Source organism: Candidatus Binatus sp. (assembly GCF_030646925.1).
Classification (GTDB): domain Bacteria; phylum Desulfobacterota; class Binatia; order Binatales; family Binataceae; genus Binatus.
In genome coordinates this window covers 1-56,729 of the sequence record NZ_JAUSKL010000021.1, presented here as the reverse complement: position 1 = coordinate 56,729, position 56,729 = coordinate 1, and the positions used below count along the sequence as shown (strand labels likewise).

General features: G+C 60.9%; 55 protein-coding genes and 2 pseudogenes (1 of these 57 running past the window's edge). 29 read left to right on the top strand and 28 right to left on the bottom strand.

All coding sequences use genetic code 11. The features are described 5' to 3' along the window. Positions 1 to 801 carry the 5' portion of an LLM class flavin-dependent oxidoreductase gene (locus Q7S58_RS02610; protein ID WP_304820512.1) on the bottom strand. The gene continues 360 nt to the left of window position 1, outside the view, so the window shows 801 of its 1,161 coding nt (coding positions 1-801); the start codon lies at positions 799 to 801; its stop codon lies off the left edge, out of view. 235 nt (positions 802 to 1,036) lie between these two features. Between Q7S58_RS02610 and Q7S58_RS02605 the strand changes: the two genes are divergently transcribed. Then, the gene (locus Q7S58_RS02605; protein ID WP_304820511.1) at positions 1,037 to 1,804 is read left to right on the top strand and encodes a hypothetical protein; all 768 of its coding nucleotides are present in this window, start codon (positions 1,037 to 1,039) and stop codon (positions 1,802 to 1,804) included. Positions 1,805 to 1,813: 9 nt separating this feature from the next. Here the strand turns inward: Q7S58_RS02605 and Q7S58_RS02600 are convergent, their stop codons facing one another. From Q7S58_RS02600 to Q7S58_RS02580, 6 genes and pseudogenes are all read right to left on the bottom strand, one after another. Beyond that, positions 1,814 to 3,001 (bottom strand): VacJ family lipoprotein, encoded by a 1,188-nt coding sequence (locus Q7S58_RS02600; RefSeq protein ID WP_304820509.1) that lies wholly within the window; start codon positions 2,999 to 3,001, stop codon positions 1,814 to 1,816. A 281-nt stretch (positions 3,002 to 3,282) separates the two neighbouring features. Beyond that, complete coding sequence (locus tag Q7S58_RS02595) at positions 3,283 to 4,158, bottom strand: bifunctional 2-polyprenyl-6-hydroxyphenol methylase/3-demethylubiquinol 3-O-methyltransferase UbiG (protein WP_304820507.1); 876 nt, start codon at positions 4,156 to 4,158, stop codon at positions 3,283 to 3,285. 21 nt (positions 4,159 to 4,179) lie between these two features. Beyond that, positions 4,180 to 4,344, bottom strand: a pseudogene (locus Q7S58_RS22005) (Trm112 family protein); the annotation flags it as partial. After that, entirely contained in the window at positions 4,344 to 4,745 is a 402-nt protein-coding gene (locus Q7S58_RS02590; protein WP_304820505.1) for an SxtJ family membrane protein, read from the bottom strand. The gene Q7S58_RS02590 and the pseudogene Q7S58_RS22005, both read right to left, overlap by 1 nt. Further along, positions 4,742 to 6,595, bottom strand: coding sequence for a carbamoyltransferase (locus Q7S58_RS02585; RefSeq protein WP_304820503.1), 1,854 nt, complete (start codon positions 6,593 to 6,595; stop codon positions 4,742 to 4,744). The genes Q7S58_RS02590 and Q7S58_RS02585 overlap by 4 nt, the downstream gene beginning before the upstream one ends. Positions 6,596 to 6,604: 9 nt before the next feature. Beyond that, positions 6,605 to 6,757 (bottom strand): DUF5989 family protein, encoded by a 153-nt coding sequence (locus Q7S58_RS02580; protein WP_304820501.1) that lies wholly within the window; start codon positions 6,755 to 6,757, stop codon positions 6,605 to 6,607. A gap of 378 nt (positions 6,758 to 7,135) precedes the next feature. On the opposite strand from Q7S58_RS02580, the gene Q7S58_RS02575 reads away from it, so the two are divergent. From Q7S58_RS02575 to Q7S58_RS02540, 8 genes are read left to right on the top strand one after another with little or no spacing between them, the layout of a single operon-like run. Further along, positions 7,136 to 8,887: a glycosyltransferase gene (locus Q7S58_RS02575; protein WP_304820499.1), complete on the top strand. Its 1,752-nt coding sequence runs from the start codon at positions 7,136 to 7,138 to the stop codon at positions 8,885 to 8,887. Beyond that, a complete protein-coding gene (locus tag Q7S58_RS02570; RefSeq protein WP_304820497.1) occupies positions 8,878 to 10,119 on the top strand; it encodes a glycosyltransferase family 4 protein in 1,242 nt (413 codons plus the stop codon). The genes Q7S58_RS02575 and Q7S58_RS02570 overlap by 10 nt, the downstream gene beginning before the upstream one ends. Further along, positions 10,116 to 11,921, top strand: coding sequence for a polysaccharide deacetylase family protein (locus Q7S58_RS02565; protein ID WP_304820495.1), 1,806 nt, complete (start codon positions 10,116 to 10,118; stop codon positions 11,919 to 11,921). The genes Q7S58_RS02570 and Q7S58_RS02565 overlap by 4 nt, the downstream gene beginning before the upstream one ends. 25 nt (positions 11,922 to 11,946) lie before the next feature. Continuing rightward, on the top strand, positions 11,947 to 12,660 hold the full coding sequence (locus Q7S58_RS02560) for a bifunctional 2-polyprenyl-6-hydroxyphenol methylase/3-demethylubiquinol 3-O-methyltransferase UbiG (RefSeq protein ID WP_304820493.1): 714 nt from the start codon (positions 11,947 to 11,949) through the stop codon (positions 12,658 to 12,660). 37 nt (positions 12,661 to 12,697) lie between these two features. Continuing rightward, a complete protein-coding gene (locus tag Q7S58_RS02555; protein ID WP_304820491.1) occupies positions 12,698 to 13,936 on the top strand; it encodes a hypothetical protein in 1,239 nt (412 codons plus the stop codon). A gap of 7 nt (positions 13,937 to 13,943) precedes the next feature. Then, entirely contained in the window at positions 13,944 to 14,888 is a 945-nt protein-coding gene (locus Q7S58_RS02550) for an ABC transporter permease (RefSeq protein WP_304820488.1), read from the top strand. A gap of 3 nt (positions 14,889 to 14,891) precedes the next feature. Next, positions 14,892 to 16,124, top strand: a complete 1,233-nt coding sequence (locus Q7S58_RS02545; protein ID WP_304820486.1) for an ABC transporter ATP-binding protein — start codon at positions 14,892 to 14,894, stop codon at positions 16,122 to 16,124. After that, positions 16,125 to 17,321, top strand: a complete 1,197-nt coding sequence (locus Q7S58_RS02540) for a polysaccharide pyruvyl transferase family protein (protein WP_304820484.1) — start codon at positions 16,125 to 16,127, stop codon at positions 17,319 to 17,321. Between the two features lie 232 nt (positions 17,322 to 17,553). Here the strand turns inward: Q7S58_RS02540 and Q7S58_RS02535 are convergent, their stop codons facing one another. The 6 genes from Q7S58_RS02535 to Q7S58_RS02510 form a co-directional block, all read right to left on the bottom strand. Next, on the bottom strand, positions 17,554 to 18,198 hold the full coding sequence (locus Q7S58_RS02535) for an alpha/beta hydrolase (protein ID WP_304820482.1): 645 nt from the start codon (positions 18,196 to 18,198) through the stop codon (positions 17,554 to 17,556). A gap of 36 nt (positions 18,199 to 18,234) precedes the next feature. Beyond that, positions 18,235 to 18,507: a hypothetical protein gene (locus Q7S58_RS02530; protein ID WP_304820480.1), complete on the bottom strand. Its 273-nt coding sequence runs from the start codon at positions 18,505 to 18,507 to the stop codon at positions 18,235 to 18,237. A gap of 106 nt (positions 18,508 to 18,613) precedes the next feature. Beyond that, positions 18,614 to 19,420, bottom strand: a complete 807-nt coding sequence (locus Q7S58_RS02525; protein WP_304820479.1) for an enoyl-CoA hydratase/isomerase family protein — start codon at positions 19,418 to 19,420, stop codon at positions 18,614 to 18,616. A 104-nt stretch (positions 19,421 to 19,524) separates the two neighbouring features. Then, positions 19,525 to 20,424, bottom strand: coding sequence for a hypothetical protein (locus tag Q7S58_RS02520; protein WP_304820477.1), 900 nt, complete (start codon positions 20,422 to 20,424; stop codon positions 19,525 to 19,527). Then, positions 20,421 to 21,428 (bottom strand): serine/threonine-protein kinase, encoded by a 1,008-nt coding sequence (locus Q7S58_RS02515; RefSeq protein ID WP_304820475.1) that lies wholly within the window; start codon positions 21,426 to 21,428, stop codon positions 20,421 to 20,423. The genes Q7S58_RS02520 and Q7S58_RS02515 overlap by 4 nt, the downstream gene beginning before the upstream one ends. A gap of 84 nt (positions 21,429 to 21,512) precedes the next feature. Then, on the bottom strand, positions 21,513 to 23,030 hold the full coding sequence (locus Q7S58_RS02510; RefSeq protein WP_304820473.1) for a SagB/ThcOx family dehydrogenase: 1,518 nt from the start codon (positions 23,028 to 23,030) through the stop codon (positions 21,513 to 21,515). 104 nt (positions 23,031 to 23,134) lie between these two features. On the opposite strand from Q7S58_RS02510, the gene Q7S58_RS02505 reads away from it, so the two are divergent. From Q7S58_RS02505 to Q7S58_RS02495, 3 genes are all read left to right on the top strand, one after another. Then, positions 23,135 to 24,061, top strand: coding sequence for a cyclase family protein (locus tag Q7S58_RS02505; protein ID WP_304820471.1), 927 nt, complete (start codon positions 23,135 to 23,137; stop codon positions 24,059 to 24,061). Between the two features lie 62 nt (positions 24,062 to 24,123). Continuing rightward, a complete protein-coding gene (locus Q7S58_RS02500) occupies positions 24,124 to 25,323 on the top strand; it encodes an amidohydrolase family protein (protein WP_304820469.1) in 1,200 nt (399 codons plus the stop codon). Positions 25,324 to 25,390: 67 nt separating this feature from the next. Next, positions 25,391 to 26,791 (top strand): hypothetical protein, encoded by a 1,401-nt coding sequence (locus Q7S58_RS02495; RefSeq protein WP_304820467.1) that lies wholly within the window; start codon positions 25,391 to 25,393, stop codon positions 26,789 to 26,791. A gap of 61 nt (positions 26,792 to 26,852) precedes the next feature. Here Q7S58_RS02495 and Q7S58_RS02490 read toward each other — a convergent pair whose 3' ends face one another. From Q7S58_RS02490 to Q7S58_RS02460, 7 genes are read right to left on the bottom strand one after another with little or no spacing between them, the layout of a single operon-like run. Further along, positions 26,853 to 27,842 carry an amidohydrolase family protein gene (locus Q7S58_RS02490; protein WP_304820466.1) on the bottom strand — a complete coding sequence of 330 codons (990 nt, stop codon included), beginning with the start codon at positions 27,840 to 27,842 and terminating at the stop codon, positions 26,853 to 26,855. 33 nt (positions 27,843 to 27,875) lie between these two features. After that, positions 27,876 to 28,367 carry an aromatic-ring-hydroxylating dioxygenase subunit beta gene (locus tag Q7S58_RS02485; protein WP_304820464.1) on the bottom strand — a complete coding sequence of 164 codons (492 nt, stop codon included), beginning with the start codon at positions 28,365 to 28,367 and terminating at the stop codon, positions 27,876 to 27,878. Then, positions 28,364 to 29,656 (bottom strand): aromatic ring-hydroxylating dioxygenase subunit alpha, encoded by a 1,293-nt coding sequence (locus Q7S58_RS02480; protein ID WP_304820462.1) that lies wholly within the window; start codon positions 29,654 to 29,656, stop codon positions 28,364 to 28,366. The genes Q7S58_RS02485 and Q7S58_RS02480 overlap by 4 nt, the downstream gene beginning before the upstream one ends. 35 nt (positions 29,657 to 29,691) lie before the next feature. Further along, positions 29,692 to 30,504, bottom strand: a complete 813-nt coding sequence (locus Q7S58_RS02475; RefSeq protein WP_304820460.1) for an SDR family NAD(P)-dependent oxidoreductase — start codon at positions 30,502 to 30,504, stop codon at positions 29,692 to 29,694. Between the two features lie 34 nt (positions 30,505 to 30,538). After that, complete coding sequence (locus tag Q7S58_RS02470; RefSeq protein ID WP_304820458.1) at positions 30,539 to 31,582, bottom strand: hypothetical protein; 1,044 nt, start codon at positions 31,580 to 31,582, stop codon at positions 30,539 to 30,541. A 60-nt stretch (positions 31,583 to 31,642) separates the two neighbouring features. Then, positions 31,643 to 32,830 carry a CaiB/BaiF CoA-transferase family protein gene (locus Q7S58_RS02465; RefSeq protein ID WP_304820456.1) on the bottom strand — a complete coding sequence of 396 codons (1,188 nt, stop codon included), beginning with the start codon at positions 32,828 to 32,830 and terminating at the stop codon, positions 31,643 to 31,645. Further along, complete coding sequence (locus Q7S58_RS02460) at positions 32,820 to 33,671, bottom strand: FadR/GntR family transcriptional regulator (RefSeq protein ID WP_304820453.1); 852 nt, start codon at positions 33,669 to 33,671, stop codon at positions 32,820 to 32,822. Before Q7S58_RS02460 ends, Q7S58_RS02465 begins: the two co-directional genes overlap by 11 nt. An 87-nt stretch (positions 33,672 to 33,758) precedes the next feature. Here Q7S58_RS02460 and Q7S58_RS02455 point away from each other — a divergent pair, with 87 nt between their 5' ends. The 6 genes from Q7S58_RS02455 to Q7S58_RS02430 all read left to right on the top strand — a co-directional run bounded on the left by Q7S58_RS02455 (position 33,759) and on the right by Q7S58_RS02430 (position 39,332). Beyond that, complete coding sequence (locus Q7S58_RS02455) at positions 33,759 to 34,847, top strand: acyl-CoA dehydrogenase family protein (protein ID WP_304820450.1); 1,089 nt, start codon at positions 33,759 to 33,761, stop codon at positions 34,845 to 34,847. A 30-nt stretch (positions 34,848 to 34,877) separates the two neighbouring features. Continuing rightward, positions 34,878 to 36,017 (top strand): acyl-CoA dehydrogenase family protein, encoded by a 1,140-nt coding sequence (locus tag Q7S58_RS02450; RefSeq protein WP_304820448.1) that lies wholly within the window; start codon positions 34,878 to 34,880, stop codon positions 36,015 to 36,017. Between the two features lie 205 nt (positions 36,018 to 36,222). Next, on the top strand, positions 36,223 to 36,987 hold the full coding sequence (locus Q7S58_RS02445; protein WP_304820446.1) for a class I SAM-dependent methyltransferase: 765 nt from the start codon (positions 36,223 to 36,225) through the stop codon (positions 36,985 to 36,987). Between the two features lie 23 nt (positions 36,988 to 37,010). After that, positions 37,011 to 37,667: a 7-cyano-7-deazaguanine synthase gene (locus tag Q7S58_RS02440; protein ID WP_304820444.1), complete on the top strand. Its 657-nt coding sequence runs from the start codon at positions 37,011 to 37,013 to the stop codon at positions 37,665 to 37,667. Between the two features lie 141 nt (positions 37,668 to 37,808). Continuing rightward, complete coding sequence (locus Q7S58_RS02435; RefSeq protein ID WP_304820442.1) at positions 37,809 to 38,690, top strand: BMP family protein; 882 nt, start codon at positions 37,809 to 37,811, stop codon at positions 38,688 to 38,690. A gap of 48 nt (positions 38,691 to 38,738) precedes the next feature. After that, positions 38,739 to 39,332 carry a hypothetical protein gene (locus Q7S58_RS02430; RefSeq protein WP_304820440.1) on the top strand — a complete coding sequence of 198 codons (594 nt, stop codon included), beginning with the start codon at positions 38,739 to 38,741 and terminating at the stop codon, positions 39,330 to 39,332. A 24-nt stretch (positions 39,333 to 39,356) separates the two neighbouring features. Here the strand turns inward: Q7S58_RS02430 and Q7S58_RS02425 are convergent, their stop codons facing one another. Further along, entirely contained in the window at positions 39,357 to 40,046 is a 690-nt protein-coding gene (locus Q7S58_RS02425) for a TetR/AcrR family transcriptional regulator (RefSeq protein ID WP_304820438.1), read from the bottom strand. Between the two features lie 153 nt (positions 40,047 to 40,199). Between Q7S58_RS02425 and Q7S58_RS02420 the strand changes: the two genes are divergently transcribed. Further along, positions 40,200 to 41,609: an amidase gene (locus tag Q7S58_RS02420; protein WP_304820436.1), complete on the top strand. Its 1,410-nt coding sequence runs from the start codon at positions 40,200 to 40,202 to the stop codon at positions 41,607 to 41,609. Between the two features lie 10 nt (positions 41,610 to 41,619). On the opposite strand, the gene Q7S58_RS02415 is transcribed toward Q7S58_RS02420, so the two are convergent. Together Q7S58_RS02415 and Q7S58_RS02410 are read right to left on the bottom strand one after the other, a co-directional pair. Beyond that, on the bottom strand, positions 41,620 to 42,861 hold the full coding sequence (locus tag Q7S58_RS02415; RefSeq protein WP_304820434.1) for an aspartate aminotransferase family protein: 1,242 nt from the start codon (positions 42,859 to 42,861) through the stop codon (positions 41,620 to 41,622). Positions 42,862 to 42,949: 88 nt separating this feature from the next. Continuing rightward, positions 42,950 to 43,477, bottom strand: a complete 528-nt coding sequence (locus Q7S58_RS02410; RefSeq protein ID WP_304820432.1) for a macro domain-containing protein — start codon at positions 43,475 to 43,477, stop codon at positions 42,950 to 42,952. A 102-nt stretch (positions 43,478 to 43,579) separates the two neighbouring features. Here Q7S58_RS02410 and Q7S58_RS02405 point away from each other — a divergent pair, with 102 nt between their 5' ends. From Q7S58_RS02405 to Q7S58_RS02380, 6 genes are all read left to right on the top strand, one after another. After that, positions 43,580 to 45,136, top strand: coding sequence for an ABC transporter substrate-binding protein (locus Q7S58_RS02405; RefSeq protein WP_304820430.1), 1,557 nt, complete (start codon positions 43,580 to 43,582; stop codon positions 45,134 to 45,136). After that, positions 45,133 to 46,053 carry an ABC transporter permease gene (locus Q7S58_RS02400; RefSeq protein WP_304820428.1) on the top strand — a complete coding sequence of 307 codons (921 nt, stop codon included), beginning with the start codon at positions 45,133 to 45,135 and terminating at the stop codon, positions 46,051 to 46,053. Before Q7S58_RS02405 ends, Q7S58_RS02400 begins: the two co-directional genes overlap by 4 nt. 125 nt (positions 46,054 to 46,178) lie before the next feature. Next, positions 46,179 to 46,862 carry an ABC transporter permease gene (locus Q7S58_RS02395; RefSeq protein ID WP_304820426.1) on the top strand — a complete coding sequence of 228 codons (684 nt, stop codon included), beginning with the start codon at positions 46,179 to 46,181 and terminating at the stop codon, positions 46,860 to 46,862. 64 nt (positions 46,863 to 46,926) lie between these two features. Further along, positions 46,927 to 47,937, top strand: coding sequence for a phosphotransferase family protein (locus Q7S58_RS02390; RefSeq protein WP_304820423.1), 1,011 nt, complete (start codon positions 46,927 to 46,929; stop codon positions 47,935 to 47,937). A gap of 37 nt (positions 47,938 to 47,974) precedes the next feature. Further along, positions 47,975 to 48,397, top strand: coding sequence for a DUF6285 domain-containing protein (locus Q7S58_RS02385; RefSeq protein ID WP_304820421.1), 423 nt, complete (start codon positions 47,975 to 47,977; stop codon positions 48,395 to 48,397). A 13-nt stretch (positions 48,398 to 48,410) separates the two neighbouring features. After that, positions 48,411 to 49,433, top strand: coding sequence for a hypothetical protein (locus tag Q7S58_RS02380; protein ID WP_304820419.1), 1,023 nt, complete (start codon positions 48,411 to 48,413; stop codon positions 49,431 to 49,433). Positions 49,434 to 49,454: 21 nt separating this feature from the next. Here Q7S58_RS02380 and mtnA read toward each other — a convergent pair whose 3' ends face one another. The 3 genes from mtnA to Q7S58_RS02365 form a co-directional block, all read right to left on the bottom strand. Then, a complete protein-coding gene (gene mtnA / locus Q7S58_RS02375; protein WP_304820418.1) occupies positions 49,455 to 50,489 on the bottom strand; it encodes an S-methyl-5-thioribose-1-phosphate isomerase in 1,035 nt (344 codons plus the stop codon). Positions 50,490 to 50,755: 266 nt separating this feature from the next. Continuing rightward, positions 50,756 to 51,136, bottom strand: coding sequence for a hypothetical protein (locus Q7S58_RS02370; protein WP_304820416.1), 381 nt, complete (start codon positions 51,134 to 51,136; stop codon positions 50,756 to 50,758). A gap of 161 nt (positions 51,137 to 51,297) precedes the next feature. Continuing rightward, the gene (locus Q7S58_RS02365; RefSeq protein WP_304820414.1) at positions 51,298 to 52,056 is read right to left on the bottom strand and encodes an SDR family NAD(P)-dependent oxidoreductase; all 759 of its coding nucleotides are present in this window, start codon (positions 52,054 to 52,056) and stop codon (positions 51,298 to 51,300) included. A gap of 539 nt (positions 52,057 to 52,595) precedes the next feature. Here Q7S58_RS02365 and Q7S58_RS02360 point away from each other — a divergent pair. Next, a complete protein-coding gene (locus Q7S58_RS02360) occupies positions 52,596 to 52,907 on the top strand; it encodes an RNA-binding protein (RefSeq protein WP_304820412.1) in 312 nt (103 codons plus the stop codon). A gap of 174 nt (positions 52,908 to 53,081) precedes the next feature. Beyond that, entirely contained in the window at positions 53,082 to 54,014 is a 933-nt protein-coding gene (locus Q7S58_RS02355) for an aldose 1-epimerase (RefSeq protein WP_304820410.1), read from the top strand. On the opposite strand, the gene Q7S58_RS02350 is transcribed toward Q7S58_RS02355, so the two are convergent. Then, positions 54,001 to 54,810, bottom strand: a complete 810-nt coding sequence (locus Q7S58_RS02350) for an enoyl-CoA hydratase/isomerase family protein (protein WP_304820408.1) — start codon at positions 54,808 to 54,810, stop codon at positions 54,001 to 54,003. The two genes, Q7S58_RS02355 and Q7S58_RS02350, sit on opposite strands and share 14 nt — an antisense overlap. Before the next feature lie 42 nt (positions 54,811 to 54,852). After that, on the bottom strand, positions 54,853 to 55,908 hold the full coding sequence (locus Q7S58_RS02345; RefSeq protein WP_304820406.1) for an alcohol dehydrogenase catalytic domain-containing protein: 1,056 nt from the start codon (positions 55,906 to 55,908) through the stop codon (positions 54,853 to 54,855). Positions 55,909 to 56,045: 137 nt separating this feature from the next. Between Q7S58_RS02345 and Q7S58_RS02340 the strand changes: the two genes are divergently transcribed. Both Q7S58_RS02340 and Q7S58_RS02335 read left to right on the top strand, forming a co-directional pair. Continuing rightward, positions 56,046 to 56,486, top strand: coding sequence for a universal stress protein (locus tag Q7S58_RS02340; protein ID WP_304820404.1), 441 nt, complete (start codon positions 56,046 to 56,048; stop codon positions 56,484 to 56,486). Beyond that, positions 56,450 to 56,729: pseudogene (locus tag Q7S58_RS02335) on the top strand (hypothetical protein); the annotation flags it as partial. The gene Q7S58_RS02340 and the pseudogene Q7S58_RS02335, both read left to right, overlap by 37 nt.

The window sequence follows — 56,729 nt, the reverse complement described above, 5'->3', positions numbered from 1 at the left end:
CAGCGTGGTGCCGACGTACGACATGAACGCGCGCTCGGCTTCTTCGCGCGCCTGTTTATCGGTATCCGCGAGGTGGGTCATCGAGAATGCGCCTGCGCGATTGTTCACGAACGCGCCGTAGGGTTTGGCCGTTTCGATCGCGTTGCGATAAGAGCGCACGCGCTGCCCCAGCCGCTCCGGCGAAACCAGCAGCGTGAAGGACAGTAGTCCGAGCCCGAGCTTGCCGGCTAGTTCGTGCGTGTCGTCGCTGGTGCAGGCGACCCAGAGCGGTGGATGCGGCTTCTGGATCGGCATCGGCACGACGGTGCGCTCGGGGATATCGAAGAACTTACCCTTGTAGGAGAAGGTGCCGTCCTTGCTCTTCCAGATGGTGGTGATGATGTCGAGCGCCTCTTCCCATCGTGCGCGCGTTTCCTTGTAGGGGATGCCGAAGCCGCCGAGTTCCACCTGCGTTATCGAGCGGCCGGTGCCGACTTCGACGCGACCGTTGCTCAGGATATCGAGCGTCGCGACGCGCTCCGCGATCCGAATCGGATGATTGTAGGGAAACGGCAGCAGCACGACCGCGTGCCCGATACGGATCTTGCTGGTGCGCTGCGAGATCGCGCCGTAGAGCACCTCGGGCGCCGACGAATGCGCGAAGCCGACCTGGAAGTGATGCTCGACGGTCCAGAAATGCGTGAAGCCGACTTCCTCGGCGCGCACGACCTGGTTCATCACGTCGTGAAAGGCCTGGTACTCGCGCTCGCGATGCTTGAGCGGACTATCGACCTGGATCTCGTAGAAGATTCCGAAGTCCATCGCTATCCCTCCATGACGGCCGCGATCCGGCGTGAAGCGAGTTCTCGCGTCAGCGATGCGCGGCGGATCAAACGGACTTTACGACTCTTCGCTGGAATTTGTATAGCGCTCGATCGAGCAATAACTTGCAGCCTGATTCGAGTGGTTCTATCGGCGCTTTGACTCGTTTGCTAGATACTGCGACTCGAGCGGCTCGATTCTCCGCGCTGCGCGGTAACCTCGGAGGAGAACTGGGATGAGGCGACTCGCACTATCAAACCTGATCGCGGTGCAGGTGTTGGTGTTGATGGTGGGCGTCGGCGCGATCGCCGCGAGGGCAGCCGATTGTCCCAACAAGTGGAACGAGCCCAAGCCGATCACCGGCAAGGGCGCCAAGAAGGCCGACGCAATTCCCGATTTCGAGAAGAAGGCAAAGGAACTCTCCAAGGAATCGAAGTGCAGGGAGAATAAATGCGGCGAGGACAAAGGCGTCTGCCGCGCGCTCAGGACCGCGACTCAATCGTGCTCGGGCGACGATAAAACTGGATGGACCTGCAGCGGAGACGTGCGGGTCGGATGCTTCTGCCTCGAGCAAAAGGAAAAAGGTCAAATCGCGCCGGCGCCTGCCACTCCTCCAACTCCCGGCGAGGCGGCTTGCCCGAACAAATTCGACGATCCTAAAGACGCAATCGGAACCAGCGACACCAGCGAGGCGATCGCCAAGACTGCGCACGACGCAAAAATAAAGGAATACATCGACAGCGAGACGACGAATTGCGCCAAGCATAAGTGCACCGGCGAGAAGAAAGCGTGCCGGCTCTACTACACGACAACGGAGCCTAGATGCGGCGGCGGCAAGAGCGGTGAACTTACCGGATGGTCCTGCAAGAGCCAGTTCCGGGCCGGATGTTTCTGCCTGGGTGACGAAGAGCAGGCGCTGGCGAGGGCGGCGTCGGGAGTGGGCGAGTCGGGCGCGGCGGTTTCTTTGCCCGCATCGCCGGTGCGAAATGTCGAATCCAAATGAATCGCGCGCTCAACGGCCGGAGTTGGTGAGAATCTGCGAATACTCCCGGCTGTCGGTCGCGAGGCATTCGAGCGGATGCTCTTCGCCCATCGCGCCGCGCTTCTCCAAGGCAGCTTGGCATCCTGCGTCGTCGGGGAAGGTGCTGACCTCGCTCCATTGGCCGCGCGGAGTCTGCCAGTTTCCGTAGGGATATTCGAGCGTTGAGGGCGCCGCAATCAGCGCGTACATCGAGCCGTGTCCCGACGAACCTGGCGTGGCGCCCTTGAGTTCCTTCAACTGATGCGCGCGCTTTTGCAGATAGGCGTCCTGCACCGCGCCGTACAGGTCGATCGCGTAGCGGTCGGCCGCCTCGAACTGATCCATCCGGAGCGAGCGATAGTTAATCGCCTCGAGCCCGCGCTTCGCGAAGCCCACCGGAATCTCGATATACCACGGCCACGGCAACAGATAGCTCATCGGATTCATCGCGTGATCGACGGCCAACCCGATCGTATCGCCAACCGTAGATGGCCCAAGAAAAGGCAGCATCACGTATGGTCCGGTCGGCGCGCCGTAATAGCGTAGCGTCAGTCCGAAATCGTCTTTGTGCTCCTTCAATCCGAACCACGAATCGGCGGGATCGAAAAATCCCGCGAGTCCGAGCGTACTGTTGATGCCGAAGCGGGCAACTTCTTCTCCGGCTTGGGGAAACCGCAACTGGAAGAGGTTGTTGGCGAAGCGCGGGATCACGCCTACATTATCGAAAAAACGCCCGACGCTCTGGCGCACGGGCTGCGGCGCGATCGCGGCGTAGCCCGACGCGACCGGACGCAGGATCCATTCGTCCAGCTTCAGGTTGAAGGTGAACATCTTCTCGTTGAAAGGAACGAGCGGATCGTCGTCGCCGCCCTGGGCTTCGTCCGGCGGCGGTGAATTATCCGGAGATAAGTAGTCGTTCTGCGCGGGCGCGGAATCCTGATGTTCGGGGACGTAATCCTGCGGCGAGGGCGTGACGTCTTGCTGCATCGGCACGCTGTCTTGCTGGACGGGCACGATGTCTTGCTGCATCGGCACGACGCCTTGCTGTTCGAAATCGTTGGCCGGGGCAGGAGCGTCGTCGGCACGCGCGATTCCGCCGGCCGTGAAAAACGCCAAGCCGACTGCGACGGCGATCGCGAGGGTCGCACGCAACGCGAGGCGGGACTCGGGACGCTTCATCTCGTTGAAAAATCTCGCTCGATAATTTCGGATCGAACCCGGGATCGCGATAGCCTCCTTTAGCACGAGTGCGAGTCTATTGCATCGCGATTCCGTCTCGATCCCGCAAGACTCTACTCGCGTGCGCATGTAATCGCCACGTCTGCGAGGTATCGATAAATCGGGCGTTTTTTGCTTCGTCACGATTGTGTTCGTATCGAGCTGGCGGTTCTGGCAGCGGCCATAGCGGCAGGTACCAACTTGACACAGCGCTGTCGCCGATTCATAGTCGGACGCGCAGGCTAGTTGCGTTTGCGGCCGATCATCACGAAGAACCCACCTTCCCGCCCGCCTTTCAGGATCATCGCCAGTTGCACCAGAAGGTGATCGAGCGAATTACCCTTGGGAGTTGCTTCAAACAATCCGTGCTCATCACCGACGCCAGCGAATGGCGTGGTAGCTGGAATGCCATTGATGAATTCGAAACCCGTCTTATCGAACCAGCCAAGCACTTCATCGATCGTATGCTTCGATTCATGCGGATTCCGGTACTGATCCATGAACCAGGTTTTCCTCCTAACCGAATCCAGGGCGGGATCTCGCAACCGTGAATCGAGCCACTCGAAGCGATCGCCGGTGAGGCGGAAAAGCACGCGCCTGAGGTCGAGCGGCAAGCGGCCGAACTTGTTGTACAACCCGACCACGACGTAGCCGCCCGCGCGGACCAGCTTGCCGATCGACTTGAATCCCTCGAATGGATCAGCGGTGTGGTGAAGTACGCCATTGCTGATGACCAGGTCGAAGGAATCCGGCTTGAAGGCCGGCCGGAACAAGTTCATCTGCATGAAGCTGACGTTGTCGATGCTCTGCGCGACCTTGAATCGATGCGCCAAGCGCAAGGAATTCACGCAGACGTCCGCGCCGAACACTTCACGCCCCGCGCACAAGCCGAGGAAATTGCTAAGCTGACCCGTGCCGCAGCCGGCGTCCAGGATGCGCGCACTTTCGCCGATCGCTTGGTCGAGCGCCCTGGCAAACATTCCGCGGCGCGCCTTCTCGATGAGACTCGCGCGCGAGTCCACCGAATCGTAGTTGGGGAACGGAGTCTCCTCGTAAAAGCTCCTGACGATCTCGGTGACGTCCTTCCTCGATGGCTCCCATCCCGTGGGCAGAAACAATTGCGGAATCCCCTGGTCGATCGAGTAAGACCTATCGCACGACTGGCAATCCAGAGCCGCACCAATGATCGATAGGTTGCCACTACAGGCAGGACACGCAAGGATATCAGCGGCCTTTGCCAGCACCGATTGAAATGGCGGGGGCGGCGCACTTTTAGGGAATGGTTCACGCGTATGAGTCGGCATCAGAATGGCCGCTCCATGCCTTGTCGCGACGCTTTGCGGGAAGGTACGCGATAGGTCGAGGCGTTGCGATCGATTTTTCGACTTAGCGGATCCTTGCCAAGCCCGCGCATGACCAAAGCCATCGGAATGACTATCAAGCTATAGATGATCGCCAAGATCACCCTCGTATTGATTGCTCCCAGAAGGTGGCCGACGGCGCTCCAAAGTAAGAAGAGGTACTTGAGAGCGTCAGGCGCCACTACCGCCATGCCGACGAACAGCACGCAGATGATCCACGGCCAGAGCGGCCAGGGATGCGCGCGCAGCAAAGGAATCGCGAGGCCGAACAATCCGCCGAAGATCGCGCCCACCGTCAGGCCAAAGGTGCGCAGTTCTTTGGTATCATCGGGGACGCCGGTCAACTGCTCCTCTCCTGGTCGAGCTCGAACTCTTGCTGCGATAGGTCATCGCGCTTCCACGGAAACTGCTCGACCTTAGGCAGGATGAAGCTACCTATAACGAGGTAGTCCATTTCAGTTCGCATGAAGCATCGGTAGGCATCCGCAGGCGTGCAAACGATCGGCTCGCCGCGCACGTTGAAGGAGGTATTCACCAGCAGCGGGCATCCGGTTAGCTCCTCGAACTTCTTTAGCAAGCTGTAAAACAGCGGATTGGTCTGGCGATGCACGGTCTGGATGCGCGCCGAATGATCGACGTGCGTCACGGCCGGAATGGTCGAGCGGACCTGATTGATGCGGTCGATGCCTGCCAGGTGCTCGGCGTCCGCCATGACAGGTATTCGCTTATCCTTAAGGACCGGTGCAACCAGCGACATGTAAGGACTTGAGCGGTCAAGCTCAAAGTAGTCGCTGACTCGTTCGGCGAGGATAGCTGGAGCGAAAGGGCGGAACGATTCGCGATACTTGATCTTGAGATTCAAGGTAGATTGCATCGTGGGGCTCCGCGGATCGCCGAGAATCGATCGCGCGCCGAGTGCGCGCGGACCAAATTCCATCCGACCCTGGAACCATCCGACCACGTTTTCGCGCGCCAGCTTTTCCGCGACCTTGCCGAGTAGCTCATCCTCGCCAAGCTTGTGGTAGCGCGCGCCAACCTTCAGCAGCGCTTGCTCGATTTCGTCGTCGGTGAAGCTCGGCCCGAGATAGCCGCCTAGCATCGCGTCGCCCTCACGCGCGGCCTTGGGCCTTTCAAGGTACTGATGCCAGTACGACAAAGCGGCGCCCAGCGCGCCGCCGGCGTCGTCGGCGGCCGGCTGAACCCAGATGTCGCGAAACGGACCTTCGCGCAGAATCCTGCCATTGGCCACGCAGTTCAGTGCTACGCCGCCCGCCAGGCATAGGTGATCGGTGTCGAGCTCGCGATGAACGGTGCGAGCGAGCCGCAGCATCGCCTCCTCGGTGACGTTCTGGATCGACGCGGCCAGGTCCATCTCGCGCTGACAGATGGGGCTGTCAGGATGGCGCGGCGGACCGCCGAACAGGCGGTCGAAGCGCTCGTTGGTCATCGTCCGCCCGGTCGCGTAGTTGAAGTACTCCATGTTGAGGCGGAAGGTGCCGTCGGGCTTCAAGTCGATGAGTTCCCGCAGGATCGTCGCGGCGTAGCGCGGCTCACCGTACGGCGCGAGACCCATCAACTTGTATTCGCCCGAATTGACCTTGAAGCCGGTGTAGTAGGTAAAGGCCGAGTACAGCAGCCCGAGCGAATGTGGGAAGTTAATCTGCCAGACCGGCGTCAGATCGTTTCCATCGCCGAGCCAGACCGACGTAGTGGCCCACTCTCCGACTCCGTCGAGGCAGAGAATCGCGGCGCGAGGAAAGGGGCTCGGGAAAAAAGCGGAAGCCGCGTGCGCCTGGTGATGCTCAGTGAAGTAGAGCGCCGGCAGATCCTTGGGGCGGCATCCAGCAAGCCCGGCCAGTTCCTGGCGGAGCATCGATTTGAGGTTCAGCTTGTCTTTGAGCCAGACCGGCATCGCGGCGACAAACGAGGCGAAACCGCGGGGCGCGTAGCCGAGGTAGGTCTCGAGCAGCCGATCGAATTTGAGCATCGGCTTGTCGTAGAAGACGATACTGTCGAGGTCGCACAAATCGAGGCCGCCGGCCTTGAGGCACCACGCGATCGCAGCCTTGGGGAATCGATCGTCGTGCTTGCGGCGGGAAAAGCGTTCTTCCTGGGCCGCGGCAACGATCTCGCCGTCAGCGACCAGGGCTGCCGCGCTGTCATGATAGTAGGCGGAGATACCGAGTATCTTCACTCTGCACTTCTAGAACAGCGTATAAATGAATGGCGCGATCGCAGACGATTGAGCGACGACTACGAGTCCACCCACGGCAAGCAACGCAGCAATGAGCGGGATCATCCAGTATTTTTGCTGCGCCCTGGTGAAGCCCCAGACATCTCCAACTAACTCAAACATCCTTGCAACCTCCCTTTGCTACATTTTGGCGCGTTTTACCTACTGTACGTAGGCAATCGAATGACATGGCATACTTTAGTGTGCTATGATGGGCATGTCTACCCACAAAGATTAGATTCGCGGCTGAGAGGATTCCGTGGAAAATCGCGGTTCGGTGCCTGGGTCACCCGGATTTTGGGATGGTTCGGAGGCGCAACCAGCGGAAACGCATCGCGAGAACGGGCGCGATTGGCTAATATCTGGTCGGTTTTGCGATTTGCCGGCGATACGATTTTCGAATGGAGCGCACGCTCGAATTGGCGCATGCGGCGGCGGACGCATGCCCGATCGAGGCTATCGTTATATCGGCCCCGCAATTTGCCGAAGGTAGTGCGCTAGATGATTTCGGCGGTGCTGGCGACCTATGGCCGTCTCGAGGTGTTGAAGCGCACGCTGCCGACCGTCCTGCAACAGGACATCGCGGGTAACGCATACGAAATAGTCGTCGTGATCGACGGTCCGGACGACGCGACCTACGAATGGCTCCGCAGCCTGTCGCTCGAGGGACGCTTGTCGATTGTGCAGCAGGAGCGCCGCGGTCTGGCGGCGGCCCGAAATTCGGGAATCAGGAAGGCGGCCGGGGAGTTGGTCCTGTTCCTGGACGACGATCTGATTTGCGATCAAAGGCTCGTTCGCGCGCACGCCTGCGCTCATCGGAACGGCCCGCTGGTCGCGATGGGACCGGTGCTGGTGTCAGAGGAAAGTCCGCGCACGCTCGCGACTCGATGGGTTCGTCGCGCGAGCGTGGCGCGGGCGGAGCGCATGTTGGCGTCGGGACCGGACTGGCCGCGCGATATCGCGGTATGCGCCAACTATTCAGCGCCGCGGGAGTTGTTACTCGCGTACGGCGGATTCGATGAGACCCTGGTCGGCGCCTGCGAGGAGTTCGATCTGGGGATCAGGCTCAGAAAGGCGGGCGTGGAATTTCGGTATCTGCCGGACGCAGTGGCGAGCGAAATATACGTCAAGAGCGCGGACGCGATGGTGCAGAACGATTGCCGGGCGCGCGGCAGGAACGAGGTTCGCCTCTGCCGCAAGCATCCGGAGTATCGGCCGGTTTCGCCGCTCGCCGGATTCGATCAGGGCTCGGCGATCACCCGGCTGCTGCGGCGCGCGGCCGTGCGTGCCCCGTTCTCGCTCGACGAGGTGCTCGCGCCGATCTATCGCGGCGCCGAGGCTGCATCGGAGATGGGCGGCATCGCCGAGGGTATCGCGATGCGGCTGCTCGAGTTCCGCAGAGGAAATGCGCTCTTCCGCAGCGCGAAACAGGAAGCGGGGTCGTGGCGGGCATTCGAGCGCGAGTTCTCGGTGAAATTGCCGGTGCTGCTCTATCATCGTGTGGGCGCGCCGTCGGCGGCGATCGACCCTGAATTGTGCGTGTCGCGCGCCGCGTTCGAGCGGCAGATGGAATGGCTGGCACGCTGGAACTTCGCGACGATCACGCCGTCGCAGTGGTTCGGGTGGATCAGCCGGGGCACGCCGTTGCCGCCGCACGCGATGATGCTGACGTTCGACAACGATTCCAGCGAGATGACCGATTACATTTTTCCGGTGCTCGGGCGTCACGGATTCTGCGCCGCAGTTTTTATCGCTGCGGGACGAATCGCGCAGGGCAGCGAATCGGCGTCGACCAATGGATCGAGGGCGCGCGGCGCAATTACCGCGGAGCAGGTTAGGTCGTGGAGCGCACGCGGGATTGAGTTCGGTGTGCGCGAGCGGCGCGAATCAAATCTCGCCGCACTTCGGGATTCGGAGCTCGACGCGGAAATCGCGGCCAGTGCCGAGGATCTCGCGCGCGTGGCGGGCGCGCGTCCGATCGCGTTCGCGTATGCTGAAGGCCAGGTTCCAAGCAAGATACGTGAGGCGGTGGGGAAAGTCTTCGCGCTCGGCTTCACCGATGCGCGTGGGTTCAATTATCTCGGAACCGATCCGGCGCTGCTCAGGCGAATCGCGATACGAGGCACCGACACGATGCTCGATTTCGCGTGCCGCGTGAGGTTAGGGATGCATCCGCTGAAGAACAATCGTAGTGATTTTCGGGCGGCGGCGATCAGCCCAGCGTTGTTGAGGACGGAATCGAAGTGCCGCTGAAGATTCTGCTGGTTTCGGAGGAATTTCCGCCGGAAACTCCGGGCTGGGGTGGAATCGGATCGTACGTCGAGTGTATCGCGCCGGCGCTGGCGCGTCGCGGCCACGAAGTTCACGTGCTGTCGTGCGCGATGGCGCATCGGACGGGCGACGGGCTCGAAGATGGCGTGTGGGTGCATCGCCGGCGACTGCCGCGAATCCGGGGAGCGTCGCGACTTCGATTCGGCGAAACGGCGCATCGCGCGTGGCTGGGCGCGTTCAACTATCGCGAGGCGCGCCGGCTCAGAACAATTTTCGACGTGGTGGAATATCCCGACTGGGATGCGGAAGGATGGATGTTTGCGGCGCTCGGCAATGTGCCAACGGTCGCTCATCTGCATACACCGCTTACGCTGGCGCTGCGGCACAAAGGTGTGCGCGAAAGCACGGACACGCGTCTTGCCGGGCGGCTGGAGCGGATGAGCGTCAGCCGCGCGACCGCGGTGACATCGCCGTCGGCGGTCCTGGCGGTTGAAATCGCGGCGATGGGCTGGGTCGAGCGCGACGCGATCCAGGTGATTCCGTATCCGATCGAATCGCAGCAATGGGTCACGCCGCCCGCTTCGGGAACCGGGCGAATCGTGCAGTTCGCCGGCCGGCTCGACGCGCGGAAAGCGCCCGAGGTGCTGATCGACGCGATCGCGATCCTGCGCGACGAGATGCCCGACGTATCGGCGCGATTCGCGGGCGAATACGACGCGGCGGGAAGTTCCGGGTTGCCGCGACTGGCCTGGTCTTCTCCGCGAAGTTTTGCGCGAAGTTTTGATGGATGCACGTTTCTCGGTCATGTCGCGCGCGGCAAGCTCGGCGAGTTGTATGCGTCGAGTCGAGTTTTCGCGCAGCCGTCGGTGTTCGAGAACTTCAGCTTCGCCACGCTCGAGGCGATGGCCGCGGGTCGCGCGGCGGTGGTGACCTCGGGGTCGGGGCTGGCGCCGTTCATCGCGGATTGCGGCGGCGGCGCGGTGGTCGCTCCACGCGATCCGGCGGCGCTGGCATCGGCGCTCAAGCCGTATCTGATCGACGCGGCGTATGCCGGCGAGGCCGGCGAAAGAGCGCGAGCGGCGGTGCGACGCGAATTCGATCCGAAGCGGATAGCGTTGCTGCGCGAAGAATTGTACGGCGCCGCGATCGAATCGTTCCGGATGTCGAGGCCGCACTCGAGTCCAGCGCACGCCGGCGTCAGGCCCTTGCCATGACGAACTGTCACGATATTTTGCCCGACATAGCGCCGGACATCTCGGTCGTCATCCCCACCTACAACCGCCGCGACATCCTGCTGCTGACGCTGCCGACGGTGCTCGAGCAGGATTTGGCGCCGGAGCGGCGCGAGGTGATCGTCGTAGTGGACGGCTCGACCGACGGCACTATCGATGCGCTCAAGCACGAGGCTTTTGCGCAGGTGCGGGTAATCGAGCAATCCAACGCGGGCATTTCCGCGGCGCGTAACGCCGGGCTCCGGGCGGCGCGTGGACGGCTGGTGCTATTTCTCGACGACGACATGATGTGCGAGGCGAGCCTGCTGCGGCGGCACGTCGAAGCGCACGAGGAGGAGGATCGCGCAAGCACTGAAGATCGCGTGATCGTGATGGGCGAGATCGAGCTGTCGCCGCAAAGTACGCCCGGGATGCTGACCGAGTGGCGTCACGACCGGGAGCATCGATGGCTCGAGAAAGCGCGCGCGGCCCCCGGCGTCGAGTGGTGGCAATCACTTCGATTCGCGCACGCTTCAGCGCCGCGTCGTTTATTGATCGATGCGGGCGGATTCGACGAGCGTTTCCGCTTCGCCGATGAGGACATCGAATTCGGCGTGCGGCTCGCGCGCGCGGGAGCGCGGCTCCGATTCGTCCGCGGCCTCGTCGTGCGGCACGTTTACCGCAAGTCGATGCGCGAGTTCATCAACTTCGACGTCCGCTGGTACGGCAAAAGCCAACTACTCTTCTGCCGCACCTATCCCGAGAATCGGCGGCGGGCGCCGCTCGGAAATCTACAAAGTGGATCATCGTTGAAGGCGCGCGTCCGCGAGCTGCTGACGCGGTCATCAGCTACCGACTATTTGCTGCAGATACCGTTCGGCATCGCCAGCGCTCTTTCGAATATCCCTACGATGCGCCGCGCCGCGATGAACCTGCTTGACCATCGCCAGAGTATCGGGACCTATCGCGGCGCGATGGAAGCTGCCGGTTCATGGAATAAGCTCCGCGAGGAAGTCGGGATGCGCCTGCCGGTGCTGCTCTATCACCACGTCGGGCCTGCGCACGATGGCGCCTATCCTCTGCTCACGGTTTCGCCAGACAACTTCGAACAGCAGCTTAGGTGGCTTAATAGGCGCGGCTATACAACGATTCGTCCTGCTGACTGGATAGCATGGTGCCGGCATGGACGCGCGCTGCCGTCCAAGCCGGTGCTTATCACCTTCGACGACGGCTACCAGGATCTGGCGCAATACGCCTTTCCCGCACTCAAGCGTCACGGCATGACGGCTACTGTGTTTCTGGTCGCATCTTGCATCGGCAAGACCAACCAATGGGACACCGGAACGTGGTCGCTATTGCCGTTGCTAAGCGAAGCGCAGATACGCGAATGGGGCGCACAGGGAATCGAGTTTGGCTCGCATACCAGCAATCATCCTCACCTGACTTCGCTCTCGCCCCGGCAATTGGAAGCTGAGTTAGTCGATAGTTCGAAGGAGCTGGGGCACCTACTTGGCTCGGCGCCTGAGACCCTTGCCTACCCGTTCGGATCCCACAACGAAGATGTAAGCGATTCAGCCGGCAGAACGTTCGAGCTATCGTTTACTACTGATGCGGGCATCAACTGCCTCGCGACCGATCGCAGCAGGATGTATCGGCTGGAAGTCTTGCCATACGACAACCTTGCCAGCTTTGCGACGCTGCTGGCTTTGGGCTACCGCCCGATGAAGGAGTTGCGGCAACGCATCGCGATCAGGTCGCGCGTCAGGGCCGCCGCGCGGCGCATCCTGCGTCTGGATGCCGCATGATTTGCCTGACAGCCAAGGTCAAGCGATGCTGACGCGCCCGCATCTGAGCGACCGGGCCGAATACCTCATCGAGCAATGCCGGGGCAAACGAGTGCTCCATGTCGGATGCGGCGACGATCCTTTCACCGAGGCAAAGCTTAGCAATGGGAGCCTGCTTCACTCGTTGCTTAGCGAGGTAGCATCGCGATGCTGCGGCGTCGATTCCTCGGTCTCGTCAATCGAGCTATTGAAGCGCCACGGGTTCAACGACGTGCTGTCGGGCTCGATCGAGACGCTGGTCAGAAGCGGCGCGATTCGCAGTGGCGATTTCGACGTTGTGCTCGCGGCCGAAGTACTGGAACACGTCTCGGATGCGGGAAGGTTCCTCTGTTCGTTGCAATCACTATTGAAGCGGCCGGCAGACCGGCTGATAGTAACTACTCCCAATGCCTACTGCGCTTATCGCTGGGCTTATACTATGCTTACCGGCCGTGAAAGCGGGCATCCCGATCACGTGGCGCACTACTCAAGGAACACGTTGACTTTATTGTTAAAGCGATGCGGCCTTGAGGTTGAGTCAGTGCGTTACTATTCGGGCAAGGAGTATATTCACAATCGTGGACGCCAGCGGCTGTTCTGGTGGATCGATCGGATCGCTTACAGGCTCCGACCCGAACTAGGCGACGGGCTTATCGTGAGCTGTAAAAGTATCGGCGCGACCGCGACAACAGCGAAGGAAGCTATCGGGCCGGCCGCGTGAACCATCAACAGGCTCCTTCAGGCGGGATTCATTCGAATTGAACAACTTGGTTGAGTGGTTGAGGGCGGCGGGCCGCGGAGTGAGGCTGGTGTGGATGCAGGCCGGGGTGACTCTATTGATCCTGCTCGTCATCGATGGAATAGCAATTGTCGCGCTACACTCCGAGCCAGCAGAGGATCCTCGCGCCCGCGCCGACGGCTATCACAACGCTGCCTGGACGCCCGAATACTTCGGCGAGTACGCCTCGATGCGGGTCCGGTGGCAGCCTTACGCCTACTGGGTAGGCGCCGAGTACGAGAGCAAGTATATCAATGTAGATGCCGCCGGGTTTCGGCGCACCTTGGGCGGAGAGGATCGGCCGGACTGTAAGCATCCAGCGCGAATCTTCACCTTTGGCGGATCCACGATGTGGGGTGAAGGCGCGCGCGACGACGAAACGATCGCGTCGTGGATTCAAAGTATGCTCGATAGCGAGCAGATGTGTGCCCAGGTTACGAATATGGGACAAGACGGCTATGTCAGCACTCAGGAAGTACTTTTATTGGCTGAGCAACTTCGCCGTGGAAGCATACCTGATCTGGTTATCTTCTACGATGGATACAATGACGTATTTGCAGCCGAGAACAATGGCGTAGCCGGTCTTACTTATAACGAAGAGACCAGAAGAAAGGAATTCAATCTTCTTAGCTATCCCCGTAGGCTCTATCTGAGCGCCGCTAGCAGATTTGTGCTCGATACCGGAGTCGGCGAGCTGGCGAAGCGGTTATTGGTTAAGATGAGACCTAATCAATTCTCCGAGATTCAAGGCCGGCTGGTGCGAACCGGCGCCGCCAGGGTGAAGGCAATCAGGTTGGAGGATGATCAAAAGCTCCAGGAGAGCGTCGTCCGACTGTATCTTTTGAACAAGATCCTGGCCGACGCGATGGCATCGAAGTACGGATTTCGGAGTCTGACCTATTGGCAGCCGTGCCTGCTGGATAAGAATCAGGTCACTGTCTATGAGAAGTCACAAAAGGAGACGCGCTTCCTCCCTGGCGAGCCGGAATTCGATCGAGCCATATCCCGAAGGATTGCTCAGATCGGTGCGCAGAGCGGGATACATGATTTGTCCGGAGTGTTCCACGATGTGACCGAGCCCTACTTTATCGACGAAGCCCATGTCACTGGCGAAGGCAATCGGATCGTAGCAAAGGCGATGCTGGCTGATATCGAGGCGGCGCTTCGCAGCGTTAAGCCGCCAGGCGCTACTGGATTGGAAGGCGGAGCGCCAAAGTAGAGAGCCATTGAAGGATTCATATTCAATAGGTAGTCAGCGTGCAGAAGCCGCGCAAGGCATCGCAGCTATCCAGGGAGCTCTGCTGGTAGAAGACAAGGACATCGGAGCGGCAAACTCAATCGACGCCGCCGGTGATGCAAAACCGTACGAAACTATCGAAGCCGGGCGCGGACGACGGGCCGTTCTGCTCGGGCTGTGGCATTACCGCGAACTGCTACTGATTCTCGCCTGGCGCGACATCAAGGTGCGCTACAAACAGACTTTGCTCGGCGCGGCATGGGCTGTCCTGCAACCGTTCCTGACGATGGTGGTGTTCGTCATATTTTTCGGCAAGCTGGCGGGAATCTCCTCCGACGGCATCCCCTATCCGATCTTCGCATACTCGGCGCTGCTTCCGTGGATGTTCTTCTCGAACGCAGTAACCAACGCAAGCAACTCGCTGGTCGAGAGCGCCGGACTTATCACCAAGGTATTTTTTCCGCGCGCGGTGATACCAGCCGCCGCGATTCTAGCCGGGCTGCTCGACTTCGCGATCGCGTCGCTTCTGCTGATTGCTATGATGGCATGGTACCGTATCTGGCCCGGAGCGGCGCTTGCGATGCTGCCGGTGCTGGTCGCGCTTACTATCGCGGCGGCGTTCGCCGTCGGGCTCTGGTTGTCGGCGCTCAATGTTAAGTATCGCGATGTGCGCTATGCTATTCCGTTTTTGGTGCAAATCTGGCTGTTCCTGACGCCGGTTATCTACCCGGTCAGTATCGTGCCAGCTAAGTGGCGATGGTTGCTGGCGCTGAATCCTATGGCAGGTACTATCGAAGGGTACCGCTCGGCCTTGCTGGGCAAACCTTTCGCCTGGACCGAGCTGGCAATATCGGCGACGGCGACGATCGTCTTCCTTCTTTACGCGACCTATACGTTTAGTCGCATGGAAGGGCAGTTCGCGGATATGATCTAGCCGATGGAACTCGCGATGAAAGTTCGCGCGCTCGGCAAGCGCTATCAGATCGGCGAGTCGGCGGGCTATCGCACGTTGCGCGAGACGATCGTGGACGCGATGCGAATTCCGATGCGCGCCGCGCGGATGGTGCTCCGGAGTAACGGTATCGGAGATCGAACGCCGAAGCCGACTACGATCTGGGCGCTCGCGGATGCGAATTTCGATGTAGCTCGAGGCGAGATGCTCGGGGTTATCGGGGCGAACGGGGCGGGCAAATCGACGTTGCTTAAGATCCTGTCGAAAGTCACCGAGCCTACCACTGGTAAGGTAGAACTGTTTGGCCGAGTAGGATGCCTGCTGGAAGTTGGCACCGGATTTCATCCTGAGCTTACCGGGCGCGAGAACGTATATCTCAGCGGCGCGATCCTCGGGATGCATCGGCGCGATATCGCGCGCCGGTTCGACGAAATCGTATCGTTCGCCGAGATTGAGAAGTTCATCGATACGCCAGTCAAGCGCTATTCGAGCGGGATGTACGTTCGGCTCGCGTTTGCGGTCGCTGCTCACACCGCGCCGGAGATACTGCTGGTGGATGAAGTACTGGCGGTCGGCGATTCGTCGTTCTGGCAGAAGTCGATGGATAAGATGCGCGAACTAAACACCGGCGGCGCTACGATCCTGCTTGTCACGCATAACCTGTGGTTCGTGCAGACCATGTGCTCGCGTGCGATTTTGCTCGACCATGGATCGATCAGCGCAGCGGGCGATCCGCTCAGCGTAATCGGCAAGTACCACCAGGGAAGTGGAGTGCACATCCCGCAAGCTGACGCGCCCGCGGCCGGAACGTCACAAATGTCCAGCTTCAACCTGGTCCCGCTCGGCGAGTGGATCTCGCCTCATGTAGCTACGCCCGAGGCAGGCCTGCGACTCGAATTCAAAGCTAGAATTACCGGGCATTCACAGGTTAAGTGCCAGGTCAAAGTAAACAGTCCCGATGGTTTCATCTACTTCTCGATGAATAGCCGTGCGATCGAGGTTGCACCCGACGGCAGCTTGAGCGGCGAAGTGTCAATCCAGCGCCTGATGCTGAAGGGCGGCGACTACGACTTATACTTGAAAGTTTACTCTATGCGTGAAGAACCTGAGTTCCTGGCAGAAGCGTGCATACCTCTGACAATCGAGGAGCGCGACGCGACCAACTATCCCCGAGCTTCATTCTGGAACAGCGCCGAGTGGAAGTTCCATACCAGTTAGATGCGTATCGTCGTCGAGCCGAGCGAATACTATCTCGACTACAACGTTGGCGACATCGCGATGACCCACGTTGCCGTCGCTCGACTGTCTCATCTGTGGCCGGAAGCATCAATCCAGGTTCTCACCGAACCCTCTTCGCTGTTTTCAAGGTATTGCCCCCGCGCAACGCCCATATTTGAGCGTGGCTACCAGCCTCGGGCAGATGGATCCGGTGCGCGTCCGCAGCTACTAAGCAGGCTGCTGGCGCGCGCGAAATCGAGAATACTGTCCGATCGAAGCGAACAGCCACTGGTGGTCAAGCAGGCGATCGCTAATTCCGACCTGATGGTGGTCTGCGGGATGGGCGGCGTGACCGATGCGTTCTGCGAATTCGCATTTGGACTGCTAGGCAAGATCGAATTGGCCCTTAGCGCCGACATCCCGGTCGTAATGATGGGACAAGGAATCGGGCCATTGCGAGAACGTCGGCTACGCGCGAAAGCATCCGCGATTCTTTCACGCGTGGCACTCATCGCTTTACGCGAAAGCCGGTTCAGCCATTCATTGCTGATTGAGTTAGGAGTATCGCCCTCGCGGATTATTACCACTGGCGATGACGCAATCGAGATAGCGTGTCCGTCGCGTTTGGCATCCTGGGGCGACGCCCTGGGAGTGAACTTGCGGGCCGCGTCTTACTCGGGAGTGGACAAGGAACTGTTGGAAAGTGTTCGCTCGATAGTGCGAGCTGCTGCAGCGTCACTTAATGCGCCCGTGGTTGCGCTGCCGACTGCCGAGGAGGATGTGGAGACAATCGGCCGGCTTGTGTCAGGATGCGTTCTTGCGGGCAGCCTTGAACGATCTGCCGATCCGCTCGAAATGATCGAACGCATCAAGCTATGCCGTGTCGTTTTGACCGGGAGCTATCATGCCGCCGTCTTTGCACTTTCGATGGGAATCCCGTCGGTATGTATCGCAGCTTCTGACTACTATTCGGATAAGTTCCTGGGTCTGGCGGATCAATTCGGCGCGGGATGCGAAGTCGTGCTGGTCGATCGTGATGATTGGCAGGCGGAAGCCGCGCTTAAGGTGGAACAAAGCTGGCGGTCTGCGGAAAGTCTGAGGCCGCAGTTGCTGGCGGCGGCCGAGCGGCAGATGAAATTCGGCGTGGACGCTTACCGCCGAATCCGCGACGACGTCGTTGCAAGCGTGCGGCACTAGCCTGATGCGCATGTAAGTGAACGACTCGCCAGTAGCACAATCGAGGCGGTCATCCGTCAGCGATATGTTTCACAACGCGAGGATTGGCTGGCTGAGCACCTATGATGAAAAGGAACTGATAAGCTTGTTTGAAGGGTTTGTCGATGCCGGAAGGTTCACTTACTCCGAACCGGACGGCGATGGACAGATCCTTGTCTTCAGCAAAAAATCGGCTTAGGTCAAAGAGTCATTTCTACCTTTCGAGGAGCCACTTGCTGACCAGGTCGAATACCCGGTCGGCCGCCTCAGCGAGTCCGTGGCCGACGCCCGGCAGGACCACGATTTTCCGCGGCTCACCCGCGCGATCGTAAAGCGCCTGCGAGCTTTCGTGCGAAAGAATCGTATCCGCGCCGCCGTGAATCAAGAGCAGCGCCTTGGGCGACAGATCGCCGACCACATGCGCGCCGGCGAGTTGGCTCGAGAGCGCGATCACGGTGGTTACGGCCGAGGCGAGAGTGCCGGCGTTGATCGCGACGGCGCCGCCGAACGAATGCCCGATCAGGGCGACTCGCTGATGTCCAATCCCGGCGAGAAACGTGATTCCCGCCATCGTATCGACCAGGCATTCGCTGAACTCGTTGGGATGGCGATAGTTGAGGCGGGCAATCGTGACGCCGAGCTTCGGCATCTCAAGCCCCAGCCGCGGATAGAGCATCGCAGGACCGTCGAAGCCGCCGAGCGCGCCGGAGACGCAGAGCGCGGCGCGTCCTCGCTCCGCGGCCGAATGCATCACGACCGGAATCGGGCCGCGAGTGGTTGAGATCGCGAGCTTGCGCGCGCCGGCGATTTCGTCGCCCGGCTCGACGCCGGTAATTCTCAGATTGATTTCTTCAGCCACACTGCATCCCGATCGCGGATAGGTGCGCTGTTGCCGTTACGATCGCTTGGATAGCGGTCCGTCGAGTCCCGGGTCAATGCCTTCGCCCAGCACGCGCATCCCGTAGCGGATCATTGCTGCGAGGCGTTCGACGCGCGTCAGCAGTTCCGCCTGATGCCTCGGCGGGGCTGCGATTAATTCGTACGCGGCGGTGGCCAGGTTCTCGCGCATCAGGTGAACGGCGCGTTCGAGGTTCTCGCGTTCCGGTCCTCGTGCGCGCGCCTTGCGGCGCGCCTCCTGCAGTTCGGCGAATTTTATTATTTCGGCCATCTAAATGCGCCGATGATTATCCTGACAAATTCTCATGCGGAGGCCGCGCAGCGGCAAAATCCTGGACCGTTATTCGCGCGTCGCTCCGTTCGCTCGAGCAGTCAGGCTACTCTCCTTTGAAGTTCGCCACTCGTTTTTCGACGAACGATTTCGCGCCCTCCAGGTGATCCTGCGAAGTGAGCATCAGATGCTGCCCGTGACGCTGATAATCATAGAAGTACGGCAGATTCAGATTGAGTCCGACGCGGAGCGCTTCCTTCGCCAGGCGCTGCGCGAGCGGCGCCTGCGCCACGATCTTCTTCGCGAAGGCCGCCGTCGCCTCGCCGAGTTGCGCGTGCGGCACCACCTTGTTCACCATCCCGATGCGCTCCGCCTCCGCCGCGTCGATGATGTCGCCGCTCAAAATCAACTCGTACGCGCGCGCGAGTCCGACCAGCCGCGGCAGGATCAGCAAGCCGCCCGCTTCCGGAATCAGCCCGCGCCGGATGAACACTTCGCCGAAGCGCGCCTGATCGGAGCACACGCGCATATCGCACATCAGCGCGATATCGCAGCCGTAGCCGACCGCTGCGCCATTCACCGAGGCGATCGTTGGCTTCGGATAGGTGATCAAAAGGTCGAGCGCGACCGGCCGATGCTCGCGCCATTCCTCGACTTCGAGCCGCTTCGACGGCTTGGCGTCGCGAAACTCGGGATTCAGGAAAATCTCCTTGACGTCGTCGCCCGCGCAGAACGCCCGCCCCGCGCCGGTCAGCACCACGACTCGAATCGCGTCGTCTTCGTTGGCGTCGCGCAACGCATCGAGCATCTCATTGTAGGTTTTGATCGTCGCCGCGTTCATCGCCTGCGGCCGATTGATCGTGATCGTCGCGACGGCTTCGCGCTTGTCATAAAGGATGTCGCTATAAGGCATGGCGGTAGCTCCGGTCTGATTTTTCCGATGCAGTTCGAGCTATCCCAGATCGAGCGGCAAAGCGTCAAGCGCGCCGAAAATCGCGCATTGCCTTTACGGCGGCCTCAGAATAGATTCGCGCCGGTCGCAGGCCAGATCTGATCGTAGAAGATGCTTAGCTGGAACAGGACGGCGGAGTTGTCCTGCGGGCTCGCGGCGTTGTTGAGCGCGAGCTGCGTCGCGGCGGCGAATTGATAGTACTGCGTCAGATACGCGAGTCCCGGCGTGATCCGCCAGTCGGGCGGCGCGCTCGTGAACTTGCCGAACGCGACCTGCTGATAGTTGAACTCGGTGAACGGCACGAGATTCTTCGTGAATCGCTCGGCGGGCAGCGCGATACCCGCATCGCTCAGGTAGTAGGCCTCATAGCTGAGTGCAATGTTGGCCTCGACGAGCTGGCTCTCTTGTCCCGACCACGCGGGCAGATAATCCAGGTCGCCTTGAATCGCGAACGGCCGCGCGAAGCGGAAACAGTCGTGATCGGGCAGGTCGCCGAGTCCTCGCGCGAACGACAGGATCGGTCCGCCGCGTGGATGGCTCTCCGCGCCCGAATCGACGTCGCCGGTCGGCAGGAACGCATCGAACGCCAGCCCAAGGCGGAACTCGTGCTCGACGCTGGTGTAGAACGCCCACATCAGCATCACCTCGACGTTGTCCACGCCGGTGCTCGAATGAAGCCGCCGCTTCGAGAGGTCATTGATCGCGTCGCCGACCTGCAGGCTGATCGTGTCGCTGAGCTGTTTCTCGAGCGCAAACGAAAAGGTTGCCGCGCTTTTCCCGCTCTCCTTGAACCAGCCGGGATCGAGCTGCAGCTCGTTGCTTGGATTCGGATCGACCGCGATCATCGGATCGTAGAAATTCCGCTGGCCGACCTGCGCCGCAGCCAGCGAGGGTCTGAACATCAGCGCGATCGCGAGCATCGCGATCGCCGCGAGCGCCCGCGCATCCGGGCCGCGCCGCGTCACCTGGTCTGTCCTGCGACCGAGGGCGGGGAACTCGCCGGCGCCGGCGTGCGATTCGCGAACCAGATCAGAAAAATAAAGAGCGAGAGCAGCGACGCCGCCACCAGTCCGTAAGCGATTCCGCGCCGAATCTGCCTGCTCCTCCGATTCGGCGGATGCAGCCGGGCGAGCCGCCGCGGCTTCACCCGCGACGGATCGAGCAAGTCCGCAAGCATCTCGGCGGCGCTTGCGTAGCGATCGCGCGGCGCGCGCTCGATCGCGTGCAGGATTATCTCCTCGACGCGCGGGTCGATATCCGGCTTGAACGCGCTTGGCGGGCGCGGGTCCTCGATCGTCTTCGAATGCATCACGTGGTAGGCGTTGTTGCCCGAGTACGGCAATTGCGCCGTCAGCATCTCGAACACGATCACGCCGAGCGAGTAGATATCGGTCCGCACGTCGCCGCGCCGGCCGCTGACCTGCTCGGGCGCCATGTAATCGGGCGTGCCGATCGTCGATGAAATTCCCGACCACGTGAGCCGCCGCGCCGATTCGTCGAGCGCGATTCCGAAGTCCATGATCTTGGTCTTGCCGAGTTTGCTGACCAGCATGTTCTCGGGCTTCAGATCGCGATGGACCACGCCCTCGGCGTGCATGTAGGTGAGCGTCTCCGCGAGTTGCCGCGCGATGTCGAGCGCCTTTTCGGCCGAGAGCGTCGATTCGCGCAGCATCGCGCGCAGCGACACGCCCTCGACGTACTCCATCGCGATGTAAATCCGGCTTTTCTGCTGCGGCGATAGCACCCTGATGATGCCCGGATGATTCAGCCGGCGGCCGACTTCTTCCTCGCGCTGAAAGCGCCCGTAGAAGACCACGTCGCTCTCGAACTGCAGGTAGGGGATTTTGATTACGACGGTCGCGCTGTCGAGGGTATCGATCGCGCGGAAGATCGAGGCCATTCCGCTGCGCGCAATCAGGCCGGTCAGCCGGTATTGATCGAGGTTTTCGCCAACGCTGACCTCGCGCATGGTATCAGGCCATCTCGGTGGAACGATTGGCGACGATAACATCCCCCGGCGCGCGCAGGCAATCAATCCTCCGCAATCCGGGCATTACTCCGTCTGCGCGAACGAGCGCGGAACGCCGAGCGCGAGCATCAGGAGCGGGCTCTTCCCCGCTGCATGCGGCGAAAAGAACTTCGCCGTGTCGTCGTCGTAGAAGGTCAGGCCCGTCGCGCCTCGGCCAAGCGAATACGCCGCGAGGTACGCGCGGCCAGCGTGGATGCCTGCCTCCAGGTGCGCATCGCGATACCCGCGATTGCCAAGCGCTCTCATCGCGCGCTCGAGGTCGGCCATATAGACGACCAGCGCCGAGCAATCCATGCCGAGCGGCTGCTCGAGGCAGAGATAGCCGGCTTCGCCGCGAAAATTCCCGGCCTTGAGCAGCTCGAAGCCACGCGCCTCGCGATCGTAATAATAGGCGCCGGCTTGCAGACCATCGACAGCGTTGGCGATGAGGTACGTTTCAGTCAGGCGCGGACAATCGGCGCGCGGATGCCGGCTCGACGATGCCATAATCGTCGCGAGTTCCTCGGCCGATATCGGCGCTTGCGCAAACGCGCGCGTCGATCCGCGCCGCAGAATCGTTTCGCCGAGCCGCATCGCATCGTCGTCGGACAGCGTCGCTACCTCGATCAGGTTGGAGGGCGCGGGCCGGCTTTCATCGTCGAGACTCGCCGACGTCACAGCTTGCACCTCGGCCGAACGCGCGAGCCGCGACTCGCGATGCATCCTGAGCAGGTCATTGTAGATGACTTCGTTGTCGCCGATGGGAATCGATTCGAGCACGAGCGCCTCCGGCGTTGGCGATGGCTCAGGCGGCGCATCGCTCGCCCCGAGTGCGACCAGCGCGACCATCCCTTCGCGTTGGCCGTCGATTCCGAGCATATGCTCGAGCGCGGGATCCTCGAATGCCGTGATCACCTCCGCTGAGATTCCTTCGGCCGCGGCCGCCGCGAGCAGATTGGCGAGCATCGTGCCCGCGTCCCAGAAGCAGTAGCGGTAGGCGCGAGCGCGATACTTCCACGTGCTTCGCCAATAGATCGAGGTGAGCGCAATCACCGCGCGCGCCGCGAGTATCGAGGGCCGGTTCGCCGCCGCGCGCGCGAGATATTCGCGCCAATCGCCGCGCCGGAGCCCGGTCATCCGCAAATCCGCGGGGGAGAAATGGTAAACCCCGCGCTCGACGCCGTCGACCTCGGACGCCGCCACGTAAACCTCGATCGGGTAGAGCGCGCCTGCCGATGGCGCCGCGCGGAAGTGATAGTCCTCGCCGCCTACGCTTCGTCGCCGCGTGAGTCCATCCGCGCAAAACAAGATGCGCGTCAGCGCCTCGATGTCGATCGCGATCATCGAGTCCGCTGGCGGGGCCGACGCCAGCGCCGTCAGCGCCGGCATCGCAGACAGGCTGAGATCGCGCGGCAATGCGAGCGACGACGCGCCGGGATAAATCTTGTAGGGCATCGGCTTGATGTCCCAATCAAGAAACTGCGGCGACGATCGCACCGAAGTGTACGAATGCTTGGTCAGTTCGTGATAGACGCGCGCCGCGTCGATGTAATCGTTGGCCAAATCTCGCCCTCGGGACGAATTCCGTACCAATCGTTCAGTTGCTAAGCAGTGCGCCGCATGTGGTATAGAAATTTTTCGCGGACACCGCGCAAGGAGAGTGTACCATGGCGCAAAAACTCACGCCCGCCGATGTGAAGGGGATGTTCGAGAAACTCAGCAACTGGGGCCGCTGGGGCAAGGACGATCAACGCGGCGCGCTCAATTTCATCACCGATGCGAAGCGCGCGGCCGCCGCCAAACTGGTGCAGACCGGACAGACCGTCTCGATGGCGCTGCCGCTGGCGACGATCCCCGCGCCCGACAATCCCACGCCGGTGACGCATCTGATGGTGCAGGCAGGCTTCGATTCGCGCGAGATGGATTTGCCCTACGCCGGCGACTACTTTGCGATCGCGCCGCACGGGACGGCCAACACTCATCTCGACGCGCTCTGCCACGTGTTCTGGGACAACAAGATGTACAACGGCTTCGATGCGAGCGAAGTGGGATCGCACGGCGCCAAGAAATGCGCGATTGACGTCACTCGCGACGGCATCGTCAGTCGCGGCGTCCTGCTCGACATCCCGCGGCTTAAGAAAGTCGAATGGCTCGAGCCCGGCACCGCGATTCAGCCTGAGGATCTCGACGCCGCCGAAAAAGCGCAGAGCGTCCGCGTCCAGGAGGGCGACGTGCTGATGGTGCGCACCGGCCGCGCCGGTCGCCGCAAGGTCAAAGGCGGCTGGGACGCATTCAAGGAAGGTCTCCCCGGCCTCGACGCGAGTTGTCTGCCATGGCTGCACGATCGCAAGATCGCGATCCTCGGCAGCGATGCGGTCAGCGACGTGGTGCCGTCGGGCTATGCCGGCGTTCCGCTGCCGGTCCATGTCGGCACGCTGGTCGCGATGGGCATCCATCTGATCGACAACGCCGACCTCGACGCGGTCTCGGTCGCGTGCGGCGATCTGAATCGCTATGAGTTCCTGTTCACGATGGCGCCGCTCATCCTCGAGCGGGGAACTGCATCGCCGGTGAATCCGCTCGCGATCTTCTAGGTCGTTCCGATGAACTGACTAACTAGCTCGACTAGCCGGCAACTTATAGCTCAGGAGTAAGTATGAAGACTGAAGTACTAGTGATCGATTGCGATGGACACATCCTCGAGCCGCCCGACCTTTGGGAGAAGTATATCGATCCTAAGTATCGCGACCGCGCGATGCGTATCAGGGTCGGCGATGACGGCTTCGAGTATCTCGAGATCGATCGCAAGCGCGCCAAGATGACGCAACCCGGAGTGCTGGGCTCGCTCGGCGGGATGGGCAAGCGCGTCGAAGAGGCCAACAAGCTGCGCGAAAGCGCGATGCGCGGTGAGACCAAGCCCGAGCAAGTCCGCATGATGCAGCCCAAGCCCGAGGATACTTATCTCAAAGGTGCGGCGTTCGGCACGATGGTTATGAAAGACCGGCTTGAACTGCTCGCGCAGGAAGGGATGGAAAAGGCGCTTCTATATCCTACCATCGGGCTGCTGTGGGAAGCGGAACTCTTCGACGCCGAACTATCGGCCGCCTATTGCCGCGCCTATAATCGCTGGATCGCGGATTTCTGCCGCGACTCGGGTGGCAAGCTGATCCCGATCGCGCACCTATCGCTCGGCGATCCGGAAGAAGCCGCGCGCGAGCTTGAGCGGGCAGTCAAGGATGGATGCAAGGGCGCTTTCGTATGCCCTTTCACCATCACGCGCGTCCCGCACGGCGACAGCAAGCACGATAGCGTGTTTGCCACCGCGCAGGACCTCGACGTTCCGCTCGCGATCCATCCGACTTTCGAGCCCCCCAGCTTCGGCATCCATCATCGTTACGATCGTTTCCAGTGGGCTGCCTGGTACTACGATCTCTTTGCAGGCCAGGGAGTCCAGCACGCCTTTGGCACCTTCTTCCAGCTTGGCGTGTTCGATCGATTCCCGAAGCTGAAGGTAGTGGTGCTCGAAGCGCAGGCCGGATGGATAGGCTACTTCCTCGATCGAGCCGACGCTATCTTCCACGGCACCACTCTCGGCGCCACCGTTCGGCTCAAGGAAAAGCCCTCATACTACTTCAAGCGCTCATGCTACATCTCGGCTGATCCCGATGAGCGCACGATAGCTGCTATGATGGGAATCGTTGGCGAAGACAAGTTTTTCTGGGCGTCCGACTATCCGCATCCCGATCACCCGGGCAACTATCTCGAGGAGTTGAAAGGCCTGATCGCGCCAATGAACGACTCGGGTCGTCGCGCGATCCTCGGCGAGAACGTCGCGCATGCGTATAAACTGATGTAAGTCGAAGGCATCGGAAGCGGCCGCCTTACTGAGCAAGGTTATCAGTCTGGAGCAGTAGGGGATTTGTATGAAGCGGCAAATCAGTAAGAGTTTTCTGGCTACTTTGGCGTTCGCGGCCTTGATACTGATCTGGCACCCGGCATATCCGCAGGAGCAGCGCGGACAAACCAGTTACATGGCTGTGGACATCAAGGAGCCGTTTGCCGCCATCAAGGAACGCATGACCGCGGCGAAGCCAGGTATCGAGAAGAAGCATCAAAGCCTGCTCGATGAACGCTACGACCTGAGCAATAAGCCCAAGGCGAATGCCACTATGTCGCGCGGCAAAGCAGTGCAAGGCGGCGTTCGCGTCAAGTTGTCCACAGGGATGACGTGGGAGCAGCTTTCCTCTGCGAGCCCTGACGAAATTCGCGGCAAGGATTTGTTTCCCAAGGGATTCTATCCGCTGCCTCATCCCAACCATCCCGAAGGTGGAATGCTCTTCCCGCGTTTCGAGATCGACGAGATCAAGAAACAGGAAGGCCGCGATCTGACCCGATTTGATCTCGATTTCGATCTACCAGATCAGTTCCTGCCCGAATTTCCGCCACCCATTTTTCTGACTACTCGTCCAGATCTCGGTGATGTATCCAAAGGCAAGCTGGTTACTATCGAGAACTACTACGAACTTTTTAATGGCATCCTCAACCCCAAGCAGTTAGAGGGCGTGCGGCTTCTGGTCACGCCGTTTCCCCAACAGCAGTTTAATCAAACAGAAGATCGCCGCTCGGATCGCCCTAGCCGAGGCGTCACTTGTTTTGATTGCCACGCGAATGGCCATTCGAACGGGGCGACCCACTTGGCGGGAGATACTCGCCCTCAAGCATTTCGCCATCGTATCGATACGCCTTCGCTGCGCGGCGTTAACATCCAGCGCTTGTTCGGCTCGCAGCGCTCCCTTAAGACGGTTGAAGACTTCACCGAGTTCGAGCAGCGCGCAGCATACTTCGACGGCGATCCGGTGATCGCTACCAAGAAGGGCGTTAATATCCTCGAACGCGGCAGCCAGGTCCACGACATGGCCGAAGTCCAGGAATTGCTGGACTTCCCTCCGGCGCCTAAGCTGGATGTCTATGGCAAGCTCGATCCAAAAAAGGCAACTCCGGCTGAGCTACGCGGACAAGCAATCTTTTTTGGCAAAGGCAATTGTGTATCCTGTCACGTTCCTCCGTACTACACCGACAACCTGACACATAACCTTCATGCCGAACGCTTCTACAAGCCTGTGATGATCAATGGCATGATGGCGAGCACCGACGGGCCGATCAAAACGTTTCCTTTGAGCGGCATAAGGGACTCGCCGCCCTACTTACACGATGGACGCCTGCTGACTCTCGACGATACTGTGGAATTCTTCAACTTGGTGTTGGGCACGAAACTGACGCCGGATGAGAAGCAGGACCTGGTAGCTTTCCTGCTCACTCTTTAGTCGCGGCCGCAAAGTAGCGATCGCGCAGAGTGTTACCTAAGGTAGTGAGCTCTTCGAGGGGCTAGTTGCCTAGACGCAGCAGCTTGCGCGCGTTGGCAACCAGGATCTTCTCTTCGTCCGCGCTGCTAAGTCCAAGTGCTTTGACTTCCTCGACCGGATGAGCCAGTCCGGCGGGCAGCGGATAGTCGCTGCCAACTACAAACCGCTCGGCGCCATAGGTGCTCACCAAGTGACCTAGCATCGCTCGATTGTGCGCGATGATGTCGAAGTGAAATTGCGGAACATAAGTCGATGGCGGGCGCGGAATCGCGTTGCGGCACTCCGGCACCAATCGATATCCCATGTCGAGCCGCCCGACCAACGCCGGCAGCGCGCCGCCCCCGTGATACAGCACTATTTTGAGCTTCGGATGACGCTCCAGCACTCCGCCATAAATCAGCAGCGCCGCAGCCAGGCCGGTGTCGTATAGATTGCCGACCAGGTTGCCGAGAAAGTATCGCGCGAGCGCGCCAGTCGGCGCTGCTTCGAACGGATGGATGCAGACCGCCATCTCGAGCGTCTCAGCCGCTTCCCAGAACACTTCGAAATCCGCTTCGTCGAGCTGACGTTCAACGACCTTCGGCGGAATCTCGACGCCGCGCAGTCCCAGTTTTGCCGCTCGCTCGAGTTCCTTTGCCGCAGTCGCCGGATTTTGCATCGGCACCGACGCCAGCGGCACGAAGTGCGCCGGATCGCTCGACGCCAGCGCCGCCATTGCATCGTTGTTGACCTGCGCGATCGCAAGTCCGCAATCCGCCTCGACGTCGGGATACATCAGGAATGGCACGCACGAAATCGCCTGCGCGGTGACGCCTTCGCGATCCATGTCCGCGATGCGCAAGCTCGCGTCGGAGATCGCGCCATCGATTGGACGCATCGCGCTCTCATGAATCAGGAAAAATCGCCGGCCGTCGCGCTCGACGATCCTGGTCGCAAAGTGCTTGCCTTCACGCGCGAGAAAATCGATCACCGCGGGCGCGACGAAGTGATTGTGCATATCGATGACGTCCATCGCGGCCTCCGGCGTATTCGCGGATTATTTGCGCTACAGGATGAAGCTGATTTTCCCGTGCGGACGCAGCGCCTCGTTGTCGAGAATCACGCGCCGCTCGCGGATTCTGAGATCATTGCCGCGCCGCAGCAGCTTGTAATCGTAGTGCCCGATGTACGTATCGACCGATTCGTAGCGCATCCGATGCACCGCGAAGTTCGCCGTCACGAGGATGTTCTCACCGTCGGAGCCGAGCACGCGCACATTGGCGATCATGCGCCGCGTCCGCGAGTGCGGATTCTCGGCCCACGCTGATTTGCCGAGCAACTGCTTCACGCGCGAACGGATTCGCACCGCATCGTCGGCGACTATGAAGAGCGTGTTGCGCGAATCCCCTTCCGGAACGTCGGTCGGCGGGATTTCGTAGATCGCATCCTCGGCGAGAAGTTCGAGCCACTCCTCGAGCCGCCACTCGTCGAGCAGCGCCGCTTCCTTGTATAGCAGGTCTTCGACTTGCTGGCGGCTTGGAAGTTCGGTCGCGCTCATGCCGCTTTCCTCGCGCGCCGTATCTGCGGTGTTGTCATCAGTTGATTCCATCGACGCCAGAACGCGCGCATCTGCAATTCGTCGGTGATAGACGGATGCTCCCGCTTCATCCCGCGCGAGATGTCGGACCACGCGACCTCGCGATTGGCAAAACCGCGCTGACACGATTCGAGCATTTCGACGTCGTCGGGCGTCGCAAATCCACCGGGCCCGAGGAACGTAAGAAAGTTGTCCAGCCGCAGCTTCGAGTCCGCCGCGCTCTCCTCGATCGGCGCCAGCGCCCACGCATTGACCTCCATGTAATCGGGCGAAACGGGGAAAAAGGTGCGGACGGTGATCGCCATGATGTCGTTGATCACGAGATTCGGAAAAATTCCGAGGTTGCGGCTGGTCTCGCAAATTCGCCGCGCGCGCTCCGGACCAAATCGATCGTCGAATCTTCGCCGCAACTGCTCAAAATGTTCCTTGCGATGCTCCCCGAATGGCGGAACCCAGTGCGCGATCGGTCGTCCCCATGCGCTCTGATACTCGAGCACGGCGTGCCCGTTGCCAAGATCGACGGTCTTTTGCCGCACTGGCGCCCCAAGATTGTTGCCCTTGAAATCGATGCCGATGTCACTCAGAAAACTGAAGTAGCGCTGATGCGTCGGCAATCCGTGATAGCCGTCGTAACTGTTCTCCATCAGCAATTTCCAGTTGGCGCGCGCGCTGTACGACTGCTGCCCCGCGACGATTTTCATCCCCAGTTCGGATTGATCCGCCACGAGGTCGAGGTACTCGCGCGCGCCCGCCAGATAGTCGTAGAGACTCTCCGCCGCCGGATCGAAGCACGCGAAAATGAAGCCGCGATAATTGTCCACCTGCGGCGGCGCCGCCAGGCCCAGGTCGTCGCGCTTGAACGCGTCGCTGTATGAATCTTCGCCCGGTACTCCGACCAATTGCCCGCGCGAATTGTAAGTCCATGCGTGATACGGGCATTGAAATGTTTTCGCGTTGCCGGAATTCTGGCGACAGACCATCGCGCCGCGATGCGTGCAGGTATTCAGCAGGACGCGCGCCACGCTGTCATCGCCGCGCACCAGGATCATCGGACGGCCCGCCGCGTTGCGCGATCGATAGTCGCCGGCATGCGGCACCTCGGACTCGTGCCCAACGTAAATCCAGCACTTGTCGAAAATCCGCCGCCGTTCCTCCTGCAGGCATTCAGGATCGGTGAACGCGCGGCGATTCACCCGAAACAGTCCCGCGTCCTGATCGTCGATGATGTAGCTCTCAGTTGATTTGTCCATGCTGCCTCTCCTGCATTTTGACGGCGCTCGTCGCGCTACTTGTCAGATGGATTCCATGCCCAATAACGCGCGATCGCGCCCGCATCGACGCGCAAATCCGTGCCGGTGATCATTGCCGCATCGTCCGACGCGAGAAATGCCGCGGCCTGTCCGTAGTCGCTCGGCTTCGGCAATTTCTGCATCGGCACGCCCTTGCGAAACGGCTCGAACGCGCGCGTGATCGCCTCCGCGCTCTGCACCTTGCGACCCCATCGCGCGGCGCGCTCGAAAGATTCCGCCGGGTCGGTCGCCGTCGGCGTCAGGCTGTTCACGCGGATGCCGTGCGCGACCAATTCCATCGCGGCCGATCGCGTAAAATTCAAAAGCCCGCTCTTGGCCGTGCAATACGCGATGTTGTTCGGCTCGCCCTGATGCCCCGCGGTCGAAATGATATTGATGATGCTCCCCTTGCGCCCCTGCTCGATCATTAACCTGGCCGCGTGCTTCGTGAACAGGAACGCGCCGGTGAGAATAATTTCGATCTGTCGATGCCATTCGGCGAGCGGCATGTCGAGCACGCCTTTCTTGTTGAAGATCGCCGCGCTGTTCACCAGGATGTCGATTCCGCCGAACGATTCGCGCGCCGCGCCGATCGCCGCGATCACCTGGCGCTCGTCGGTGACGTCGCACGTCGCGGCGATCGCTCTGCCGCCGCTGCCATTGATGTAGCGCGCACAATCTGCGGAATTCTCTTCGCGCGCATCGACGCACACCAGCGCTGCGCCCTCGGCCGCGAGTCCTTCCGCGATACCGCCGCCGATATTCGCGCTGGTTCCGGTAACCACTGCGACTTTTTCTTTGAGTTTCATTCCGGCTCTCCGCGTTAGTCGAAAAGCATCTCGCTCAATTTGCCGGCGGCGCCATCAAAAAGCACTTCGACGAATTGAAGATCCACGTATCGATAAATTCGGTCTCCGCCGGCTTGCGATTGAGTTGCGCGAGCGCTCCGGCGAGGCACATCCAGTTTAGAATTTCCTGCTGCCCGCTTTCCTCGACTGCCGACGCGGGATAATTCCGCCACGCATCGTAGTTGCCGGAGCGCAACGCCTCGAACAGTTTCCAATCGGCCGGCGTGTCCGGATAGAGAAAGTGATTCTTCTCGGTTAGAAATGCGTGCGACCATCCCGACGACGCCAGCAGCACGACCCGCCACGGACTCTCGGCAAAAATGCGCGCGGTCGCGGCGCCCAGATCGAACAGCCGCCGCGGCGTCGGCGCCGGCGGATCGAGTTGCTCGGTTGACGGCGGATTTTCGAACATCGGCAGGCCGCCGCGTTGCGCGATCACTTTCCGGCCGTAGCAATTGATCGAAAATGGAATGATCGGAAAAGCAAAACCCTTGCGATCGTAGTCGAGATATAGAATCGCATTCGCAAACGCGTGGCCCAGCGGATGATGCAGCGGCTTGTAGGAATACGCCGCGTCGAAGCCCGCATCGATAAGCCCGCTCGCGAGATACTTCGCCGCCTTCACGTTGCCGGGGACGCTGAACTTCTTCTCGGCAGCCTCGTTCCACACGTTGTGCGCGGGCGAACTGAACTCGAACGATTCGTGCGCGTAGATGCAATACGGCGGGACGATGTCCTCGCGAAAATTCTCGTACTGATCGTCGCCCCAGACCACCACCAGGTCGGGCCGAAACGCGTCGATCTGCGCGCGCGTTTTGCGCAGCGCCTTGAGCAAGCGCTCGCGATGCGTTCGCGCCGCGCCGGCGCCTTCGTCGGTGCTCCATTCAGCGCGCATCGCGTCGGGCCAGTTTTCCGCGTGGCGAAATTTTTCCGGCAGCTTCGGATTCTGCAGCATGCGCTTCAAAATCCAGGACATCATTTCGTCGCGCCCGGCGAGCGGCGGATAATGCGTAATGCCGGCTACGAGAATCTCACTCATCTGCATGTCCTCGAGTGCGTGTGATTGCGCTCATCGATTTGTTCGGCCATCCATCGAGCTTCAAGCGTGTTCGCGATCGTCGCGAAGAATCCGTTTGCTGTACAGCGTCGCGATCCGATCTTTTGAATACCCCAAAACGTCCGCAAGAACATCTGCGTTGTCAGCGCCGAGCGCCGGCACATAGTTGCGCGCTCGCGCCTCTGCATTATCGAATTTGAACGCCGGATTCGGAACCTTGAGAGTTCCTGCTCCGTCATCGATCACGCTGAATGAACCGCGCTGCGCGAGGTGTTCCGCCTGCAGCGCCTCGCGCACGGTGAAGTATCGCGAGCACGGAACATTGCCCGCAGTGAGAATCGATTCGCACTCTTCGGCAGTTCGATTCGAGGCCCACTCGTCGAGCATCGACATGAACTCCGCCCAATTTTCGCTTCGTCCTTTCGCGGTGCCGAAGCGCGGATCCGTCATCCATTCCGGATGCCCGACCGCGCGCGCCAGCGCCTCGAAATTGTTCGGCTTGACCGCCGCGATCATGATGAATCCGTCCTTGGCGCGGGTCGGCTGAAACGTATTGGCGCGCTTTTTCTGCGGAAACTGCGCCTCCTGAAATTCGTAGATGAGCATCCCGAGCACGCCGTCCATCATCGACAGATCGATGCAATCGCCGCGGCCGCTGCGCTCGCGCGCCAGCAACGCGGACTGAATCGCGCCGAACGCGTGCGTCCCGCCGAGCACGTCGCCAACATAGATACCGGTGTTGAGCGGGCGCTCGAGTCCATTTTGATACGAGAGGTTGACCAGGTCGAAGCCGCTCGCCGCGTGCAGCATCGGCGCGTATGCGGAGCGCGTCGCCCACGGTCCACGCTGGCCGAAGCCCGAGATCGAGCAGTACACGAGGCGCGGATTACCAGCCGCAAGCGCCGCGTAATCGAGGCCGAGCCGTTGCATCACGCCGGGCCGGAAATTTTCGACGACGACATCTGATTTCGCCGCGAGTTCGCGAATCAGCGCGATCGCCTCGCTCTCGCGAAAATCGAGCGCGATACTTTTCTTGCCGCAATTGAGATGCGCAAAATACGCGCTCTTGCCATTGCGCAGCGGCGGTTGCGTCCGGATAAAGTCGCCCTCGGGCGGCTCGATCTTGATCACCTCCGCGCCAAGGTCCGCGAGCAAGCGCGTGCAATACGGTCCCGACACGATCGTCGTAAAATCGAGCACTCGCACCCCGCCTAGAATTTCATTGTTCAATGGCGGCCTCGGCGCGACTGTTCTTTCTCACCAGCGACAAATAGCGGCGATTCAGGCGCTCCAGATGCGCCTCCATTTCCGCCACCGCCGCATCGCTCTCGCCCGCTTCGAAGTGTTTGATAAATCGGCGACGCGACGGAATCACCCACGGATTTTGTTTTTGTCCGATCGCCTCGATGAAGTGCCGCATCACGTCGATCAGCGCCTCCATCACGATCGCCATCACCGGATTTTTCGTCGCGCGCGCGATGATGCGATGAAAATCCAGATGAATCGCCGCTTGATCGTAAAAGTCAATTTTTTCGCGCGCCGCTCTTTCCGCCGACGCAATGTTCGCCTTCATCGCGTCGATGTCGTCCCGCGTCGCGCGCTCGCACGCCGTCCGCACCGCGATCGATTCGATCATCACGCGCGCCTCGGTCAAATCCTCCGGCCGGATCGCGCCCAGGTTGAACATGTCGCGAAGTCCGGTGACGATCGCGTCGCCCGTCGCCTCTTTCACGAACGCGCCGCCGCTTGCTCCAGTCTGCAGTCGCAGCAGTCCCGCATTTTCGAGCGATCGCAGCGCCTCCCGCAGCGTGTTGCGCGAGACTCCGAACTGCGCGGCGAGCGCTCGCTCGGGCGGAAGCCGGTCGCCTGCTCTTAGCCGCCGATTCGACACTTCGCCGCGAATCTGATCGACGATCTCCTCGAACGCGCGCACGCTTCGGATGCGCTTGAATTGCACGCGGCCGTTCGTTCGCGAACCCGCGCGAACCTTGGCGCGGCGATCTATCGCGGTCGGCGGCAGAGTTTCTCGCTTGACAATCGCGTTGCGCTTATGCTCCATTGGTTCAACCATTCTTAATCTGAGCCGATGTCGCCCCAATGTCAAGCGCAAAACGCCGGATGGCTCAAACCATTTCAATCGCCCACGGAGGAATTCGCCGTGATCTCTTTTGAACTGTCCGAAGAACAGCAGCTCGCCCAATCGATGGCGCGGACCCTCGCCGCCGACGCGCTCCGGCCCGCCGCGCGCGACGCCGACGAGCGCGAGACAATTCCGAAATCGATTCTCGACGAAATCTGGGCGACCGGAATCGTCCAATCGCAAGCCGACTCGGCGTCAGACGCTGCCGGCCGCTCGTGCACGCTAAATGCGCTGCTGCTCGAAGAGCTGGCCGTGGCGGACGCCGCTTTCGCGATTGCCGCCGCCGCGCCGATCGGATTTCTCAGCGCGATCGCCTCGCAAGGCTCGGCCGCGCAGAAGAAAAATCTGCTCCCGCTCTTTGAAGGCGACCACTATCGATGCGCCGCCGTCGCGATCATGGAGCCCGATTTCGCCTTCGACGTTTCCGCGATCCGCACCGCCGCGATCAAAACCCGCGACGGCTACCGACTGTCCGGAATCAAAGGACTGGTTCCGCTCACAAATCAGTGCAGCCATTTTCTCGTGATCGCGCGCTGCGACGGAAACGCCGAAGCGTTCATCGTCGATCGTAATGCGAAGGGCGTAGTCGTCGGCGAGAAAAAGCCCAACATCGGACTTCGCGCGCTCGAGATGGCGACCGTGAGTTTCAACGATGTCGAACTCAGCGCGAGCGCCCGCCTCGGCGAAAGCGCCGGATGCGACGTTCAGCGCATCGTCGATTCCGCGCGCACCGCGCTCTCCGCAGTCATGACTGGCACCAGCCGCGCCGTGATGGAATTCGTGATGCCCTACACCAAGGAGCGCATCGTACACGGCGATGCGCTCGCGAAGAAACAGACGATCGCGTTCCGCCTCGCCGATATGCGGATCGAAACCGACGCGATGCGCTGGATGACGTGGAAGGCCGCGTCGATTCTCGAGCAGGGCGGCGCCGCCACTCGCCAGGCGCAACTCGCATACACCTACGCCGCGGAGCAGGCGATGTGGATCGCCGACGAAGGCGTGCAGATGCTCGGCGGTCACGGCTACCTGCGCGACAACCCGGTCGAGATGTGGTACTGCGACGCGCGCACCGTATCGGTGCTCGAAGGTGCAGTCGGAGTTTGATCCGCTGAGACGCTTATCGAGGAAAAAGCGATGATAGATTTTGAACTCACTACCGCCGATCAGGAAATTCTGAAACTGGCCCATGAGCAGGCGCTGATTGGACAGCGCTACGCGCGCTACTACGATCAGCACGAGGACGAGCTTCCTCCCGCCGAATTTCCCGAGGCCGCAAATCTTCCAAACCTGACCCGCCTCGCCGAGGAAGGAGTAAGCGGTAGCAGTGGCCCGCGAATCCTTCACTCACTGGTGATCCTCGAGACCTACGGCGGTATTGACTTGCACCGCGCCAGATGGGGCCTCGGCAACACGGTGCTCAAAACCGTCGCGACGCCCGCCCAATTCGACAAGTGGAAAGACCACACTATTTCCATCGCGATCACCGAACCCGGCGCCGGCTCCGATCCCGCAAATATTCGCACGACTGCGACCTTCGATCGCGAGACCGGCGAATGGATCATCAACGGCGAGAAAATTTTCATCTCGCAGGCGGAGTCCGCCGACGCCGCGATGGTCTTCTCACGCTTCATCGCGCCCGACGGCAGCCGCGGCATGACGACCTTCCTGGTCGAGAAAGGCACGCCCGGTTTCACCGTCGGCCCGCAGCTCAAGAAACTCGGCATCCGCTCGCACGACACCTGCAACCTGCTGTTCGACAACTGCCGCATCCCGGAATTCAACCACATCAAAGGTGATTTCAAATCGACGATGTCGGTATTCAACGACTCGCGCCCGATGGTCGGTGCGATGGCGCTCGGCGTGGCGCGCGCGGCGCTGGATTTCACGCGCGAGAAGTACACCGAACGCGGCCTCGAGATCGACTATCGCGGCGGCTTGCGAAGCCGCTCGGCCCTGGTCGATCGGTTCATCCGCCTCGAGGCGATCTACGAAGCTGCATTGCTGACGGTGCTGCGCTCCAAGTGGCTCGAGCAACAGGACGTACCGCCCAAGGTCGAAGCGTCGATCGCGAAAGCGGCTGGCGGCAAGGCTGCCCGAAGGATCACGCAAGGATGCATCGATTTGCTCGGCCCCGAGGCGCTCTCGGAGGATCATCCGCTCGATCGATGCTTCCGCGATGGCCGCATCTTCGACATCTATGAAGGCGCGGGCGAGATCCAGCGGCTGATCATCGCGCGCGCGATTCTGGGCTACACGGGTCGCGATTTGCGCTAAGGATATCGCTCGCCTAGCACTGGGGGCATCGTCAAACACCTTCCTGAATTACCTTACTGACCGTGCGTAGCGCGCATCCGAATCGCGACAGGAAGCCCGAAACCCGTAAGGGTTTCGGGCTCTCGATTAGAGCCGTCGCTTGCTTCGACGAACCTCCGAGCGCAAAATCGGCGCGCTGTCCTCATCGCCAGCAAAGGAGCGGCATTTGGCCACGCAACCTTCTCCATGGTACGTCGATTTTTTCAGAAACGACTACCTGAGCGTGTATGATCATCAATTCACGGCTGAGCGAGCCGAGAAGGAAGTTGCATTTGCGGAAAAGGCGCTGCAATTAAGCCCAGGCAGCCAGCTACTCGACCTATGCTGCGGCCAGGGACGCCATTCGGTGCTGTTAGCAAAGCATGGCTTCCTCGTCACCGCGCTCGATCTCAACTCTTCCTATCTCGAATTGGCACAGAAGGCTGCTCTGGCGGCCAATGTCAAGCTGACTACCATAACCGGCGACATGCGCCGGATACCATTTCACAACTACTTCGATGCCGTCGTGAACATGTATTCCTCCTTCGGCTACCTCGAATCCGAGGCCGAGGATAGGAAGGTACTCGAGAGCATCGCCAGCTCACTCAAGCCCAAGGGACGCTTGCTGCTCGATATGCTGAATCGCGAGTGGGCGGTATCCAACTACATCCAGCACGATTGGCATTCGGGCGCGGATAACACCTTGTATGTCGAACGCCGCGAGCTTGACCTTGCCAGCAGCAGCATGCATGTCAGCTTTACGATTGTCGATCCCGATGGTACCCGCCGCGAGTCCGTCGGGCATCACATCCGTCTCTACACGCTCACTGAGATCAGCCGGCTTCTTTCAGGCGTAAACTTGCACGTGAATGGCGTATTCGGCGGCTTCGACGGCGAGCCTTACGCGATCGGTACGCGAAGGATGATCATCCTCGCCGAAAAGGGAGCCTGAATAGAATAATTGGTGCGTATAAGGTGACTAGCATCGAAAAGGTCGCGGTCCTTGCCAGCGGAGGTCTTGATAGTTCGGTGTTGCTGGCCGAGGAAGCTGCAAGGTCGATCGTTTATCCCATTTACGTGAGGTGTGGACTCGCGTGGGAAGACGTCGAGTACGACGCCCTTGTGTCCTTCCTCGACGCCCTCAAGAATCCGCACACGATGCCGCCAGCGATCCTGCCTGTAAGCGTCGACGCTATGTACGGTGATCATTGGAGTGTTACCGGCGAGAACATCCCCGATGCTGCCGAGCCGGACGAAGCGGTCTATCTGCCTGGCCGCAACATCCTGCTAGTCGGTCTGGCGGCTGTATGGTGCGCGACTCATAAAGTCTCGCGCATCGCGGTCGGTTCGCTTGGCGGCAACCCGTTCCCTGACGCAACCCCGGCTTTCTTCAAGGACTTAGCGCGAGTACTTAGCACCGGTCTCGATCACGAAATCAGGATTGAAGCGCCTTATCGCGGCCTTAAAAAGAGCGACCTTATCAAGCGATTCGCTCATCTGCCGCTCGAGCTGACCCTCACCTGTATGGCGCCCGCAGGCGGACGACATTGCGGACGTTGCAACAAATGCGCGGAGCGCCGCAAAGCCTTCCGCGACGCCGGCATAGCCGACCGCACTGCTTACTCGGCATGATAGAGTAGGTGCATGGACTTCACTCACCCGGGTTGCGCGCGCTACCGGCCGTTAGCTCTATTGCTTGTCCTGGCGATTTCAATCGTAGCTTGCACCCGCGATCGCAAAGCTCCTGACTCTTCTCCGACTTTTCGGGTTGCCTTGCTTACTCCCGGACCTATCAGCGACGCGGGATGGAATGCCGCCGCCTATCAGGGACTGGAACTAATCAAGAGCAAGCTTGGTGCGGAGACTGCCCTGGTGCAGACGACCTCTCCCGCCGATTTCGAAGATTCGATGCGTGACTTTGCGTCGCGCGGCTTCAACCTTATCTTTGCTCACGGGTTCGAATTCACCGACGCTGCCCTAAGTGTCGCCAAACAGTTTCCCGATACTTACTTCGTAGTCAGTTCAGGCAGCGCAACATCTCACAATGTTGCTTCTGTCACTTTCAAGGTTGATCAGGCCGCCTACGTCGAAGGCGTCCTCGCAGGCGGTATTTCCAAGACTGGAGTAGTAGGCGCGATCGGCGGAATCGAGCTGCCATCTATTCGGCTAACCTTTGAGGGTTTCAGACGCGGATTTCTTTCGGTCCAGCCCAAAGGACGGATGCTGATCAGCTATACCGGCAATTTCAATGACGTCGGCGCAGCCAAGGAGGCAGCCCTCGCTCAGATCAGCCAGGGTGCCGATGTACTCGTTCACAATGCCGACGCGGCCGGCCTCGGTGTTTTCGAAGCGGCATCCGACAAGCACGTCTTTGCGCTGGGAACGTTCACGAATCAAAATGAGGTAGCGCCCGACGTCGTTATCGCGAGTGCGGTGACCTCGACCCCTGACGCATTCCTGAGAATCGCGACCGAGGTGAAGAATCATCAGTTTCATCCGGGGATGCTCGAATTCGGGATGGAAGACGGCATGGTGAAGGTGGTTATGAACCCTAAGCTCGAATCACGCATTCCGGCCGCCGCCATCGAACGTGCCCGCCAGGCCGAGCGCGAATTTCCTTCAGCCACGACCGCCCCTACTCCCACCAATCACTGAACCACTCTGCTATGCTGAGTTCATACCGCACCGCTTCCGGGAGGATCTATGCCGCGTTCACGCATCGACAGCTACTACTCACTCATCAAGCCCGCGGCTAGTTTAATAGGTCCATCGCCGCGCTTCCGCATCAGTGCGGTCGCCGCAATCGTCGCGATCCTTGCAGCGTTGCTGCTCACCGGTTGTAACTCACAGTCCTTTCAGTACGCGCCCGAGCCGCCCAATCCGCCGGCTCCGCTGGCGCCGCCTCAGCCGCCTCCGCCTCCGCTCAACCAGGCGCGATTGCTTAATGGAAACTGGATGGCGACTTACCCGGGCGGACCGCTCCGCGTTGTCATCAGCCTCGATCCGATGCTTCGCGGACGCAACTACGTCGCGACGCTGGTCGATCCCAGCAAGACCATTCCGGCTGGCCAGGTCGTGTGGCGTGGCACGCTCGATCCGAATGTTCCCGGGCTGGTACTAGCCGATCAGGTCTGCGCGGATAACGGCTTCGTGCAGGCGCGCAACGTGAAGGCGCGAATCCTGGTCGGCGATCCGAGCAACTTCACCGAAGAGTTGGTGAATCCTAAAGAATGCCGCGGATTCCCGGTTACCTATACTCGCGTCGGTCCCGCCCCGGCCGAGCCCCAGCGCGACTAAGCCTTCGTTTCGACGCGAACGGATCTATTGCGGCGTTTGATTGCCCGGCGTTGTGAATAGCGTCCGCTCCACCGTGTCGATCACTTCGCGCTTGCGCCGCTCGATCATCGCGGGCCCGAGCAGATTCATGTTCCACAGCCGCTTGATCATCGCCGCGGTGGTGAAGTAGCCGATCGTGATCGAATTAAGGCTCCACATGAAATGGCGCGGATCGACTTCGGGCCGAAACTCGCCATCGCGCTGCCCGTCGAAAATGAAATTGACCGCGATCGAAAACAGCGGTGGCAGCCGCCGTTTAAGCACCTGCCTCCCCACCCCGCTCTCGTCCGCCATCTCCTTCCACATCAGGCGCACGAAATCTGGGTGGCTCGCGATAAAATCGATCGCGTCGCCCACCGCCTGCCGCATCCGATCCTGCCGGCTATCCCGCCCCCACGCGACCGCGTTGGCGGCATCCTCGAGATTCTCGAACATCTTCTCCAGCACCGCGATGTAAAGCTGCTGCTTCGACGGAAAATGATGCAACAGCGACGGCGCCTTGATGCCGATTCGCTTGGCGATGTCGCGGAGGCTGGTGCCGCGATAGCCGCGCTCGGCGAACAGCCCCTGCGCCACCTGCAGCACGCGGTCGCGCGTATCGGGCGTCCGCCGCAACTCGACGACCTTGCTTCCCGCGCGCGACGCGGAATCTTTCGGATTGCCACGCATCGCCATCGGCCAAATCTATCTAACGGCCGTTAGGCAGTCAATTGAACCGGCCGGCCGGGTCCCTTTGTCGGCTGCGACCGATCGTAGTAAGTATCCACACGGCCGCCGATTCAGCTCCTTTCCTTTGGAAGATGCGCCCGGCGCGCGGGAGGTTCCGCAATGTCCGAACTTTATTGGAAATCCGCTTACGAACTCGCCGCGATGATTCGGAACCGTGAGCTGAAGCCCAGCGAGCTGATGGATCTGACTATCAAGCGAATCGAGCAAACGAATCCGAAGCTCAATGCATTCTGCGCGCTCAGAGGCGACCAGGCGATGCGCGACGCGCGCGCGCTGGATGAAAAAATCGCGCGCCGCGAAGAGGTCGGACCGCTCGCCGGCCTCCCGCTCGGCGTGAAGGATCTCGAAAACGTCGCGGGCTTGCCGACCACCTTCGGCTCCAAGCCATTCAAGGACAACCGGCCCGCGTCGGATTCGGTGCAGGTGTCGCGCCTCAAGGCGGCCGGCGCGATCGTGATCGGCAAAACCAACGCACCCGAGTTCGGCTACACCGGCTTCACCAAGAATTTACTCTTTGGCGTGACGCGCAATCCGTGGAACGTCGCGCGCACTCCCGGCGGATCGTCGGGCGGAAGCTCGGCTGCGATTGCCGGCGGCGTCGTGCCGCTCGCGACCGGCTCCGATGGCGGCGGCTCCGTCCGCATTCCCGCGTGCTACACCGGATGCTACGGGCTGAAGCCCACCAAGGGCCGCATTCCGCTCGATCCGATGCTCGGGATGCAGCAGTGGAACGATACCGCGGTGTACGGGCCGCTCACGCGCACCGTGCGCGACGCCGCGATCTACATGGATGCGGTCGCCGGCTATCATCCGATCGATCCCGATTCGGTGCCTCCTCCGGGAATTTCCTACGCGGCAACTCTGGAGCGTCTCCCCAAAAAACTGCGCATCGCGTTTCATCGCGACTTCGGCCATCACGTTCAGCGCGAGGTGCTCCGCGAAGTCGAAAAGGCAGTCGCCGTGTTCAAGGATTTGGGGCATGACGTGACCGTGCTCGAAGAAGACGTGCCGGAGACCGGTAAGGACTGGATGCGGCTTGGCGGCTCGCAGAGCTACGCGATGCTGCACGGATATATCGACGAGCATCGCGCCGATTTCGGCCGCGCGTTTCTGAGCGGCACCGAAGGCGCGGCCCGCGTCACCTGGCAGCACTATGGCGCGGCGTATCGGCGTCGCCTCGAATTCAATGAATGGTGCCGGCGCGTATTCGAGCGGTTCGATCTGCTGATGACGCCCACGCTGCCGACCGAAGCATTCGCCGCCGCCGGACCACCGCCGAGCGAGATCGATGGTCATCCGCTGAAGGACATTCTCGAAGCGGTGGTGTTCACCTATCCGTTCAACTTGAGCGGACATCCCGGCGCGTCGGTTCGTGCTGGATTCACCGACGCTGGATTGCCGTGCGGCTTACAGATTGTCGCCGAGCGTTATCGCGAGGACCTGGTATTGCAGGCGTCCTACGCCTACGAACAGGCGCGCCCGTGGAACGACAAGTGGCCTTCGATCTGATCCGGCGGCGTTACGCGCCGAACTGATCGCGCACCACCTTGAACGCGCGCTCGGTGACGTTGAGCGTCTGCTCGATATCGCGCTCCGTGTGCGCCGCCGAGATGAACCAGTTGTGGCGCGGCGCAAAGTAAACGCCGTTGCGCGAGCATTCGCCACAGAACACCTTGGCCCGATCGAAGTGACCCGCGTCCGCCTTGAACGTCATGTAGGGAAGCGAAGGCGGCCCCGAGTACACCACCTCGAGGCCTGCGCCGCGCGCCTGCTCGAGCAATCCCGCGCGCAGCATCTCGCCGATCGTGCGCATCCGCTCGATGCCGTTGCTCGCCTGCAGCTCCTTCAAGGTCGCGAGGCTCGCCGCCATCGGCTCCGCGCTGGTGAAATACGAACCGGTGAAGAAAACTTCCTGCGCCGCTTGCTTCAAACTGTCGCGGCCGAGACACGCCGAAAGCGGATACCCGTTCGCAATCGCTTTGCAGTAGGTCGATAGATCGGGACGCACGCCAAACAATTCGCCCGAGCCGCCCATGTGCAGACGGAATCCGGCGCGCACGTCGTCGAGGATGAATACGATCCCGTTGTCGTCGCAAATTGTTCGCACGCCGCTCAAAAATCCTTCCACCGGCAGCTCCGAATCGTGGCCGGCGTCATGCTTGAACGGCGACAGGATCACGCCCGCGATCTTGCCGCGATTCTCATCGACCGCTTGCCGCAGGCTCTCGAGTTCGTTGTAGCGAAAATAGACCATGTTGGCGCGATCCTCCGGCGTGACCCCGCTCGGCACCGGCGTGCACCACGCATGCGCGCCGTGATACGCGCCCGCGCACATCGCGATTTTGCTGCGGCCCGTCGCGTGGCGCGCAACTTCGGTCGCCCACGTGCATACGTCCGAGCCGTTCTTGCCGAACACGGTCCAATCGGCGAACGGCGTGATCGACACCAGATGCTCCGCCAACTCGACCCACACCGGACCCGGCGCGTTGAAGCAACTGCCGAGATTCATCTGTCGTGCGGCCGCCTCTTCTACTTTGGGATGGCGATGGCCCAGCACGATCGGGCCATACGAACACATGTAGTCGATGTACTCGTTGCCATCGACGTCCCAGATGTGCGAGCCCTCGCCGCGCGCGAAGAACGACGGGTAGGCGCCCCTGGTCAGCAAGAGCGGCGTCTGATGCCCGTAGATTCCGCCCGGGACGACTTTTTTGGCGCGCTGCATGAGCGCTTCGCTCTGCTCGAATGTGTAAGGCTTCACGCGGGGTACCTCGCGGCAAGTTGGTTGAATCCTGACGATTCTCGCAAGATTCCTACTGCGGCGCCAAGTGGTCAAGTGCGCGGCGCAATCACGAGTCTTTCATCGACGCGAGCGCTTTCTCGAAAATGTGCAATGAATTTTGATCGAACAGCACGAATTCGACCAATTCCAGCGTCGTCGATTGCTTCAAGTGATCGCGCACTTCTTCCAGCATCACCTGCGCGCATCGTTCGATCGGAAATCCTGCGATCCCGGTGCCGATCGCCGGAAACGCGATCGACTTGAGCGAATTTTCCGCCGCGAGCTTCAGCGAATTCCGCGTCGAGCGGCGCAAATTCTCCTCTGACGTCGATTCACCCAGCCGCATGCTCGCCGCATGGATCACGTGCCGCGCCTTAAGCCATCCTGCGCCTGTGATCGCCGCCTCCCCCAGCGCGATACGCCCGATCGCGTTGCATTCGGCCTGAATACTCGGGCCGCCCTTGGCCCGGATAGCGCCCGCGACGCCGCCGCCCAGCATCAGGTCGTTATTCGCCGCGTTCACGATTGCGTCCACCGGCGCCCCGGTCAGGTCGCCCTGGCGAAGCCGGATTTTCGACCGCCATTCTTGATTCATCGATGCTCTCCCGAAGCGAAAGGACGCTATCCTTCTGCTATTATCGCGCCGATAGCGATGAAGCCAAAACGGCCGCTGCGGATTTCGATGCGGATGAGGACGATGAGTGCTGGGAGGCGGTGGCATGCGCGCCTGCTCGTTTTGACACTGCTCGCGACTTCGGCCTGCGGCGACGCGACCGGTCATCGCTCGGTGGCTACGATCCAGGTCGATATCGAAGGCTCGCCAATCTCGACCGATCCGCGCTTTGCCACTGACATTCTTTCATCGCGAATCAACGAACTGATATTCGACTCGCTGCTCCGCATCGATCGCAACGGCCAGTTTGTCGGGCGCCTCGCGGAGAGTTTCGAGCGTCCTGATGCGACGACGATCGTTTTCCATCTTCGCCGCGGCGTGCGCTTCGGCGACGGCCGTCCGCTGACTGCGCGCGACGTGAAATATACTTTCGACTCGATTCTCGCGCCCGAAACGATGACGCCGAAGCGCGCCGGTCTGTCGCAACTGAAAGCCGTCACCGCCGTCGATGACTACACAATCGAGATGAAGACCACGGACGCCTATGCGCCAGCGCTCGAATTCGCGCTGCAGAATATCGTCCCCGACGGCACTCCGCTGCCCGCGCGATCGGTCGCGATCGCTCCGCCAGGTGCGGGGCCGTTTCGCATGACGAGTTTCAGCCGCGACGAATCCATCGTGCTCGAGCGCAATCCCTATTTCCCCGCTCCAGCCGCCGGTCCTCGCACCTTGTTCTTCAAGGTCGTGCCGGATCCGACCGTCCGTGCGCTCGAGCTTACGGAAGGCGTTGCCGATTTTTCCGAGAACAATATCCAGCCCGACGTATTACCCTATCTCGGCAAACAGCCGCATCTCGCGATTAGCAAGTCGCCCGGGAGTAGCTATCGCTATCTCGCCTTTAACTTTCACGATCCGTACCTTCGCGATGTCCGTGTACGACGCGCAATTGCATACTCAATCGATCGCGTTTCGATTATCCAGTCGATGATAAGAGGCGGCGCCCGCGCAGCAACTGGATTACTCGCTCCGGAGAACTGGGCATACGAAGATAATTTGCCGGTTTACAACTACGATCTCGCAAGGGCGAATACATTGCTCGACCAGGCCGGCTATCCGCGCGGTCCCGGCGGGATGCGCCGTCTCCGGTTCGTTTACAAAACCACGCCCGAGCAATTGAACTTTGCGCAAGCGCTGCAAGCCATGCTCAAGCGGGTTGGTATCTCACTCGATATTCGCAGCAACGAATTCGCGACGTTCTACAGCGACATCCAGCGCGGCAATTTCGATCTCACTTCGATGAATTGGGTCGGCATCAACGACCCGCATCATTACTACATGGTATTCGATTCGAAGATGACGCCGCCGCACGGGATGAATCGCGGCTATTACTCGAATCCCGAAATGGATCGTCTGGTCGAGAGCGGAGATAGCACTCTCGATTTGGCGGCGCGCAAAAATATCTACGCGCAGGTGCAGCGACTCGCCGCCGAGGATTTGCCGTACGTGTCGCTCTGGTGGGACGATACCATCGCGGTCATGAATCGCGAGTTGCGCGGCTTCACGCCGTATCCGAACGGCAGCTTGATCTCGCTGGCGACGCTGACGCTCCAGGAACCCGGCGCTGCGGAGCCCGCCGAGTGATTGGATATCTCGCGCGGCGTCTGCTCGCATTGATCCCGGTCGCACTCGGCGTCGCCACGCTCACCTTCGCGATCATTCATCTGGTGCCCGGCGACCCCGTGATCGCGATGCTCGGCGAGACGGCGGCCCCCGCCGACATCGAAGGGATGCGCCATCAACTCGGCCTCGACCGCCCCATCGTCGAACAGTACATCGACTATCTCGGCGGACTCGCGGTCGGCGATCTCGGCGAATCGATTTCGTACCGTAGACCCGTCTCACGCATCATCGCCGAACGGTATCCTGCCACCATCGAGTTGGCCGCGGCGGGGATGCTGGTCGCACTCCTGATTGCATTTCCGCTCGGTATTATCGCGGGTTCGAGGCCGGGCGGCGTCGGCGATATCGCCGCGATGGGTTTCGCGATTCTCGGCATCTCGGTGCCGCACATCTACCTCGGCCCGCTGCTGATGATTCTCTTCTCGCTCGATCTGCGCTGGCTTCCGCTCACCGGACGCGGCGGTTTCTCGCACCTGGTCCTGCCCGCGATCACGCTTGGCACCGCGCTCGCCGCGATCATCGCGCGGATGCTCCGCCAAAGCTTGATCGGCGTGCGCGAGAGCGACTATATGCGCACCGCGATCAGCAAAGGCCTCAGCGAACGAGCGGCGCTAATTCGCCACGGCCTGAAAAACGCGCTCACCTCGGTCATCACCATCGTCGGCTTGCAGATGGGCGCGCTTTTGAGCGGCACGCTCATCACCGAGATGATTTTTTCCTGGCCCGGCCTCGGCCGCCTGCTGATCAGCGCGATCGGCGCGCGCGATTATCCAACTGTCGAAGGATGCGTCCTGGCATTTGCGCTCACCTACGTCGTGGTGAACCTGGCGACCGATCTTATATACGCACTCGTCGATCCCCGCGTGAGGGTCTCGTGACTCCGCCGAGCCGAAATCCTTCGCTGTTGATCGGAATCGCAATAGTCATTGTGCTGATCGCGTCCGCAATTCTCGGCCCACTAGTATTCCGCGTCGATCCACTGGCTATTGATCTGGCTAATTCTTTGGCCGGCCCGAGTCTCGCTCATCCATTTGGATGCGACGCGCTCGGACGCGACGTGCTCGCGCGCGTGCTGTGGGGTGCGCGACTTTCGCTCTCGATCTCCGCCGCGGTGGTCGCGCTCTCGCTAATCGTGGGGAGCCTGATCGGTGGCGCCGCTGCGCTCTCCGGCCCGCGAATTGATAATCTAGTGATGCGCGCAGTTGATATCGTACTGGCGTTTCCCGGAATACTACTGGCTATTGCGCTCGCGGCGATTCTCGGACCCGGACTGCTCGACCTGGTAATCGCTCTGAGCGCGATGGGATGGACTGGCTATGCGCGAATCGTCCGCGGCGAAGTACTAACTCTGCGCGAACGTGAATACGTACTCGCGGCCGAAACCCTCGGCGCCCGCCAGTCGCGATTGCTATTCCGGCATCTGCTTCCCGGCATCGTCGGCCCGCTGGCAGTGCAGGCAACGTTTGGCATCGGCGGCATCATCGGCGCCGAAGCGGCGCTCTCATTTCTCGGCCTCGGCGCGATGCCGCCGACGCCGAGCTGGGGCAACATGCTCGACGCCGGCCGCGCGTTCCTGCTGGTCGCGCCGCACCTCACGACCGCGCCCGGTATCGCGATCGGCGTCGCGATCCTCGGCTTCAATCTGCTCGGCGACGGCATCGCGCAGGTAGTGGGTCATCGAACTTGATCATGCGCAGCGCTGAAAGTTTGTGCTAGAGCTTTTCATCGGATCGGAGCTCGAGATTCACTGAATGGATAACAACGAACTGACTGAGCGGCTGACCGATTTCATCCGCGCGCAGGGGCCGTTCGATAAAGTCACGATCGAAAATTTCCGCAAGATGCCGGGCGGAGCATCGCGCGAGATCTACTCCTTCGATTGCACCATGGAGCGCGGCGCCGAAGTGACGCGGCGCGGCATGGTGATGCGGCAGGATCCGGGCGCGCACAATATCGCGTCGAATCGCCGTGATGAATTCCTGGTTATCCGCGCCGCCTTCGAAGAAGGCGTGCCGGTGCCCGAGGTGTTCTGGATCTGCGAAGATCCCGCGGTGCTGGGCTCCTCGTTTTTCATCATGGAGCGTGTCGAGGGCGAGACCCTTGCGCGGCGCCTGCTCCGCGACGACGCCTACTCGAAGGCCCGCGCCGCGATGCCCGCGCAGCTTGCGGACATCCTCGCGCGCATTCATCGCGTCGATCCCGTCGCGCATCAGCTTGGCTTTCTTTCCGAGCCGGGCGACAACGCGGCGCTCACCGAAGTCCGGCGTTATGAAGATAATTTTCGCCAACTCGCGCTGGAACCGCATCCGACGTTCGAGCTGGCCTTTCGATGGTTGCTCGGACGAATTCCAAAAACTCCGCGCAAGACGCTGGTCCACGGCGACTATCGAATCGGTAACGTGATTTTTGGGCCCGAGGGCGTGCGCTCGATTCTCGATTGGGAACTCGCGCACATCGGCGATCCGATGGAAGACGTCGGATGGATGTGCGTGCGCGCGTGGCGCTTCGGCAACGATCAGATGCCAGTCGGCGGCCTCGGCACGCGCGAGGATTTTTTCGCGGCGTACGAGAAGGCGAGCGGCGTGGCGGTCGATCCGGAAGCGGCGCGCTTCTGGGAAGTTTTCGGCAATTTGCGCTGGGGTATCATCACGATCAGCCAGGCGCGCCGGCATATGGACAAATTCGTCAACAGCGTCGAGCTTGCCAGTATCGGCCGCCGCACGGCCGAGACCGAACTCGAACTGCTTAATCTAATTGAATAGCAACTGACTAATCCGCTCGCCTTCTGAGTAATCGCCGATGCAGGATAGACCAACTTCAATAGAATTGCTCGAAGCGGCGGCCGATTTCGTCGATCGCGAGATCGTGCCGATTCTCGAAGGCCAGCGCCAGTTCCAATCGCGCGTGGTCGCCAACGTGATGCGCATCGTCGCGCGCGAAATCAAGCTCGAGGATCCCTTCGTGCGCAGCGAGGTCCGTGCGTTGTCCAAATTGCTCGCGCATCCCGAACCTCATGTGCACAGCCTGGACGATCTTTGCAAGGCGGCGTCCAAGCTCAACGCGGAACTGAGCGAAAAGATCCGCGCTGGCGCGGCCGACAGCGGAGCATGGCGCGCCGAAGTGCTCGCGCTGGTTCGCCGCAGCGTCGAAGACAAGCTCAGAATTGCAAACCCCCGCTACCTCGAAAGCGATATCGCCGCGCGGGGAAAAATTCGCAACTGAAAGGAGCACGATCATGGCCGAACGCAAAGTGATGCTGCTGGAGCAGGACGATCTGATGCACGCCAACACCGGCGAATCCAACTTCAACGAAAGCGCGTACTACAATTTCTTCGATCGCGCCCGCCGCGTCGGCGGCTTCATTCGCCTCGGCAATCGCGCCAACGAAGGCTACGCCGAAATGACCGTATGCCTCTACCTGCCGGACCACACGGTCGGCTTCATGTTTCAGCGGCCGGAGATCAAAAACAACGATGCGCACGACGCGGGCGGCGCGAAGTTCGAGGTCGTGAAAAATTTCGATCACCATCGGATCAGCTACAACGGCAAGGTCTGCATCCTGAAAAATCCGCTCGAGATGGCCGATCCGGCGCTGGCATTCAAGAGCAATCCATACTCGCGTGCGAAACTCGAGCTCGACTATCGCGCCACGTCACCGGGGTGGGGCGGCGAGCTGCGCGAGAAGGCCGAGGACGGCACTTGGGCTTCGATAAAATCGTCAGTCGAGGGCGGCGCCGAATTTGCCCGCGGACATTTCGAACAACTCGGCCACGCTACCGGAATACTCACTCTCTCGGCCGGAGGCGAGCAGCGCGAATTCCAAATCGACGGACTAGGACTCCGCGATCACAGTTGGGGACCGCGTTACTGGCAAGCGCCGAAATACTACCGCTGGCTCACAATGAACTTTGACGAAGGCCTGGGCGGGATGGCGACGATTACCGTCAATCGCGACGGCAGCGTGCGTCCGGGCGGATTCATCGCGCGCAAGGGCCAACCCAATCTCAACATCATTAAGGTCGATATCGATACTCAGTTCACCGGCGAGCAACAGCTTCACGACGAAATCAAGGTGACTTGCCAGACCGCCAACGGCGCGGCACCAATAGTCATTTCGGGAAAAATCTTGTCTATTATTCCGCTGCGCAATCGCCGCGCCGGAATAGTCACTCGAATCGCAGAAGGCATGACCGAGTGGAACTGGGACGGGAAGATCGGCTACGGACTTGCCGAATACCTCGACCATCTCGAGGAATAACGGTCGCGCAATCGCATACGTTCAGCTCTTTTCCTTGAGCGCGCGCAAACTCTTCGTGTACGGCGGATAGGCGATGCCGCGTTCGGTGATGATCGCCGTCACCAACTCGGCGGGCGTCACGTCGAACGCCGGATTGTAAGTGAGCACGCCGGCGGGCGCGATTCGCTTTCCGCCGAATTCAGTCAACTCGCTCGCCGCCCGCTCCTCGATCGGAATCGCCGCGCCGTTCGGGCAATTCAAATCGATCGACGAGAGCGGCGCCGCGACGTAGAAGGGCACGCCGTGCCGCCGCGCCATCACGGCCAGCGGATAAGTGCCGATCTTGTTCGCGACGTCGCCGTTGGCCGCAGTGCGATCGGTGCCGACCACCACACAATCGATTTTCTTTTGCGAGAGCACAGTCGCCGCCATGCTGTCGGCGATTATCGTTACCGGAATGCGATCCTTGCGCAGTTCCCAGGCGGTCAGCCGCGAGCCCTGCAAAAAGGGCCGAGTCTCGTCGGCGTACACCTGGATATTTTTTCCCGAGTCGCGCGCCGCCCGCACCACGCCGAGCGCGGTACCGTAGCCCGCAGTCGCGAGCGCGCCGGCATTGCAGTGCGTCAGAATCGTCGCCGGATCGCCGACCAGCTCATTGCCGAATTTCCCGAGCGAGCGATTCACCGCCAAATCTTCCTCGTAGATCGCGATCGCTTCCGCCCGCATTGCTCGAAACAACTCGCCAGCATCGAGTTCCAGATTCGCTTCGAGCACGCGGCCCATCCGATCGATCGCCCACGCAAGGTTAACCGCAGTTGGCCGAGTCGCTTTGAGCGCTTTCGCGACCATCGCGAATCGCGCGCTCGCTTGCGCGTGCGCGGTATTCCTGATGCCCAGCGCAACTCCCATCGCCGCCGCCACGCCGATTGCCGGCGCTCCGCGAATCACCATCGTGCGGATTGCTTCCGCGACGCCCTTGTAGTCGCGATAAGTCCTGACTACTTCGCGCGCGGGGAGTAATCGCTGATCGATCATCCGGACGCTGTTGTCACGCCATTCAATCGTCTTTACGGCCACGTGATCTCACTATTCGGCTGAGTATTTCAGAACTTTGAAGATATACAGATTCGGGAGCGGTCCGATATACAAGCGCGGACCAAAAAGCGCAATCAGGGCAGAATCGCCTGATCAGAGAATGCGAATGTACTGGCTAACGCATTTTCGGAAAATGATACTTCCTTGATCGTGCTCGCGCGCGAATCCTTCGCGGTCGGCTAGTGCGTCATCGATGGCGCTGTTTCAGCATCGACGAGCCAGTATGGCTATTGGGCGCGCGTGCCCGATCACGCTCTCTCGTACACGCCGCGCGCCCGGCGCTTCGCCACCCCAGCATCGATCCAGCGCGTGATCGCCGCAAAGATCTCCGACGGCCGCTTGCCCTTGAGCCCGCGTACGTTGCGGACATCGGAGGCCTTGAACTGTTTTGGCAACTGCGAGAACACGCTCTTCCAGTTGACCCGCCCCTGCGATCCACCGAGCATCCCGTTCGATGCCGCGCTGGCCCGTCCGATCAATGTTCCGAGCCGCGCTTCCTCTTCCTTGAGTTTACTCAGTTCGGATTCCTTACTACGTATTTCCTTGCGCAGATTGACTAGTAATCCGCGCGCCTGCTTTTGAACTTGCTCGAATGCGGATGAGCCTCCACCTGCGCTTTTTCGCGGCATATGCAATCTCCTCCGGCAATAATCAGTGGATATCGCAGATTAACCTACACAATCAGTATCAACACTACAAGCATTCATCAATTCTCTGATTGTCTGATTCCCCGGCGAATGGATATAGCATCTCAATCGTTGTAGTCATCGCGCAAACCTACTCGCATCATTCAAGGTACTACTACAGATCCGCCACTGATACTGACCACTTCGCCGGTAATGTAGGACGACATGTCACTAGCCAGAAAGAGCGCGAGATTAGCTACATCGCGCGGTTCACCCAGGCGTCCGAGCGGATTGCGCTTCCTCGCGGCTTCGAACATTCCCGGCGGATAGATTCGTTCCAGGAATTCATTGTAGATGACGCCCGGCGCAATTGCGTTCACCCGGATTCCCTTGCCCGCGAGCTCCGCCGACGCCGCGCGCGTCAGCCCCATCACTCCGGCCTTGGCCGCACAGTAAGGCGCCTCGCCGTCGCCCGCCGCGATCCATCCGGCCGCCGACGCCATGTTTACGATCACGCCCTTGCCGGATTTCATCATGTGCGGCAGCACTGCCCGAATCATCCAGAACGTCCCGCGCAGGCAAATGTTCATCACCAAGTCCCAGGTTTCATCCTTGCACTCCCAGATCGGCTCGAGCTTGTTGATGCCGGCGTTGTTGAACAGGATGTCGATTTTTCCATACTTCGCGACTGCCTGCGCGACCGCGTCCTCGATTTGCGAGCGCTGCTGCACGTCCACCGCGATGCCCATCACCTCGCGCTTGAACTGCTTGCCAAGTTCCGCGGCGACTTCGACGGTCCGCCGCGGATGCGCGTCGGTCACCACGACCTCCGCTCCCTCCTCGAGAAACCGCGTAGCCACTGCCCGCCCGATACCCGCGCCGGCGCCCGCCGTTACGATTGCAACTTTGCCTTCGAGTAGCATGGATGAACACCTCCAGACAGTTGAGTTATCGACACTCTGTTTGCTCGTTTGTCACTTTCCGGATTGCTTTGATTCGTCGAGAAATCGAATAACGGTTACTTTCCGTAAACCTGCATAAACACTATTGACCAACTTATAGAGAATTACCCTGTATCATGGCAAGGCCGATGAAGTCTCACTGCCGATCCCGATTGTCGCCGCACCGTTAGCTACTCGGGAGCAAAGCGGCTCAAATGGCTATAGTCACTCGGATGCGCAATCTCTTGCTAACACCTCAAGCGCCGCATAGCTGACCGATACTTGGTCGCCCCGGCCGGCGCCTTCTGAGTACTCGAAAAAAATTCGGTCCGCGCCCGAAAAGCACTGTTGTTAGTCGTGACACGGTGCTATAAGCATGGCCGGAATCGGGATAAGATGCGCGCCGAAGAGGTTGCCCCGCCGCTTGATTGTCCGCACGACAGTTCAGGCCATAGACTGCCAGTTGCTATAGACAGTTTGCCCGCCGGGTATCGACTACAGCGCGCCAGGAGAGAAGGGTAATGGGCCGCAGACTGTATGTTGGGAATCTGGCGTGGACGGTCACCGATCAGGACCTGCTCGACGTATTCTCCGAAGCGGGCAAGGTGGACAGCTCACAAGTCATCATCGATCGCGCGACGAATCGCTCGCGAGGGTTCGGGTTCGTCGAAATGGCGACTGACGACGCGGCTGAAGGCGCCATCAAAAAACTGAACGGCAGGGATATCAAGGGCCGGCCGATTCGCGTCAACGAGGCGCAGGCGCGCGCCGGTGGCGGCGGTGGAGGTGGCGGGGGCGGAGGAGGCGAACGGCGCGGTGGCCGCGATCGCTAACTGATCCAGTTCTGCACGCGCGGTTCGGCGGCAGGCGCCTTTTTCCTGCCGCGCTCGCCGCACAACCGATGGACGTACAATCCGCGTTCGAAGCGCACCTTTCTGACCTGCACATTGCCCCCGATCGTTTGACCGGATTTCTCACCCGCCGCTTGGGCGCGTTAGACTTGGCCGATGGAATTGATTGCGATTGAAGCTCAAGCCGAGCGCGCCGTGATTGTCCCGGACGCGGGATTCCAATGCTTCAGTTATAAGGTGGGCGCGCTCGACGTGATCGCGGGCCCAACGAGCCCCGAGTCGTGGCGCGCGCATCCTCATCGCGGCGGAATCCCAATCCTGTTTCCATGGCCGGGGCGAATCGCCGGCGCGCATTTCACCTTCGACGGCCGCGAGTATCGCGTACCGATGAACGAATCGGCGCGCGGCAACTCGATTCACGGCTTCGCGTGCGAGAAACCTTTTCGCGTTGCACGGCGCGGTCCGTACTTCATCAGCGCGATTCTCGATTCCGCCGAGCATCCTGAAATTGCGGCGGTTTGGCCATGGCCATTTGCGCTCGAACTTGATTACGAAATCGGAAATGGCCTTCGCCTGCGCGTGCGAATCAGGAACACCGGCGACACTGCGATGCCTTTCGGCTTCGGCGCACATCCTTACTTTCACGCGCCGCTCGATCCATCCGGATTGCGAGCCGCGATGCTGGTTCAACTCGACGCCGACGCGCGATGGCCGCTCGATTCGCGGTTCGTCCCGACTGGCGCGACAGAATCTCTCGCGGGCAAGTACGATTTGCGCGCGCCGCGCCGGCTCGATTCGCTCACCTACGACGACGCCTTTCGCATGACGACGCCGAGCGACTCGGCGAAACCGCGCGCGCGATTGATCGATCCCGCAGGAAAAATCGCAATCGACGTGCTCGCCGATCCGGCGTTCCGCAATTTCGTCGTCTATGCCCCGCCCGACAATCCCGTCGTCGCGCTCGAGCCCTACACCTGCGCGCCCGACGCCTTCAATCTCGCGGCCCGCGGCATCGACGCCGGGATGCGGACGCTCCGCCCCGGCGAGCTCTTCGAAACGGGCTTCGAGATTCGGCTCAGCGCCCCTTGAAGCGCGGATCGCGCCGCTCTGCCAGTGCGCTCGCGCCCTCTTTGAAATCCTCGGTCATCAACAGCGAACTCTGCGCGAGCACTTCGAGTTCCTGAAACGTCATCTTGTCGAGGCCGTAGCCGCGATCGATGATGCGCTTCGCGAGCCCGACCGCCATCGGTGCGTTGCGCGCCATCTCGCGCGCCAGCTCTTCTGCCGCCGCGATATGCGCGCCGTCGGCAACGACCCGATTCACCAGTCCGATTCGTTCCGCATCCTCAGCGCCGATCATGCGCGCCGTCATGATCAATTCCTTCGAGCGCGCATAGCCGACGGTTCGCGTGAGACGCGTCGTCCCGCCGACATCCGGCACCAGCCCGATACGCACTTCGGGCATCCCGAGCCGCGAGCCGACCGCCGCGATCCGCGCATCGCAGGCCAGCGCGAGTTCCAATCCAAGTCCGCCGACGAAGCCATGCAGCGCGCCGATCACCGGCTTCTCGATGCTCTCGAGGCGGTTGAGCGACGCTTGCGACTCGTGCACGAAGCGCCGGAACCGCGGCATGTCCGGGCCGCCGCCTGCGCCGCCTTTCGCGCCGGTATCGTTCGCGAGCGAAGTGAAATCGATTCCGGCTGAGAACGCCTGGCCTTCGCCGTAAAGAATGATCGCGCGCACCTCGGGCCGATCGACTTCGTCAAGCGCTTCGGGAATCGCGCGCAGCATCGCCTGATTGATCGCGTTGCGCTTTTCGGGCCGGTTCAACCCGATATACGCCAACTCGCCTTCGATTCTAATTTTGAGTATTGAGTCCGCCATTTTCGAAACCTCACTCGAATAGTCACTGATGCCCGCGGCGCGTCAAGGTTTGAGCAGCACCTTCATTACATTGTCGGTGCGCGCGTCGAAGATTTCGTATCCCTTCGCGGCCTGGTCGAGCGGCAGGACGTGGCTAATCAACGGCCGCGGATCGAGCGCGCCGCGCTCGATTAATCGCGCCAGTTCAGGAATGTGCGCATTGATGTTCGCGAGCCCGATCCGGAACGTCAGATCGCGCCCGAACGCGTGCCCAATCGGAAAATTGAACGACGGCGCGCCGAATGCCCCGATCACCGATACCGTTCCGCCGCCGCGCACCGACATGATCGTCGCGTTGAGCGCGCCCTCGTTGCCGACCGCCGCGATCGCGACGTCTGCGCCGCGCCCTTCCGTCCGCGCGAGAATCGTCGCCTGCGCTTCGCCCAGGTTCACCGGATACGCGCCTAGTTTGCGCGCCAGCTCCAATCGATACGCGATGCTATCGACCGCGATCACTTCCGCCGGTCCGAACAGCTTCGCGCTCATGATCGCGCAGAGGCCGACCGGACCGCAGCCGAAAATCGCGACCGTATCGCCGGGACGGATATTGCCGTTGACGGCGCCGAAAAAACTCGTCGGCAGGATGTCCGCGAGAAAAACCGCTGCGTCGTCGTCGATCGCGTCCGACAGCGGATAGCAGGTGTAGTCCGCCATCGGCACTCGCACCGCCTCCGATTGCTCGCCGCCGAGCCATCCGAGTTTGCCCGCCGAAGCTTTGCCGTAGCCAAAAACCGCCGAGCCGCTCTCGGCGCATTGCGACGGCTGTCCGCGCCGGCAGAAGAAGCATCCGCCGCACGCGACCAGGCCCGAGACCACCACGCGCTGCCCCTTCTTCAACCGGCCGACGTACCTGCCGACTTCCTCGATCACGCCGACGCCCTCGTGCCCGAGCACGAAGCCCGGCTCGATCGGGAACGCGCCGTGATAGAAGTGCAAATCCGAGCCGCAGATCGCCGCGCGCGTGATTCTTACAATCGCGTCTTCGGGAGTCTTGAGCGACGGATCTTCGAACCGTTCGACGCGCACGTCGCGAGGCCCATGAAATACGGTTCCTTTCATATCCCGGCGCCCTCTCTCAAGCCCGTTTCGGCGATTCGATTTGCGATCAACCGGACAATGGCACAGATGCGAACCGGTTTGCAGGTCTGGCCTGCGGGCGTGATAAGATCGCCCAAATTCATTCCGGGAGGCATGCGATGATTCAGGAAATCAGAAAAATCCTTGCTCCGATCGATTTCTCGGATTTCTCGATGGACACACTGCGCGGAGCGATGGAACTGGCGCAGGATGTGAACGCTGAGTTGCATATCGTGCATATAGTCGCCCCCCACTTCGCGCTGCTCGAGAAATCGCGAGAACAGGTTCGCGAGACGCTGATGCTCGACGAATCGGAGCAGGAGCTATCGCGCATCAAGAAAGAACAATTCGCGAACTCGCCGAAAGTAATCATTTACGCGGAAATCGGACCGCCGGTGCCCAAGCTAGCCGCCTACGCCAAAGAGCATCAGATCGATCTGATCATGCTGGCGACGCACGGCCGGACCGGGCCTCAGCACATCATGATCGGCAGCGTCGCCGAGAAGCTGGCGCGGCTCGCGCCATGTTCCGTATTGGTGTTCCGCCGCCGAACTCCCTAGAGAGAGGCATCCGGCAGTCGACCAGCAAGGCCGGAAGCTACGATCCCGTGCTGATGGATATCCAGAAGCCGGTGATGGACGGGCTCGAAGCAACGCGCACGATTCGCGATTGGGAGACAGCAACGCAACTTTCCGCGGATGCCGATTGTCGCGCTTACCGCGGCTGCGCTCGCCAAAGCGCCCGCCATATCGAGATCGATCTGCTAGTAATGCCTGCCTGCGGTTCAGCGCGCCAGGAGATAC

What these genes read in the sequence shown, in the direction of transcription:
- Q7S58_RS02605 (WP_304820511.1), top strand. Translation starts at nt 1,037, where the DNA reads ATGAGGCGACTCGCACTATCAAACCTGATCGCGGTGCAGGTGTTGGTG.
- Q7S58_RS02600 (WP_304820509.1), bottom strand. Translation starts at nt 3,001, where the DNA reads ATGAAGCGTCCCGAGTCCCGCCTCGCGTTGCGTGCGACCCTCGCGATC.
- Q7S58_RS02580 (WP_304820501.1), bottom strand. Translation starts at nt 6,757, where the DNA reads ATGTTTGAGTTAGTTGGAGATGTCTGGGGCTTCACCAGGGCGCAGCAA.
- Q7S58_RS02575 (WP_304820499.1), top strand. Translation starts at nt 7,136, where the DNA reads ATGATTTCGGCGGTGCTGGCGACCTATGGCCGTCTCGAGGTGTTGAAG.
- Q7S58_RS02565 (WP_304820495.1), top strand. Translation starts at nt 10,116, where the DNA reads ATGACGAACTGTCACGATATTTTGCCCGACATAGCGCCGGACATCTCG.
- Q7S58_RS02560 (WP_304820493.1), top strand. Translation starts at nt 11,947, where the DNA reads ATGCTGACGCGCCCGCATCTGAGCGACCGGGCCGAATACCTCATCGAG.
- Q7S58_RS02545 (WP_304820486.1), top strand. Translation starts at nt 14,892, where the DNA reads ATGGAACTCGCGATGAAAGTTCGCGCGCTCGGCAAGCGCTATCAGATC.
- Q7S58_RS02540 (WP_304820484.1), top strand. Translation starts at nt 16,125, where the DNA reads ATGCGTATCGTCGTCGAGCCGAGCGAATACTATCTCGACTACAACGTT.
- Q7S58_RS02530 (WP_304820480.1), bottom strand. Translation starts at nt 18,507, where the DNA reads ATGGCCGAAATAATAAAATTCGCCGAACTGCAGGAGGCGCGCCGCAAG.
- Q7S58_RS02525 (WP_304820479.1), bottom strand. Translation starts at nt 19,420, where the DNA reads ATGCCTTATAGCGACATCCTTTATGACAAGCGCGAAGCCGTCGCGACG.
- Q7S58_RS02515 (WP_304820475.1), bottom strand. Translation starts at nt 21,428, where the DNA reads ATGCGCGAGGTCAGCGTTGGCGAAAACCTCGATCAATACCGGCTGACC.
- Q7S58_RS02505 (WP_304820471.1), top strand. Translation starts at nt 23,135, where the DNA reads ATGGCGCAAAAACTCACGCCCGCCGATGTGAAGGGGATGTTCGAGAAA.
- Q7S58_RS02500 (WP_304820469.1), top strand. Translation starts at nt 24,124, where the DNA reads ATGAAGACTGAAGTACTAGTGATCGATTGCGATGGACACATCCTCGAG.
- Q7S58_RS02495 (WP_304820467.1), top strand. Translation starts at nt 25,391, where the DNA reads ATGAAGCGGCAAATCAGTAAGAGTTTTCTGGCTACTTTGGCGTTCGCG.
- Q7S58_RS02490 (WP_304820466.1), bottom strand. Translation starts at nt 27,842, where the DNA reads ATGGACGTCATCGATATGCACAATCACTTCGTCGCGCCCGCGGTGATC.
- Q7S58_RS02485 (WP_304820464.1), bottom strand. Translation starts at nt 28,367, where the DNA reads ATGAGCGCGACCGAACTTCCAAGCCGCCAGCAAGTCGAAGACCTGCTA.
- Q7S58_RS02480 (WP_304820462.1), bottom strand. Translation starts at nt 29,656, where the DNA reads ATGGACAAATCAACTGAGAGCTACATCATCGACGATCAGGACGCGGGA.
- Q7S58_RS02475 (WP_304820460.1), bottom strand. Translation starts at nt 30,504, where the DNA reads ATGAAACTCAAAGAAAAAGTCGCAGTGGTTACCGGAACCAGCGCGAAT.
- Q7S58_RS02470 (WP_304820458.1), bottom strand. Translation starts at nt 31,582, where the DNA reads ATGAGTGAGATTCTCGTAGCCGGCATTACGCATTATCCGCCGCTCGCC.
- Q7S58_RS02460 (WP_304820453.1), bottom strand. Translation starts at nt 33,671, where the DNA reads ATGGTTGAACCAATGGAGCATAAGCGCAACGCGATTGTCAAGCGAGAA.
- Q7S58_RS02450 (WP_304820448.1), top strand. Translation starts at nt 34,878, where the DNA reads ATGATAGATTTTGAACTCACTACCGCCGATCAGGAAATTCTGAAACTG.
- Q7S58_RS02430 (WP_304820440.1), top strand. Translation starts at nt 38,739, where the DNA reads ATGCCGCGTTCACGCATCGACAGCTACTACTCACTCATCAAGCCCGCG.
- Q7S58_RS02425 (WP_304820438.1), bottom strand. Translation starts at nt 40,046, where the DNA reads ATGGCGATGCGTGGCAATCCGAAAGATTCCGCGTCGCGCGCGGGAAGC.
- Q7S58_RS02420 (WP_304820436.1), top strand. Translation starts at nt 40,200, where the DNA reads ATGTCCGAACTTTATTGGAAATCCGCTTACGAACTCGCCGCGATGATT.
- Q7S58_RS02410 (WP_304820432.1), bottom strand. Translation starts at nt 43,477, where the DNA reads ATGAATCAAGAATGGCGGTCGAAAATCCGGCTTCGCCAGGGCGACCTG.
- Q7S58_RS02405 (WP_304820430.1), top strand. Translation starts at nt 43,580, where the DNA reads ATGAGTGCTGGGAGGCGGTGGCATGCGCGCCTGCTCGTTTTGACACTG.
- Q7S58_RS02390 (WP_304820423.1), top strand. Translation starts at nt 46,927, where the DNA reads ATGGATAACAACGAACTGACTGAGCGGCTGACCGATTTCATCCGCGCG.
- Q7S58_RS02385 (WP_304820421.1), top strand. Translation starts at nt 47,975, where the DNA reads ATGCAGGATAGACCAACTTCAATAGAATTGCTCGAAGCGGCGGCCGAT.
- Q7S58_RS02380 (WP_304820419.1), top strand. Translation starts at nt 48,411, where the DNA reads ATGGCCGAACGCAAAGTGATGCTGCTGGAGCAGGACGATCTGATGCAC.
- Q7S58_RS02370 (WP_304820416.1), bottom strand. Translation starts at nt 51,136, where the DNA reads ATGCCGCGAAAAAGCGCAGGTGGAGGCTCATCCGCATTCGAGCAAGTT.
- Q7S58_RS02365 (WP_304820414.1), bottom strand. Translation starts at nt 52,056, where the DNA reads ATGCTACTCGAAGGCAAAGTTGCAATCGTAACGGCGGGCGCCGGCGCG.
- Q7S58_RS02360 (WP_304820412.1), top strand. Translation starts at nt 52,596, where the DNA reads ATGGGCCGCAGACTGTATGTTGGGAATCTGGCGTGGACGGTCACCGAT.
- Q7S58_RS02355 (WP_304820410.1), top strand. Translation starts at nt 53,082, where the DNA reads ATGGAATTGATTGCGATTGAAGCTCAAGCCGAGCGCGCCGTGATTGTC.
- Q7S58_RS02350 (WP_304820408.1), bottom strand. Translation starts at nt 54,810, where the DNA reads ATGGCGGACTCAATACTCAAAATTAGAATCGAAGGCGAGTTGGCGTAT.
- Q7S58_RS02345 (WP_304820406.1), bottom strand. Translation starts at nt 55,908, where the DNA reads ATGAAAGGAACCGTATTTCATGGGCCTCGCGACGTGCGCGTCGAACGG.
- Q7S58_RS02340 (WP_304820404.1), top strand. Translation starts at nt 56,046, where the DNA reads ATGATTCAGGAAATCAGAAAAATCCTTGCTCCGATCGATTTCTCGGAT.